Source organism: Caballeronia arationis (assembly GCF_001544975.2).
Classification (GTDB): domain Bacteria; phylum Pseudomonadota; class Gammaproteobacteria; order Burkholderiales; family Burkholderiaceae; genus Caballeronia; species Caballeronia arationis.
The window spans coordinates 1-45,679 of the sequence record NZ_FCOG02000050.1 but is presented as its reverse complement, the minus strand read 5'-3'; the positions used below and the strand labels follow the sequence as shown (position 1 = coordinate 45,679).

The following is a 45,679-nucleotide window of genomic DNA, read 5'->3' as shown; positions in this document are numbered from 1 at the left end:
GTCGTCAACGCGCTGCTCGACGAGGCGGAGCGCCTGGGGCAGGACCATTTTCATCGTATCGGGGAAGAACTAGACGGCTACGATGGACCCCCGGCGCGCGAAGTGCATCGGTGGGTGTGCCTCGCTGGACGCTATCAACTTCACTACGAAGTCCTGCCGGCCTACGCGGACGAACCTATTGCTATAGCGATCCTCCGTGTCTGGGACACCCGGCAAGACCGGTAAGGCGGTGCTCGACTAACTAGTGACGCAACCACAGTTCAAAGACTCGTCGAAGGATTCGGCGTAACCGGCATTCGCGCCAGACCAAGAAAGCTCGTGATCGAGAGCCTTTTAGCATCGGTGTCGTCCGTGTCTCTCATTACATTCTCCGACACCTGGCACCAATAGCTAAAGACAATCAGCGGAGGCCACCGCAGAACAAAAGAAACGGACTTGCGTGCCGTTAGACATCGGTAGATTTTGTATAGGCTGTCCCTTCAACGGAAGCCCATCCTGCAACGGCGATTAAAGAGGAAACAAAGCCCGTGTTGAAGCCAAGAATCAACGTTTTCAAAGCTGGCGAAGCCTTATTGGCAGCCAAGAAGGAAGTGGTCAATCACTGCGTTGAAAAAGCTAAATCCGAAGGGTCGAGCTTGCCCGCAGCAGAGAAAAAAGGAGCAAGGTTTTTCTTAAAATTCGCCAAAATGCGCTACGGTCTTTCGGAGGCGACCACAGCCCAATACGTGCGTGTCTATAAGCGCTTTGTCGACTCCCGGCATCGTGCCGAGATGGAGGCGCTTTTCAATGCCGGCGAACTCGCGGTTCTCGCTGCCTACTCGGACGACGATTTGACGGAGATCGTGTCGGCAAAGGCAGCGGACCCTAGTCTTACTCGCAATCAAATCAAACAGCTACTCAAGACCCGACAAGCAGCATGAACGGGTACTCGATCACCAACGTCGAAAGAGAAAAACATATGTCCGAACTTGATGGTGCAACCGTATATGTCGAACTAGAATGCGCCGGAGGTGGCCGCGTTGAAATTTACTCGCGCGAAGCGACAAAGGAAGAGGCGCTGCGGATGTTCGACTCCGCGAGCAACGACAGGCGAGCAATCGAGGACGATCTTACCTCGCGCCTCGCAGCCGAGGTCAAAGGCGACCTGCTTTGCGCTGGCTATTTTTTCGTTGACGGCAATAAAGACGCCCACGAGGATGTGGCGTTTCCGATTTCGCACGCGGTCGCTGCTATCAGCGAGCATTTCGGCATCGAAGCCGAAACGCTGGAGCGCGCGTTAGAACCCGCGAACATCGCCGCGCTTACCTCTGCGAGAGACGCGGAAGTAGCCGCGTTTTTCAAGGACCATCCCGAGGTCATGGTCGGCGCCGAAGCATTTCGTGAAAGGCACGTAGCCGTGCAGGCAGCGTTGGCCGCGGAACTGGCCATCGAGTTGGAAGACCAGGTAAAGCACTAGCGCGGGTGCCGCCCAACGCTCTCGGCCTACTGAGCGTCAAGGGACAGCCGTTGCCCACGCACTGACCGGCGAACACACCGAAGAATACGATGCGTTCGTCGACGCCGCGGCGACAAGACGCGACGAAGAGGAATATCATCGGTACCTGACAGAGCAACGGCAGCTAGCAGCATGAACGAGTACTCGATCACAGATATTGAGAACGCCATCAACGATGACATGGAGTTGTCTGCCGACCGAAAGTCCCTCTGGGTGACCTTCCGATTTGCCAGACGTGTGGGCGTGATCGATCTCTCGAGTCGCAAGCTGGTCGAAACCATCGAAGTCGGACGTTCTCCGCACGGCATTTATTTATCCGATCGCGCACCCGTGTACCCTCCGAACTCAGACTAAGAAAGCCGTTCCTAAACGGCGTCAGTGATCATGCGAAGGTGTACGGTAGCCCCCGGATGATTTCGGCGACCGGGGCTCATGGGCGCCCAGCCGCCAGAAACATTAGCCTCGCTAGACGACGGGCCAAGCCGCGCGACTGCGATAACGCCACTTACCAGGCGTTTGGATGCGCATTGGGAAACGTACCAATGGCCCGTGGCGCTCGCCCGATCTGGCTGCGCGAGACGCCGCAACTCTGTGTTCGTGCCAGTTTGGCTGGCGAAGCTGCGAAGCTATGCGGCGTGTCGTTGCAGGACTTAAGCCATATCTCGGCCGATAGAACGATAGAACGGTTTCCGGGCTTGCAATTACCCACACTCGTCCTGCGCGAGTTCATATCCCAGCTGAATGTCAATCAGACGGCGCATACCGCGCCACATAACGGTATTGCCTGGCGGCGGGTCGCTGGCACGTGCAAGGTACCCACCGAGTTGCGCAAGCTTGATGAGGCTGCGCAGCAGCGGCGGCGCCTGTGCCGTGCGAGGCGTGTCCATGACGACCCGATCAAGGAGTTCGATCTCTGTTTGTGTGACTGCCAACTGGGCGGGGGCGTGTGCAGCACACCGGTTGAGCATGGTTAGCCAAAAGATGCGCCAACTCAGGATACAAAACACCGAGATAAGATTGGCTAGGCGATCAGCCGTACGCAGCTTAGATTCTTCGGCCTTGCATCCCGACTTCAGGATCTTATGAAAGGTCTCTATTTTCCAACGCATCGCGTACCAGTCGAGCTTCTCGATGGCTTCCGCACGAGATTTGACCGACAGATCAGTGATTAGCTTCCACTCGATTGGAGGTCGACCGGCGGGTGCGGTCCTCTCCTGGGCATGAATGACAGTCAGACGTAGCTCGGGATAGCGACGCTGCTTATAGAGAGGTGGTAGCACCGTAATGCGGCGATACCGGATCTCCAAAAAGGCTTCGTCGGGACGGCCTTTAGAATCGCGAAGCTCAACACGATGGAGACCCTTGACCTTCGCCTCGGCCATCTCGTCGGCGATCGTATGCTCTCCGTCGCCAGCCAGGCGGTCAACGCATGTGCGCACGAGGAAGTGCGTGCCCAAATCATGCGCTTCGCAGAATAGCTCGTAAATGTCGCTTTCGCGATCGCCGATATGTACGCAGCGTTCCGGTTCGCCCAGTAATGCTGTGGATTGTCTCAGGTTTTCTAGCCAGCGATAGCTTTCCTTTTCTTCAATTGGCATACGGGTAGGGTTGACCTTTCGCTTTAACGCCGTGCAACCCTTGAACTGAGTCCGGGTCCAGAATTTGATGGCCGTCAGGCCCAGCGGCAAGCCTTCAGCGGTTACGGCCAGACTCGAATGCATCAGGATGCCGCATTGGGTCAGCGGTTGTTGCAGGCCGTGCCGTCCACGCTGAATCGACGTCTTGCCCGTATAACCGATAAGCTCAGGACGTTCCCGCTGATATGAGAACGTTGTCGTGTCCTGCAGCACGAGAATTGGGCCTTCGGTCGCCCTAAAGCGCTCACCACTCGCTTGGAAATGACCGCCCAGAATATCCTGCTCGCTTACGCGCTCATTGGACAGGAAGCGGTAAGCGCCTTTCGTGTTCGCCCAGTCTTGGCAAGCAAATGGAATGGTTTGCCCAACGCCCGACCATAGTCGCTCTAGCAAAATTCGGAATCTTCTGCGAAGTCTGGCGTCTTGAAAGCTGTTATCCGCCGTCTCTCTATTGATCCAGTCCTCGTCATCTACTCGCACATTACCAGTCATTATCTTTCCATAGGATGACTAATCTATGCGAGGTTAACATAACTTCTCTTGGAGTTGTGGGTAATTGCAAGGTTTCCGGGTCGGCTACGCACCTCTCTAGGCGATAAAAAGAAATACAGAACTACAAGCCTGGGTTGCCGTTCTCGACGAGCTTGTAATCTGTAGATGGCTGGCGATTGGATGAAATCTCTAATGGCCCGGCGGCGGTGACAATCTGCGTGGATGTGAAAACCAGCGCTGCCTGTTGAAGCGCGGCATAAGCGACGATTGATTCGGGTGGCAATTTCTGTCGACGCGAAAATGGCGTTGCTATCGACGAGGGAAAATACACGGATGAGTCTTAACGTGCAAATTTGGATTCCCACAGCGATGGCCGGCATAGTCTAGCTGTTCGCCCGGAGGCAGGTCCTTTGGCGCCGCTGCTTCCGTGGCTGCGGGCGACGTGTTCGCAGTCGGAGGTCTTCTGGCGGGGCTAACGCACCCAGCAAGGCTTACGGCAATGACGACCACGAAAAGCAATTTGAAAAACAAGTGCGCATGTTTCATGTTCATGTCCGGACTAACCATCTTCCTGGTGAGCGACCGCTTTCACATCGGTCGGGCAATGAAGAGACAGCGCAGGAACGCATTGGCCGGCAGGCTGCACGGGGAGCAAATGTCGGCGGCCGAGTGACCGCAACCACATCGAAAGCATTGTGTTTCGGGAATTCTGCGCCGACATGACGCGCACGTGACGGAAATTTCACGCGTGGGTAGCTATTCGGGAGTACATGCGAATTGCTTGCCATGCAAGGCGCCCTGTCATCACTGCATGTAGCCATATTGCTTTTGCTAGCGGAGACAGAAGAAACTGCGGGACGGGTAAGTACGCAAAAATCAGTTCATGAGTCACGGGTTGATGAACGGATGTCGATATCGAAAGGCTCACGGCAGAGGCTTGTTGTCCCGGTATGTCAGAACACCGAACCTGACATTTTTCTCATCTGGCAGTCACGATTGCGCACTGTCCGATATTCATACTGGGCTCCTGACTCGCCAACCGGTGGTCATAACAAAGGAGATTCAAATGAAAGCCGCAAAACTCTTCGCACTTTCTGTAGCAGTAGTAGTGTCTATCGGCGCGACCTTGCAAACAGCGCAGGCGCAGGGCAAGTCGCGCGAGCAGGTCCGGCAAGAACTAATTCAGGCTCAGCATGACGGCTTGACGCAAGCAAGCAAAACGCAATTCCCGCCAAACGCTGCCACGATTGCCCGCAACAAGGAGTTGCACGCGGTGGCATCCCACGCAGGCGAAACTGCGCCGTCGGCCGACCATCATGACAACCTCGCAGCCCGATAGGCGCGATCGCCGCGGTGACAGGCACGGTGGCTGAATTCCCTAGGCGTGTTCGGTTAGCCATGGCGCTCGGTGCCTGTCAGCCAGCGGTGGACAGCGGCGTCTTTGCACCGTCATTTCAGTACCCGTGATGCGGGAACCGCAGCCAGAAGGCCGTGCGAATATAAGGCTCGCTCTTCACGCCGCACTGTCCTCCGTGGTTGTTCATGATCGACTTCACGATAGCCAGCCCGAGCCCCGTGCCGGACGCGGAGTCGTGCCTGGACGGGTCCACACGGTAGAACCGCTCGAATAGCCGGACGAGGTGGGGGGGCGCAATACCCGGTCCCATGTCTGAAACGGTAATCGTCGTCCAATCCGCTTGTTCGCAACAGTCGATAGTTATGGCCGACCCTCGGGGCGCGTGCGCGAGAGCGTTAGACAGCAGGTTACTCAGTGCGCGCTGATAGAGAAGAAGGTCTGCGTGAACAGTGCCGTGGCCCTTTACCTCGATCGTTACCTCGGCGTCTTGCGCCATCGGCTCGTAGTAGCCGGCGACGCGTTCGGCCTCGCAAGCAGCATCTAGATTTCGCAAGGTCACGGATGGCTCTGCCTGCTCCGAACGCGCCAGAAAAAGCATGTCCTCGATCATTCTCGATAGACGCTGGTATTCGTCGACGCTCGACTCGATGACGTCCCGGTACTCGGAAGAAGATCGGGTCTGTGACAACGCCACCTGGGCAGCGGCCAGCAGATTTGTCAGAGGCGTTCGCATGTCATGGGCGAGATTCGACGAGAACTGGCTGAGCCGCGTGAACGACTCGTCAAGCCGCGCAAGCATGCCGTTGAACGCGTGGCCCAGTTCTTTCAGTTCACCCGAGGCATCGAGCTCGGGCAACGGATGCGCGAGGCGACTCGTCGACATTTCTTCCGCGCGCGAAACGAGGCGCCGCAGCGGGCTCAGACCCAGCATTGCGATGCCATACGCGAAAGCGGCCGCTAGCAGAACCCCAAACACTTCAATAATGACAATGGTATACGCGTACGCCCGCAGAAGAGCCTGGTCTTTGGACCCGTCGTATTGGATAGCGATGCGAACCGACGGCCCGACCGGCCCTTCGATTGGCACCGTACTAACCATGTAGCGGAGCCGGGAGTGAGCCGGGGTCAAAGTTGTCGGAACATGCTTCGTCTGAGTTGTCAGGATCGGTGCATACGGCTGAAATCCTGCCGTGCTCAGAAGGCGATTGCCCGCCATGTCGTAGATGGCCAGGTCCATGTTCTGATGCCCATGCAACTGGTCTATCCACATCTCGGCATTGCGGCCAATGTCGTCTGTCGTCTTGATCTCGGTCAGATGCACCTGCAGAGATGACATCGTGCCAGATATCTGCTCGACTGACGTCGACTCAATACGGCTTCTTAGTGCTTCATACAGTGCAACCCCGCTCAGGGCGAGAATAACCGATGTCGAGAGGATAATAAGCGCAGTCAGCCGTGCGCGGAGCGTTCGCGGGACCAGGCGCATCAACAACTCGCACTGCCTCTCACTTCCAGCACGTACCCCATACCCCTCACTGTATGAATGAGCTTGGGTTCGTAGGCGTCGTCAACTTTTGAGCGAAGCCGCCTGATGGCTGAGTCCACGACATTGGTGTCGCTGTTAAAATTCATATCCCACACCTGAGAGGCAATTGTTGCGCGTGGCAGAATTTCTCCCTCCTTTCGCATCAGAAGCCACAGTAACGTGAACTCCTTGGCGGTCAAAAGAATGATATCGCCCTGACGGGTCGCTCTGCGTCGGGTCACGTCAAGTGCGAGGTCGGCAACCTGGAGCATCGTCGACTCGCGCGGCTTGCCGCGTCGCAGGATTGACCTTACGCGAGCAACCAGTTCGACGAAGTCAAACGGCTTCGCAAGGTAATCGTCCGCCCCCAGTTCCAGCCCTTTTACCCTGTCTACTACGTCGTCACGCGCGGAGAGGAACAGCACCGGAGTCGACCTCGTGCGCCGAAGGTTTTGCAGCAGCGTCCACCCATCCTGCCCCGGAAGCATCACGTCGATAATGAGGAGGTCATAGTCCTCCGTCTCGGCCTGGTGCTGGCCGGTGATGCCGTCTTCGATCCAATCGACGACGTATCCCGCCTCAGCCAGGCCCTTACGAAGATAGACACCGGTCTTCGGCTCATCTTCCACTAAAAGAATCCGCATTGAACACTACCTCGAGAGAATACCGAACCAGCGAAGTACCGGACCTGGCGCCCGTTTCGCCAACCCGTCCATAACCATCGAACGAAACGACGTCGAATGGGCAACCCGATACAGGACAGGAAGAACCAGCAGTGTCAGGGCCGTTGACGACAGGATCCCGCCAATGACAACGGTCGCCAGGGGACGCTGCACTTCCGAGCCTGTGCCCGTCGCGAATGCCATCGGCAAAAAGCCAAGCGACGCCACCAGCGCAGTCATCAGTACCGGCCGCAGCCGCGTCACCGCTCCGTCGCGAACGGCCACATCCAACTGCACACCTTCCTCGCGCAGATTCCGGATAAAGGAAATCATGACGAGCCCGTTCAGTACGGCGACGCCTGACAGCGCGATGAAGCCGACCGCGGCGGTAATGGACAGAGGGACGTCCCTCATCCACAGCAAGACCACTCCGCCACTCAGTGCGAACGGGATACCCGTGAACACCAGCAAGCCGTCCTTCACGTTATTAAACATGATGAAAAGGAGGACGAACACCATGAAGAGCGAAAGCGGGACGACCAGTTTCAATCTCTCACTCGCGCTCTGCAATTGCTCGAATTGTCCACCCCACGACAACCAGTAACCCGACGGAACCTGAACGTCCTGTTGAAGCTGCTCGCGGGCATCCGCGACGAATGAGCCCACGTCCCGGCCGCGCACATTTGCGCTCACCACCACGCGCCGCTTGCCGTTCTCCCGGCTGATCTGGTTGGGGCCCGGGGCAACCTCGACCGTCGCCAGCTCAGCAAGGGGGACGTACGGCGCCTGGACCACGGGGCCGCTCGCGACCCCTTGCCGGGAAAATGGTAACGCAATCGGCAGGCGCTTAATCGCCTCGATATCCGAGCGAAGTTCCTCGGGCAACCGGACCACGATGTCAAAGCGCCGGTCGCCCTGAAACAGCGTGCCCGCTTTCTGCCCGCCGACAGCGGCTGCAACTGTGTCCTGAATGTCTCCTACGGTGACGCCGTACCGCGCGAGCTTGTCGCGATCCAGGTTGATGGTAAGAACCGGCAAACCGGTGGTCTGCTCGACCTTCACTTCCGAGGCGCCAGGCACCTTCTGAAGCGCCGCCGCAATCTTCTCGCCGGTTCCATTGAGCACGGCCATGTCATCGCCGAAGACTTTGACTGCCACGTCGCTACGCACGCCAGAAATCAACTCGTTAAAACGCAACTGAATAGGCTGCGAAAACTCATATGCGTTGCCCGGCAGTTCCGCGAGCGCAGCCTCAATTTGCTGCACGAGCTGGTCACGCGACTTGTTCGGGTTCGGCCACTTGTCTGTCGGTTTCAGCATGATGTAACCGTCGGACAGGTTGGGTGGCATCGGATCCGCGGCGATTTCGGCCGTACCGGTCCGTGCGAAGACACGATCGATTTCTGGGAACCCCTGTTTGAGCGTCTTCTCGATGGACTTCTGCATGTCCACCGACTGTGAGAGGCTTGTGCCAGGGATGCGTAACGCGGCAACGGCAAGGTCGCCCTCGTTCAGGCTCGGAATGAACTCGCTGCCAAGGCGGGTCGCCAGCCCCATCGTCAGGGTAACAATCATGACTGCACCAACGAGCACGCGCTTCGGACGCTTCATGAACGCGGCGAGCACGGGCTCATAAAGTCGTCGTGCCCGGCCCATCAGCCAGTTTTCCTTCTCTTCGACGTGCTGACCGATGAACAGCGCAACTGCGGCAGGAATGAAGGTGACCGTCAGCACCATTGCCGCGGCGAGTGCCATCACGACAGTAACCGCCATCGGGTGGAACATTTTGCCCTCGACGCCCGTGAGCGCGAAGATGGGCAGATAAACGACCATAATAATGAGTTGGCCAAAAATGAGGGCGCGCCTCGCTTCTTGCGATGCTCTGAAAACTTCGGCGAAACGTTCTTCGCGACCCAAGGGTCGCCCTGCAAGAGTCTGCGCATGCGCAAGGCGTCTCACGCAGTTCTCAACAATCACGACGGCGCCGTCCACAATAATGCCGAAATCGAGCGCGCCGAGGCTCATGAGGTTGGCGCTCACTCTTGCATTAACCATCCCCGTGAATGTCATCAGCATTGACAATGGGATGACAAGCGCGGTAATGAGCGCCGCACGGATGTTGCCGAGGAACAGGAAGAGAATGACGATAACGAGAACCGCACCTTCGAGGAGGTTCTTTTTCACGGTCTGCACAGCTTTTTCGACCAGCACCGTACGGTCGTAGACCGGCACCGCACGCACGCCCTCTGGTAATGTGCGATTGACCTCCTCCATCTTGACTGAGACGGCCTTTGCGACAGTACGACTGTTCTCGCCCATCAACATGAACACTGTGCCGAGCACCACTTCTTCGCCATTCGCCGTCGCCGCGCCGGTTCGCAATTCGCGACCGATATCGACCTGCCCGACATCTTTCATTCGGACAGGTACGCCACCGACGTTTGTCAGCACGACATTGGAGATATCCTCGACCGAGCGCGCTTGGCCGGGCACGCGCACCAGGTATTGTTCACCGCGCTTTTCAATATATCCGGCGCCCACGTTGTCATTATTACGCTCGAGCGCGCGGACCACGTCTGCCAGGGTCAAACCGTATGACATCAGCTTGGTCGGATTCGGTGCGACGCGGAATTCTTTGACAAACCCGCCAATCGAATTGACCTCGGTGACGCCCGGTACGTTGCGGAGCTGGGGCTTGATGACCCAGTCCTGAAGCTCACGCAGGTCTGCGGGTGTATAGCGTGTCCCATCGGGCTTGCGCGCCGCGACGGTAGCTTCGACTGTCCACAAATAAATCTCGCCGAGCCCGGTTGAAGTCGGCCCCATCGCCGGGGTGGCGCCAGGTGGCAGCTTGTCTTTTGCTTCCTGAATTCGCTCGTTGACCAGCTGGCGCGCGAAGTAGATGTCGGTCCCGTCCTTAAAGATGACGGTTACCTGGGACAGACCGTAGCGCGAGATGGAACGCGTCTGTTCTAGATCAGGCAGGCCCGCCATCGCGGTCTCTACCGAATACGTTATGCGCTGCTCGGCCTCGAGCGGCGAATATCCGGGCGCTGACGTGTTGATCTGGACTTGGACGTTGGTAATGTCGGGCACGGCATCGATCGGCAGCTTCTGGTAGCTGTAAACGCCCAGCGCTGCGACAGCGATAACAGCCAGCATGACGAGCCAACGGTGTGCTATCGCAAAACGAATCAGTCTCTCAAACATTGAGATGGTCCTATGAAACCGGATAAGGGTGTGTGCAACCTGCCTGTTGCGGGTCGTCAGAGGTTCGGGGCTTTGGAGTTACTCTTCCTCGACGCTGCCTTTTCCGAGCTCGGCCTTGAGTACGAAGCTGTTAGTATTGACATACTGCTGGCCAGGCCTGAGCCCTTTGACAACTTCAACGACGCGGTCATCACGACGCCCGGTCTCGACGGCTTGAGCAACGAATCCCTTGGGCGACTGCACAAAGATGGCTTGTGCGCCATCGATATCCTGCAGTGCGTCACTCGGCACTGCGACCGGTACGTCCTGTCTGCCCGCGTCCACCGAGACATTAACGAACATGCCCGGACGCCATGCGCCGTCTGGATTCGGCAGCACAACACGCGCCGGTGCCGTGCGAGTCTGTTCTCCCAGTAAAGCGCCTACATACGCGATGGGGCCGCTCGATTTCGACTCGAACGCGGTGGCGCTTACGGTCGCTTCGCGGCCGATGCGCACCTCGTTCAACCGCTGGGCGGGCACCGCCATCTCAGCCCATACAGATGAAAGGTCGGAGACAACGAAAACGTTGGCATCTGCCGCGATTGCCTCGCCAGGGGTCAGGTGCTTCTCAACGATTGTTCCGGTAAATGGTGCGCGCAGTTCGTAGCGATTCAGTGCGCTCGCAGAGGCTTGAGCGCCCAGAGCGGACAGCTTCTGTCGGGCGTTCTGCGCGGCAATCTCTGCTTCGCGCAACTGTACCTGCGCCTGAAGATAGTCCTGCTCAGCGGAGATCCGCTCCTGCCAGAGGGTCTTCTCCCGCTGGTAATAGGTTCGGGCAGCCGAAAGGCGACGCTCCGCAGTCAGCAGTTCGCTTCTGCGGTCAGCAAGGTCAGAACTTGCAATGACCGCGAGCAACTGTCCTTTCTCGACCTTCTCTCCGATTGATACGGTGACGCGCTCGACGATACCGGCCACACGCGGCACGACGTGAGCGGTGCGGTCCTCGTTGAACTTGATTTCGCCGGGAAGCTGGAACGTCGTGACGACTTGAGCCGGGCCAGCCGGAGCCAGGCCAATCTGAGCCGCCTCGACCTGCCTCGCGCTTAGCGCGACCGCACCATCGGCGCGGGAGAAATCAAATGAAGCGGATTGCTCGCGCCACCTGAGGTCGATAGAGGCATCGAATACGTGAGGCTTGGCTATCGGCCGGGTAGACGTGAATTTTTGACCCGCTCGCGCGAACTGCAACTGCTCCTTCGAACCGTCGTAGCGGGTTAAGGTGCCGGAGACCGTTACGCCCTTATCGACTGGCTTGCCATCATCAAACGGATAGACGACAAGACGGGCATCGCCGGGCTTCTCGGACATGACGATTTCGACGGTCCATGCGCCATTTTTCAGCACACTACCCCCATGCTGGCCAATCGCCCCCTGGCTCGATTGCGAAGCTTCAACAATGCCGGGGGCCGCCTGAGCGGTTGACGACTCGCGTGTTAATGCCACCGTCGCGAGCGCGATGCTTGCGGCGCCGATGCTCGCCACAATGGCGATAGCGATTGTTCTGCGCGACATGACGAGTCCTTCAAGGTAGATTGGTCGTTTGGTGAGCGTCGGAGCGCAGGGGCATGCCGACAAGCCGTCCGATGTCAGCATATGCAAGATGAGCGTCGGTCAACGCCTGCACATATTGCGATTGCCCCTGGAAAAAAGTGCGCTGCGCGTCTAGCACATCGAGAAAGCTGAACTTGCCAAGCTCGTATCCTCTTGACATCGCGTCGAGCGCTTCGCGCGCGGCCGGCAGGACGTCAGCCTTCAACTGCTGGGCCGCCTGCGTCGAGCTCTCGTAGCTGGCATATGCCTGGGTCAGTTCGAGTTGCAAACGGGCCTTCTCACTGTCGAAATCGGCGCCCGCCTTCTCGGCTTTGTGAACTGCCTCTAGAAGCGCACCCTTGTTCGTGTCGAACAGCGGAAGCGGAATGGAAATGCCGACGACGGCCTGGTTGTCGCGGATGCCGCCGGTAATGACCCGCTTCATGCCGGCGCTGACCGTGATATCGGGGACGCGCTTTGCGCGCTCCACTGAAATAGCGGCGTTGGAACGGAGCATTTCTGCACGGGCGACCCGCGAGAGGGGCGCGTCGGACAGACGCTCCAGGAGTTGGGAAAGGGGTGCGACTGCAGGCACGGTCTCGATGTCGCCGGTGGCAGAGCGTCCCCGCACGAGCGGACTGCCCGTTACGCTGGCCAGCTTTTCCACGGCAGTCGAGACGCGCGTTCTGGCATTCGCGAGTTCAATCTGAACACCTGTCGCTGCAACCCGCGCTTTCGTCGCCTCGACAGGCGACACCTTGCCAGCGCGCGAGCGCTTTCCGGCAAGCTCTGCGGACCGGACGGCGATATCTGCCGATTCCTGCGCGACCTGCAATTGACGTTGCGCAGCGAGCAATCCATAAAATGCGGCAACGACGTCCGAACGCAGAGCCGCGCCGCGACCGTCGAGGGAAGCGAGTGCCACCTCACGCCCATACGACGCGACGTCCAGCCGTGCCCGACGCTTGCCACCCAACTCAACGGTCTGGTTCAGGAGAGCCGTCGTCGTGCGCTCGGGGCCTCCGAACCCCTCCTGCAGAAACGATATCTCCGGGTTGGGTCGGGCACCGGCCTGCATGAAAGTGCCTTGGGTCGCATTCGCGTCGGCGCGCGCGCCGCGAAGCAGCGGATTATTTTCAGCCGCGATTCCGAGCGCATCGTCGAGCGACATGGGCGTCAGTGCGACGTCACTGGTCGTGGTCGCGGCAGCGTCTGCTGGCGCCTGGTGTCCGCTCTCTACAGGGGGCAATATCGACTGTGCATAAGCTGGGATTGCTGCGGCAATCGCAAGTACGGCAGCAAGGTGGCGGCTGAGCATGGAAGGGCGAAGTCGTGAAGGGGTAGGGGCGATGCTACGGTTCTGCTGCGGTGCAAACATGATGCGAAGATGATTTTTCGGTCATCTTCGTCAACGAGCTGACCAGCGCACGTGACCGGTCCGGATGTGCTCCGTGTTGGCGGCGACCTTGGGGTTTGAACTTGCGATCAGGAGGATGAGGGCGATGTTGAGGCCGTGCGGCGCAAGGCAAACGCACGGCGAAGTTCCGAAGTTCTACACGCCCCGACGGTCGGGGCGACGGACTCGTGGACTGATTGGGGGTGAATACCGAGTGCCTCAGTGGAGCGTTGGCAAATCAGTGTTCACAACGCGGTGTAGTGCCAGGCGCAAGACTCAAGGACGTCACTTCGCGTCTGCGGACGCGGAAGCTTCTTTCACCGCAGCATCGCCCGGGTGGGCGATTGCGTAGAGTTCCTTGTTCCTTTTGATGGTCGCGGCGCTCGGGGGATAGTCATGACGCTTGTACGGTAGCAATCCATCACGGCGCGCCTCGGCTATTTCCTCGCGCACCTGTTCCCGGGTCTTGCTCTGACTCTCGGGCATTCCCTGCGCCGCAACTGCGCCGCTTGCGGCGAGGGTCGTTACAGCCATTACGTATGCCGGCCACTTCATCATCTTCTCCTTAACTGGGTTCGCCTAAGCGAGGAATAGCACCAGTGTGGAGAGGCGCCGGTGCGCCCAGATGATTGCAAAATGACAAACAAGTCATAAACGGAAAACGCTCAACCCGTCTTGACCGAGGCCTCGATGATGAAAAAGACGATGAAGCCGACGAAGAATGCGGCGGTGGCGACGGAGGTCTCCGGCACTTCGTGCGCCTCGACCAGCAGTTCCTCTGTGACGAGGTAAATGAGTGCGACAGTTCCAAGACCTAGCAGCACCGCATAGAAGTTCGCCGGCAGGCCGGCGAACAGCGCATGACCGCCGACTGCGGATACGCTGAGCAGTGCCGCCAGCAACACTGGAACGCCCAGAGTCCACAGCCTGCGCACGCGCGCAGCACCGAGCGCAGTACTCACGGACAGCGCGAGGAACAGTACCTCAAGTGTGAGTGCTATCGTCAGGATGAGGCCCGTCTCTTCGCCGACGGAAAATGCGATGCCGAGAACAAGGCCATCGACGATGAGGTCGATGGCCGTCACGATGATCAGACCGGTCGGCAAGCTGGAAGCCTCAAATCGCTTTTCCAGACGGTTGCACACCTGCCGTATGCCCAGCATCAGCAGCAGGCCGAGCACGAATCCAATGACAACCGGCGTTGTGGAGTGCGTTCTGTCCTGTGGCAGCAACTCGAGAGCTGCCGCCGCGAATACAATGCCGCCGGTGAAATGCTGGATGATGCTCGTTGTGCGAGCTCCCGGCGTTTTCACCGACGCGACGAAAGCCCCGGCGCCCGCTGCGATCAGCGGGGGAAGCGTGAGAAGCGCCAGCTTGACGGAGGGCGTCATCAGGTCGCCGGGGTGCCGCACTGGCTGCAGAATTTCGCGCCGGTCGCGAGCGCGCTGTTGCATTTCCCGCACGCTGCAGGGACGAGCGACGCGGCGCATTGACCGCAAAAGCGCGCGCCCTGCGCGCTCGCCGTCCTGCACTGCGGGCAGATAACTGCGCTCTGTGCAGGCTGGGTTGGCTCCGGTGTCCGTCCCCACGTCTGGTCATCGCGGCGTCCATAGCCGTGCTCTTGCTCTCCACCAAGTCCGTGTTCTCCGCGATAGCCGTGTCCGCCTCTGTGCGAGCGCCCTTGTCCACCATCGTGGCTATCGCGGCCGCCATGATGGCCGCCGAGCATTCTTTCTAACCATCCCATCGCAACCTCCAGTGAGTCAATCCATTCTTGACGGTGGCAGCCTGGTCACTTGCGCAGCAGACGAAGGCCATTGCCGACAACCAGCAGGCTAGCGCCGACATCAGCAAACACGGCCATCCACATGGTCCCGAGGCCCGCAAGCGTCAGTGTCAGGAACACGACCTTGATTCCAAGCGCCAATGTGATGTTCTGCACAAGAATCGAATGCGTCGCTTTCGACAGCCGGATAAAGGCAGGGATTTTTCTCAGGTCGTCATCCATCAGCGCGACGTCAGCCGTCTCGATTGCGGTGTCGGTTCCCATTGCTCCCATTGCGAAGCCGATATCGGCTCGCGCCAGCGCCGGCGCGTCGTTAATGCCATCGCCGACCATGCCGACCACGGCTGGGCCGCCCGACAGACGCTCTATTACGCGCAGCTTGTCCTCCGGCAACTGGTTGCCCTCAGCCCGGTCGATGCCGACCTGCTTCGCGATTGCTTGGGCGGTATGAGGATTGTCGCCGGTCAGCATCGCAGTACGCACGCCGAGCTTGTGAAGCTCGGAAATCGCCTCGCGGCTGCTGTCCTTGACCGTATCCGCCACGGCGAAGAGCGCAAGCACCCGGCTCTCGTCTATCAGCATCACAACCGTCTTGCCTTCTCGTTCGAGGGCGTCCAGTCGTTCTTCCAGTTCCGGCGAGCAGCGGCCGAGTTCCTCGACCAGACGGTGATTGCCGAGCGAGTAGCTCTTCCCGTCGACAACGCCGCGAACACCTCGCCCGGGAATTGCCTCAAATTCTTCGACCGGGTAGTGTGTCACGTTGCTGGTTTCCGCGGCGCGGGCGAGGGCCAGCGACACAGGGTGGCCGGAACGGCCTGCGAGACTCGCAGCGAGCGAGCGAACGTGAGCAATATCGACGTCCGTTACCCGTATCTCGAACTCAGTTTGAACCGGCTTGCCATGGGTGATGGTTCCGGTTTTGTCCAACGCGAGCCACGCGAGCTTGCGCCCCTGTTCGAGGTAGGTACCGCCTTTGATCAGGATGCCGCGACGCGCAGCCGCAGCGAGCCCGCTGACGATCGAGACGGGTGTCGAAATCACCAGCGCACACGGACAGGCGATCACGAGCAGCACGAGTGCTTTGTAGATCCAGTCATGCCAACCGCCGCCGGCGATAAGCGGCGGGACTACCGCGACTGCCAGCGCGATCGCGAAGACAATCGGCGTGTAGACCCGTGCAAACTGGTCGACAAAGCGCTGCGTGGGCGCCTTGGCGCCCTGGGCTTCCTCCACCGCGTGAATGATCCGCGCCAGCGTCGTGTTGCTTGCCGCAGCAGTCACGCGGTATTCGAACGAACCCGATTCGTTGATGGTGCCTGCGAATACCGGATCGCCTTCGGCTTTCTCGATCGGCATGCTTTCGCCGGTGATCGGTGCCTGGTTGATGCTTGAGCGACCCCCCACGATGTCACCGTCGAGGCCGATCCGCTCGCCTGGCTTTACGCGCACGACTGCACCGGGCACGACGGAATTCGCTTCGACCTCAGCCCACGAACCGTCCGGCTGCCTGACGGTGGCTTTCTCCGGCGAGAGCCGCATCAGACCCTGGATCGCGTTACGCGCGCGGTCCAGCGATTTCGCTTCGATCAATTCCGCAATCGTGAACAGGACCATCACCATTGCCGCTTCTGGCCATTGGCCCAGTACCAGCGCTCCGGTGACCGCGATGCTCATCAGTGCGTTGATGTTCAGATTGCCGTTGCGGATCGCGACCCATCCTTTTCGGTAGGTCGTCAGACCGCACGCCACGACAGCAAGAATGGCCAGTGCGGCCGTCAGCCACACCGGCTGTCCGAGCCAGCTGGCAGCTTCGGACGCGATCGCCGCCGCGCCCGCAAGTGCCAGCGGCCACCACGGCTTGTTCGGTACCTCGGGGGCTGCGTCAAGCCGGCCGCCAGTCTCAGGAATTTCCGGCGAAAATCCCAGCGAGCGGACCGCATCAAGCACCGCATCCAGCGCGTTTGGCTCATGGACGACCGTCAGCACCCGCTGCATCAGATTGAATTCCATGCTCCTGACCGACGTCATTGCACCGAGTTTCTTGCGGATCAGCGCTTCTTCAGTGGGGCAGTCCATCTGCAGGATGCGGATCGGCGTGCGGACGCCGTCGCCGACTACTGTGGGGGGCGTCAGCACGCTCAGGGCCGAGGCAGCAGGTGCGCTGTAGCAACTGTCGCCATGCGCATGATCGTGGTCATGAGCGTGTGCCTGCGTGTGCGCATGGTCATGGCCATCGCTATGTGCGTGGTCGTGGTCATGCTGGCGAGCGCACGAGTGACCGTGGTTATGAGCCGCGATATCGCTGGCGAGGTCATACCGGTGGGCGGAGTGATCGTGATTACAGGCGTGTTCCGGCCCGCTTTTCTTTCTGGAAGGTGATACGGGGGCTGCGGGCATGCTGGATCCCTTGCGTGGTTTGTGGTGTAGTAAACACCTTGGAGCCACTCCAAGGTCAAGCTTTCAGAGGAAATGGATGATGAAAATCGGTGAACTGGCGAAAAAGGCCGGCTGCACGACGGACACGGTCCGTTTTTATGAGAAGGAAGGACTACTCCCGGAGGCGGATCGTACCGGCGCGAACTACCGCAGCTACCACGAAGGTCACATCGATCGGTTGCGGTTCATCCGCAATTGCCGCGCGTTGGACATGACGCATGACGAGATACGCACATTGCTTCGCGCGGCCGACGGTCCCGCTGCCGGATGTGGGGCGGTCAACTCGCTGGTCGACGAACACATTGGACACGTCGACGCACGCATCAAGGAACTGCTGCAATTGAAGAGTCAGCTCACCGCACTGCGAAAACGATGCCCGGGCGAGCGGCTCGTCGAGGACTGCGGAATCATGCAGGGCCTCGTCACGATGGAAACGGGTACCCAACGACCTAGACCCACGCATGTCGGTTAAGGCAGTCCTGCGGGAACGTGCACTTTCTTCGGGCTCAAGATTCAGGTGCTGACCACACGTGTGTGGCAGACCGGCAGCGCGGTTACAGAAGTGAAGTAGGAGAACCGGTGCCTGGCGCTACGTTGTAACCTTGCGGCTGACAAGGTGTTTGCACAGTTCATTAAACGCGGTATCAATTTCAGCGATCGCTCGTTAGCGGGAGGCCACTCGACTGCGGTCTGTTCTTTGCTCCGGGGTGAGTCATGTCGCTATGCGGGCTGTGTACCGGGCAGCGTGAGGAAACAAACTGTGAATCGACGTCCGGACGGCTCGGCCCTCCTTCTTCGCGACTAGGAAAAAGTCTATGACCGCTACTCACAAACATTACGCTCGCGCCGACAGCGAACATGCCGGGGCATGGGGACCGTGCTCATCGCAAGGACAAACGATACCGCTGACGGACCAAACGACGTCGGCGATACGGGAGCGACCCATAGGTCGAGGCGCGCCGGCGTTCATCCCATTTTATCGGCCCGGCGGCGGATGTTTCAATGGCTACAGGGACTCGGCGACCTTGGTGACGAGCATTCGTGCTCACGCGATGTACGGCTATCCGCTCGGTTCAAATTGACGGGACAGAGATGATCGTTCTACTTTCGCCGGCCAGCGGCTCCCGCAGCGCAGGTGAGTTCAACTCCTGAAATCGGGGCGAGGCGCGTTCCTTCGCCCGAGGGCGAAGTGACAACATTATTGCGCATCCGTCAAACCAATGCCCAGCAAGCAGCGACTGTGATCCACGAGTGGAGATCGTCGAATTGACATGTTTATCGTCGTAACGTTGACATCTTTAATGCGTTCTACGGCACGCTCGCAGACGGCCTCGAGTGGTCATACGGCTGGTCCGAGCCGGCGGCGCAGCGCCTGCGCTTCCTGCTTGACTTTGCCTACGCGACTGGCCTGCGCACCAGCGAACTCGTCGGGGCGATGCTCGGAGACGTTCGCCTCGACGAGCGCGGCGACCGCTGGCTGCATTTGGTCGGCAAGGGCGGCCGGCCGGGCAAAGTGGCGGTCCCACCGCTTGCGCGCACGGCGCTCGACCGGTATCTCGTCGCGCGGCGTTTGCCGGGTCACACCGGCGCAATGGCATCCGAAGACACCGCTTGTCGCAAGCCTTGACGAAGAGCACCGCAACGGTATCACCGGTGCTCGCCTGTGGACCGTGATGCGGCGCTTCTTCCGACATGCGGCCGATGTGATTGCCGCCGATCATCCGGCGCTCCGTGAGAAGCTGCGACGCGCGAGCCCGCATTGGATGCGACACACGCATGCGACACACGCGCTCGCTCGCGGCGCGGAACTGACAATCTGCGGCACGCGTCGATCGCGACGACCTCGATCTATTTGCAAAGCGACGACGTCAAGCGGGCCCGGCAGATGAGTCAGGCATTCGCCGCGCGATAACGCGCCTGCGCCCTACATGTTTCGTAAGCGCGAATTTCTCCGCACGTAGCGCGATGAAGTAAAGGACGTCACGCTTGCGTCCGCAACCTACACTTGCGGACGCAACCACGATGACACCTGACACGATTGACCTCGATTTCCTGCCGCTGAAGGTGACGCACCTGTCTCCCAAGGGCAAACGATCATTTGATCCTGATGGGAAGCGCCGCTTGGTCGAGGCATGCCTGCGCCCTGGAGCGTCGCTTGCGGGTTTGGCGCTGAAGGCTGGAGTGAACGCCAACCAACTGCGCAAGTGGGTCGAGATGTACCGGAGGGCGAGCGCAGTTGCTAGGGTGCCGAGGACGATCGAATCTGAACCTTCGGCGTTTGTTCCCGTGGTGACGATTGGAGGCGCGACGTTGAAGTCGGCGGAGACGGCGGAGTCTTTGACGGTACGTCGCGATTCTCCCCCAGCGCCGACGCCGGCGCCGTCGCAAGCGCGCCTGTCGGTAAGGTTGCCCAACGGCGTCGCGATTGATCTCGAATGCTCAGTGCAGGACGCGCCACTCGTCAAGGCGGTGATCGTCGCGTTGGGAGCGGGTTGATGTTCCGCTTTGACGATGGTCTGCGGATCTACCTACATCGCGAACCGATCGACTTCCGCTGCGGACTGAACACACTGGTGACGCTGGTCGAGCAATCAATGCATCTTGACCCGTTCGCGCGAGCCGTCTTTGCGTTTCACAATCGGAAGCGCGATCGCGTGAAGCTTGTGCTCTATGACCGGGCTGGATTCTGGCTCCTCATGAAGCGACTCGAGGCGGACCATTTTGTATGGCCCCGCCGCCAGCAGGCCGTGATTGAACTCAGCACCGAACAGCTTCACCTGCTGCTAGACGGTGTCGATGTCGACGCGGTGCGCCGTCATCCTGCGAGGCAGTACTGCCACGCAAGCTGAATTCCAGTATCACCGATGTTGCCGGTAAACAACGACCGGCCCGGTAGTTACAAATCTCCGTAAACCTGCGCGACGCCGTGCTTCGCTATTGTGAAGCGCATGAAAGCCCCTGAACTCTCGCGATTGCCGCGGGCCGCCAAGGCCTACATCCACGAGCTCGAAACCGGTCTCGCAGAACGCGACGCCAAAATCGGCGACCTCTGCAAGCGCCTCGATGCGCTCGAAGAGCAATATCGTCTTGCGTTGGCCCGACAGTACGCGCCGAAGAGCGAGAAGCGCAAGGACCGCGTGTTCAACGAGGCTGAAGAAGTCGCCGAAGCGGATCCGGTTGCCGAAGGCGACGCCGACGCGCCCACTCTACCGAACACCGGGTTGCCTGAGCTTGGGAAGCCCGAATCCCGCAAGCGTGGCCGCAAGCCGCTGCCTGCGGATCTTCCGCGCGAGCGTATCGAGTACGATCTGCCCGATGATCAGAAGATCTGTCCGTGTTGTGGCAAGGCAATGCACCGGATGGGCGAAGAAGTCAGCGAGCAGTTGCACATGGAGGTCAAGGTGTCGGTGTTGCAGCATGCGCGCTTCAAGTACGCGTGTCGTCACTGCGAGCATCACGGCACGCACACGCCGATCGTGGTCGCGCCGATGCCGGCGCAGCCCTTGCCTGGGAGCCATGCAAGTCCATCGATGATCGCCGCTGTTACGGCCGGGAAGTACGTCGATGGCACGCCGCTGTACCGGATGGAGGATGTGCTCGCGCGCTCGAACATCACGATCAGCCGCGGCACGCTGGCGAACTGGATCATCCGCCCCGCCGAGCTGCACTACAAGCGGATTTACGACGCGCTCAAGGCGGTTCTGCTGGGTCAGTGGCTGATTCACGGCGACGAGACTACGGTCCAGGTCCTCAAGGAAAAGGATCGAAAGGCACAGGACACGTCGTATATGTGGGTCTATCGAAGCGCCGAGGACAGCGAGCAGCCGGTCGTGTTATTCGAGTACCAGCCCGGGCGCGGCCAGGAATATCCGAAGGCCTTCCTTGGAAGCTACGCGGGCACGTTGATGACCGACGGGTGGCCGGCATGGCGGACGGTTAAATCGGCGACGCACCTCGGATGCCTTGCCCACGCGCGGAGAATGTTCACCGATGCGCTGAAAGGACAGAAAAACAAGCCCAGCGCTCGCATCATCAGGGCGCTCGAGTTCTTCCAGGCGCTGTACCAGGTCGAGGCGCTCGCCAAACAAAACTTGCCCGAGGGCGAGACGCTGGCCAATTACCGTTACCGCCTACGCCAGCAGCACAGCGTGCCGCTGCTGAGCGCCTTCAAGGCATGGCTTGACGAATTGGCACCGAAGGTTCTGCCCAAGAGTCTGTTCGGCGAGGCAGTCGGCTACTGCCGCAGGCAATGGCAGTATCTAATCCGCTACGTAGACGACGGGCGGTCTCCCGTGGATAACAATGTCATCGAGCGCGACATCAGGCCGTTTGCCACCGCGAGAAAATCGTGGCTGTTCAGCGATACGGAAGCCGGTGCGAAAGCAAGCGCGATCGTCTACAGTCTGATGCTCACGTGCCGAGCCTGCGGCATCGAACCGCATGCCTGGCTGCTGCACGTGCTAACCGAGTTACCGCAGCGGCCCCCGGACGCTGACATTCGCGACCTGCTGCCGTTCAACTACGCCAAGCGGCAGGCCGAGACAAGCGTCAGCTGACGCAGCGGACACGCTCCGATCATCGCGTTGGCGCGCAAGCCATCAAGACCGCTAGACGCAGCCATGCTTGCCCTTCGCTTGCAAGTGATTCCCTGTTCGGTGTGCTAAAACTATCGCTTACCATGTTTCCAACGGCCGTTTCCGATTCGCTGCAAGCCGGAAGAAGGGGCGCGCTTTTGAGAAGGTCCCCGCCTCGTCGCTCCATTTCTTCGGATGGTGGTCATTTCGATCCGGCTTTCTCTCTGGACGGACGTACGCACAGCGGACGATCGCGTGGTAGCACCAGCAACGCATAGGCGGCATCGAGTAGTTCACTGTCCGCTCCTTGTTCCGCTATCGCCTCGATCGCACGCAGCAGATGCTCGGCCAGTTCAAACTCTTCCTCCTCACAACATCTCTTGAATGCGGCGAACACGTCGCCGTGCAATGAGCGCTCCATGCCTCGCACCTATAATCGAAGCCGTTGAAAGGCGCAGTAGTTGAAACCAGCGTTATTGATTTAGCAGTATCGACCTTCACAGTAAAGGAAGGTCAAGCGAGTAGCGGTTGTCCTTAATTCAATCGTGCGTGCCCGCGCTTGGCCGGCCGGGCCGCACGCTTCCGAACGCTTTCGCCGCTTCACCAATGTTCATCTCAGCCGCCTTTGTCTGGCCGACCAAACTGCCGTATATCTCTGTTTTAGACCTTCCCGCAATGGGAAGGTCAAGCGTCACACGACGACGAACCGATGTCCTCCATCGAGTCACGGTATCGCTTCCGCCTGACTGCGAATGCGGAAGAATTTCTCCACCGGAATCACCGCAACGACCCCATCTCCACCTGCGCCGACATGTCCGACATCCATGATGGTCTTTACCAGCGCATCGACGTTCTCCGCCTGCGCAAAGATTTCAATCTTGATGTGTTCCGTCGTCCAATCGTCGGCAAAGTAATTCGGATGTACGCCGAATCCCCGCACTTTAGTAACGGTCACACCATGGATGTGAATGGCGCCCAACTTTCGTTCCAGTGCCTCCACTACATCGAGCCTGACAATGGCAACAACGCATTTCAGTTCCATGTCATCCTCCTCAGCGGTTGATTGTTAGCGAAACCGTCTGCTGCTATCCGTTTGGCCCGTTTGGTGCCCACTTCACATCCACTGCAGCTTGAATCTTGCCCGCGTCCTGAACGCTGGCTTGTGTCATCCGCCACGCTATCTCTGCCGTACCCTGGCAAACCGCGCATGTCACCGCCATCTGGTCTTCGAAGCATTGAAGATTGGAACGGTGTACGCCGCGATTTTCACAACCGCACCAGCAATAGAGCTTGTTGAGCGTGGCAGGAATCTGCGTTGCAACCCAGTAGGAATGCCCGACGTCATTTCGGCGAATTGATTCGGGTTCAGGACGTGTGACGCATTCGACCGGCCACTGGGGATGATGCGCAACCCATCGGGACGCAACATCCCCACATGCCACGCCGTTTTCGAATGAGCCTGCTCTTGCAGACCCGCTTGCCCGGTCGTGGAACTGAGTACCGGGTGCCGTGCAAAAAACGGCGTTAGAACAACCGCCACCGGTATCGCAAGAATCAGCACGACCAAAAGCACCACGAGACGCCACCTGGCCGGCGTCACTACCTCGGAACGCGGCGTGCGCTCCTTTTTGTGTATCCGATTTTTCATGGTAGCTCTCCTGTTTCACAGGCCAGCGCTATCGCCAGAGACGCATCGCCTCACTGCAAGAACGCATACCGTGCATCATGCTTACGTGCATCACAGCCATGCCGACGATACCGAGCACAGCGACGAGGCCAATGACGGCGAAAATGACAATGACGACGTTGAGCATTCGAGCGTTGTCGAACATGACTTCCTCCGTTGCATCAGTCGCGGAGCAGCGTGACGAGCAGCGATATCGCGCTGCTCCGCGTGACTTCAACGTGGCGTGATGAATCAGGTCACGATTTCTGCCCCGTCACGGCGCCTCTGCACATCCTGCTTGTCGATACTGGACTTCGTAGCCCGCATCATCAGCAACATCGAGAGCGGACACACCAGCATGCAGGCCACCAGGATGAAGGGTGCGAGGGCGCCTCTGAACTGAGGCAGCGCCCAATATCCAAGGGCAATGACAAGCGCGAGCGCAAGTGCAGTCGTCACCATCGTCTTTGTGTTGCACTTCATGATTGCTTCCTTTCTGAAATTGGATTGGGTATTAGTGTCGGGAAGAAATCCGCGTCACTTCGATGGCGACGTACCTGCCTGGTCCGAGTACTTGAGCATGATGTCGCCCATCGCCTTCATCATTTCCCCATGCATGCGCATCGCGGTCTTCGGGTCCATACTCATATTGCCGCCCATCATTGGACAACTGCCCATCATGCCGCCGCCCATCCCTCCCATTCCCATACCGCCCATCATGGAGGGACTGTGCTCGCGCGTTTGCGGGGGGCGACTCGCGTCATTGCCGGTCCCACCGGCAGCCATTGTTACAGCGCCCGTACCCAACGAGAGTGCCAACAGGGAAGCGGTCAGTAGTGGTTTCGAGTTCATATATATCTCCAGATTCGGTTAAATCGTGTCACTGAGAAAGCAGTTGTCGAGGCGCGAGCCGACGCTCTCCGCGTTCGCGACACGCGTGCGTGCACAACGACGCGGGGCCGTTCGAGACTCGTCGACGAGGGAACTACAGAGAGCGAGGCGGAGGCGCCGGCAGTTCGGGGATGAACTGCGGTATGAGGATGAGGTTGGTGGCCCGGTAGACGGGCGAGGAAGTCACGACTGCCATCTTGTGCGTCGTGGGTATGGCAGCCATGCCGCAGCCGACACCGCTCAGGCTGCCGTGACAGGCGGGCTGAGAACCCGTTACGTGGGCTCTTGCATCTTGTGCGCACGCCACCATGCCGGGTGTATGCGGCGCCTTCATTTGCGACTGCATTGTCGACGACGACATCTCCGGGCAAAGCGCCACCTGCGCGGGGTAGCCGAGGAACGGCAGCCACGCGATAAGCAGACAGGCGACAAGTTTTACCCAGAATTTCATCATTTCAGTATAGGTGGTCCACGCGTTATCGCCAAAGCGCAGGATGACGCTCGCGCGCTACCCGGTAGGTCACTGGCCCCAACGCTTCAGATGTGCGAGGAACGCTTCAGCACCAACAAAACCGACCAACTGTGCGTCGGCCTGCTGATGGCCATTCCGGTCATAGAAAATCAAAGCCGGTGGTCCGAAAAGCCCAAAGCGCTTCAACATCTCAGCGTCTTCAGTTGTGTTCTTCGTCACATCAATACGCAGCAGTTTCCAGTGAGCGAACTCGCTGGTCACGCGTGCGTCGGTAAAGGTAAATCGCTCGAGTTCCTTGCAACTGATGCACCATTCAGCGTAGAAATCCACCATGACGGGCTGGCCGCGCGCCGATTCAAGCGCGCGGTCGAGTTCGGCGGTCGACTGTATCGGTTCAAACCGTGCTGCATTAACCGTCTCGGTCTGTGCCCCCCGCATAACACCACGCAATGGTTGAAGAACGTCAAAATTCCCCGACGCAACGCCGACCAGTTCAGCAATCGCGGCGACCAGAAGCAGTACACCAATTGCTTTGCCGACGCGAAGCGCACCGTGTGCGGTCGCTGGCAGCGGGTCGATGGCACGCAGCATCATGGCGCAAGCAGCCAGCAGCAAAGCGACCAATGCCATCAGCAGCCAATCCGGCAGTAGCGAATAGACGAACCACAATGCTGCTGCAAGCAGCATGACGCCCAGCGTGTTCTGAACGGCAACCATCCAGTGGCCTGACTTGGGTAGCACGTGTGCGCCGAACGTGCCGACGAACAGTAGCGGAATGCCCATTCCGATGCCCATCACGTACAAGGCCAGCGCTCCGCCGACGACATCGCGACTGTTAGCGATATACAGCAGTGCTCCCGCCAGTGCTGGTGTGGAGCATGGGCCGACAATCAGTGCGGAGAGCATGCCCATCACGAACACTGGGACAATCCGGCCGCCGGGCAGGCGATTGCTCCACTCGGTAAGGCTGGTCTGCCAGCCCGTTGGTAACTGCAGTCTGAACAGACCAAACATGCCGAGCGCGAGGACGACCATGAGCAAACCAAAGGCGGCCAGCACCCATGGCTTTTGCGTTACGGCCACCAACGGGATGCCGATGAGTGCCGCAATAGTGCCGGCGACCGCATAGGTAACCGCAAGTCCCTGCACATAAGCGACCGAAAGCACGAAGCCGCGCCACACGGTTGGTCGTTGCAGACCTCCGCCGATAACAGCGGTCACAATGGGGATGAGCGGATACATGCAAACCGTGCCCGCCATCAACAGACCGGCAAGTAGGAAGCCCAGCAATTCGGGCACGCCAAGACCATTTGCCGGCCGCAGATTCAGGCCGAAAACAGCGACGCCCCGGTTTTCGCCGACAACCGGAAACTCGGGCGCACCTGCCGTTGCGTTCCCTTCGTTCGCAATGGAGGTAACGACGCCATTGGCAGCTATCCGGTAATTTCGGGTTAGCGGTGGGTAGCAAACGCCGAGGTCCGCACACCCCTGCGACGTGACAGACAGCACAGTGCTCACCGCGATGGCGCGGGGCAAGGAAATGCGAATTTGCACAGGCCGGTGATAGACCTGGACCATGCCGAATGTCGGGTCGTTTTTCGATTCGGCGGGCGGCATGCGGTCCGGCTTCACGGGCATACCATCCACGGCGAAGCTGAAGCGGCCCTGGTACAGGTAGTAGCCAGGTTTCGTGCCGAAGTCGAGTGTTACCTGTTGTGGCCCGCTGACGCTGACCGTCAATGGGAAGGCTTCGTTGACGGGTAGCAGGTCAGATTCGTTTACCGCGTAAGCGGCTAGAGACACGAATACGAACAGCAAGCCAAGTGCGAAGCGCAATACGCGCTTCGCCGCGTCAGTTTGACGACAAATTCCCTGCCGTACGTCGGATGATGTCATTCGCATTGCAGTGCCTCTACTCACAAGATGTGAGCGCAAACGCGCGCGACCGCACGCCCGGTGTCACTCCGCGAGCCTGCGAGTGCGGTGTCAGCGCCCCATCATGACTGCTTCTCCAGTTTCACGATGGTTAGGGTGCCGTTGACGTTTTCGACGCGGACCTTAACCTTGTCGCCCTCGTGAGCCTGCTTGACCATCGCGGTATCCTTCGCTTTGAACGCCATCGTCATCGGCGGCATCCCTACGTTCTCCAGCGCGCCGTGCTTCAGCGTGACCATGCCGGTCGCAGCGTCCACCTTCTTGACCTCCGCATCGGTGAGCGCGGTGTTCGATGACGTCTTCGAAGCCGGCGGTTTGGACATGTCCATGCCGGCCATATCATCACCAGCGAAGGCGGGCGCAGTAACGATAGCTGCAAGAGCAACAGACGCAACAATCAACTTCTTCATCGAACTTCTCCGGTTTGGATAGATGGCACACTCGTGCCGGAAGGTACTGCATGGGGGAGCCCTGCACCTGCCTGCTTGCGCGCACGGCGGCGTTGCAGCAGGAACCAGGCTGCAGGGATAACGAACATCGAAAGGATTGGTGCCGTGACCATGCCACCTACCATTGGCGCGGCAATGCGTTGCATGACTTCCGAACCGGCGCCGTGTCCGACCATGATTGGGATGAGACCAGCCAGCACGACAGCAACCGTCATCGCCTTCGGTCGCACGCGCAAGACGGCGCCTTCGCGAATTGCATCGAACAGAAGCGCCTCGGTTAACGGTTCACCATCCTCCAGCCGGCGGTTAAGCGCCCCCTTCAGGTAGAGCAGCATCACGACACCGAATTCGGCTGCCACACCTGCGAGTGCGATAAATCCGACTGCCGTTGCGACAGACACCGCATGGCCCAGAATCCAGATGAGCCAGAACCCGCCGACCAGAGCGAACGGCACCGTTGACATCAGCAGGAGAGCATCGGCCGCAGAGTTGAAGGTCAGAAAGAGCAGCACGAAGATAACGACAAGCGTCACCGGAATGACCGTGCGCAGCTTGGCCGCCGCCCGCTCGAGATATTCGAACTGGCCGGACCATGCAATCGAATAGCCCGGCGGAAGCGTCACCTTCTCCGCAACAGCGCGCTGCATTGCCTCGACCGCTGACTGCAGGTCCGTATTGCGGATATCGACATAGACGTAGCCGGAGAGCCGCGCATTTTCGCTGCGAATCATCGGAGGACCATCGGCAATTGTGATGTGCGCAACATCGCCGAGTTGGATTTGCGCGCCACGGTCCGTGACGACCGGCAACTGTCGCAGCTTCTCGAGCGAATCCCGGATTTCGCGCGGATAGCGGATGTTGATGGGAAACCGCTCGCGGGCAGCAATCACTTCGCCCACGTTTTCCCCGCCGACAGCCGAAGAAATGACAGACTGGATATCGCCGACGGAAAGCCCGTAACGTGCAGCCGCCTGGCGGTCGATGTCGATGTATATGTACCGGCCGCCGTTCAGGCGCTCGGCCAGTGCAGAGGTGACGCCCGGCACATTCTTGACCGCTGTTTCGACCTGCGCCGCAATTCTGTCGATTTGCGGGAGGTCGCTGCCCGAAATCTTGACGCCGACTGGCGTCTTGATGCCCGTTGACAGCATGTCCAATCGATTGCGGATGGGGGGCACCCAGACGTTCGACAGCCCCGGCACCTTGACCGTCCGGTCCAACTCGTCGACCAGCTTCTCTGGCGTCATGCCAGGTCGCCACTGGCTACGCGGCTTGAACTGAATGGTGGTCTCGAACATCTCGAGCGGGGCAGGGTCGGTCGCGGTGTCGGCGCGCCCGGATTTGCCGAAGACAGTCTGCACCTCCGGGACCGTCTTGATGAGCCGGTCAGTCTGCTGCAGCAGTTCGCTCGCTTTCTCGGCCGAAATTCCTGGAAGCGCTGTCGGCATATACAGGAGGTCGCCTTCATCGAGCGGTGGCATGAATTCGCCGCCTAGCTGGGAAAGGGGAACTGCCGATGCGGCGAGCGCGACCACCGCCAGACCAATGGCAACCCACGGCCGCCGCAGCGTCGCTTCCAGTAACGGCCGGTACAGTCGAATCAGCACGCGATTGATGGGATTCGAGTTCTCATGAGGGATGCGACCTCGAATCAGATAACCCATCAGTACCGGCACCAGCGTCACCGACAACCCGGCAGCGGCAGCAATGGTGTAGGTCTTGGTGAAAGCCAGCGGAGAAAACAGCTTGCCTTCCTGCCCCTCGAGCGAGAACACCGGGATGAACGACAGCGTGATGATGAGGAGCGAGAAGAACAGTGCGGGCCCCACCTCCGCTGCAGATGTCGCGATGAGTTCCCAGCGCTGTGCCGTCGTGATTGGTTCACCCGGATGCTCGTGGTCGTACGCTTCGAGATGCTTGTGAGCGTTCTCAATCATCACGATGGCCGCGTCAATCATCGCCCCAATGGCAATTGCGACTCCGCCCAGCGACATCAGGTTTGCGTTCACCCCCTGATAGCGCATCACGATGAAGGCGGCCAGCACGCCGAGCGGCAGTGACAGAATCGCCACGAACGCGCTGCGCAAGTGGAACAGGAACACCGCGCAGACCAGCCCAACGATGATGAATTCCTCGATGAGCTTGTCCTTCAGGTTGTCCACCGCGCGCTCGATGAGCTGGGAGCGGTCGTAGGTCGTCACGACCTCGACACCGGCTGGCAGAGAGCGCTGCAGGTCCGCCAGTTTTGCTTTCACAGCATCAATGGTTGTCAGCGCATTCTTGCCGGAACGCATGACGATGACGCCACCCGCGACTTCGCCTTCGCCATTCAGCTCCGCGATGCCGCGCCGCATCTCGGGCCCGATTTGAATCCGGGCGACGTCACCGAGCAGGACCGGGGTACCCGTATCGTTTGTCCGCAACACGACGTTGCGAAAGTCATCAAGAGAGCGGAGATAGCCCGACGACCGCACCATATATTCGGACTCAGCCATCTCAACCACTGAACCACCCGATTCCTGGTTGGCCTTGCCCAGCGCATCGGCCACCATCGCCTGGGTGATGCCGTACGCGCGAAGTTTGTCCGGGTCGAGAACGACCTGATACTGACGCACCATGCCGCCGATGCTCGCAACTTCAGACACGTCCGGCACTGACTTCAGCTCGAACTTCAGGAACCAGTCGTTCAGTGCGCGCAGTTGTCCGAGGTCATGCTGCCCGGTCCTGTCAACGAGCGCATATTCGTAGACCCAACCCACACCGGTCGCGTCGGGCCCTAGCGAGACCGTTGCCCCCTGCGGCAGGCGGCTCTGTACCTGGTTCAAGTACTCCAGCACCCGTGAGCGCGCCCAATATTGGTCGGTCTTATCGTCGAACAGCACGTACACGAACGCATCGCCGAACGAGGAGTACGCCCGGATAGTTTTCGCACCCGGCACCCCAAGCAAGGTTGTGGTGAGCGGATATGTGACCTGGTCCTCGATGACCTGCGGCGCCTTGCCCGGATACGACGCCTTGATGATGACTTGAGTATCAGACAGGTCAGGTAGCGCATCGAGGGGCGTTTGCGTGACCGAATAGGTACCCCAGGCCGTGACGAGCACGGTCGCCAGCAGCACGAGGAACCGGTTGTGGATAGACCACCTTATAAGACGCGCAATCATTTGGCGCCTCCGACCGGTTCGACCTTCGTCAGCTGGTAACCATCATCCGACTGTCTGAAGACAAAATGCACGGTCTCGCCAGTCTTGACTTCCGGAAACGCTGTCGGCGACGGCTTGCCGAACGACATCGTCATCGCGCCCCAGCCCAGCGCTGGAACGGGTTCATGTGAAAACGTGATGTCCCCGGCGGTCACTTTCTCGACCTTGCCCGTGGTCTCATACGTTTGGGCCGCAGCGGACGGGGTTGCGGGTGCAGGAACACTCGGACCCGTGCTTGTGCTGCCTTCCAGCCGTGGCAGGACCGATTTCAGGCTCGCTTCGGAGTCAATTAGGAACTGGCCCGAGGCAACGACTTGCTCGCCGTCGCTCAGGCCGCCTAACACCTCACTTTGATTACCGACATCATTGCCAACCGTGACAGTAACGGGCTGCAGGCGACCATCACTGTTCTTTACGATAACGACGGAGCGCTTGCCCGTTGTTATGACCGCCTCAGAAGGGACGAGCAGACGCGAGACAGGCTTGTGTCCGTCCACACGCACACGCATGAGCATGCCTGGCGTGAGCTTCAGCGCGGTGTTGTCGATTTCGAGACGTGCCTGCAACGTACGGCTGCTGGCGTTGACGCCGGGCAGGACTTCACGAATCTGGCCCTTGAAATGCTGTGTGGGGTCACCCGAGAACGTCGCGTCTACTGTCATGCCCGACTGCACACTGAGCGCGAGCGCCTCGGGGATTTCGATTATTAGCCACAGTTTTGAGAGACCGGCGACCTTGGCGAGCGTCTGCCCGGGCGACACCATCGCGCCATCGCGAACGTTGAGTTCAGTCAGCACGCCGGCTTCCGGCGCCGACAGCGTGATGTGCGTCTGCGCTTTGCCGGTGCGGTCGAGGCTGGCAATCACACCGTCCGGAATCGACATCGCCCGCATACGCGCGCGTGACGCCACCAGCATGCCGTCATCCAGGCCGCCACGCTTCAACGCAAGATATTCTTCCTGCGGCGCAAGCCAATCCGGCACAAACAACGACGCAATCGGAGCGCCTTTCGCGACGCGTTGCATCGGGGCGCTGGCATAAAGATGGTCGATGTAGCCGGTCACCCGCGACTGGACGACATCAGCTTTCGACTCATCGAACTGCGTAGTGCCTACCGCATCGAATCCTTCCGTTGTTTCCTGCCGGCGCACGGTTGCGTAGCGAATGCCCAGATTCTGCTGAAGACCTGGGTCAATCTTGATACCGCTGGAGCCTCCTTCGTCGGCATAGACCGGCTCTAACTGCATGTTCATGAAAGGAGACTTGCCCGGCTTGTCGAAATGCTGGTTCGGCACCATCGGGTCGTGCCAGTACAGCACCTTGCGACCCGTCTTCGGGTCGATTTTGTCACCGGCGGCCGATGTCGTGGCAACCGCGGTCGAACCGGTCGCCGAAGCGCGATAGGTGCCGGCGACGTAGCCCACACCCAGCAACGCCGCTGCGGCAAACACCATAACGGCCGCGCGTGCCAGTTGCTTCTTTTGCATGCTGTTCTCCTTCACTGACTCACGGACATCGAGGCGGGCACGACCTGGTATTCCAGCTGGGCCCAGGTCTGGGAAACGTCACGCCGCAGGTCGAGCACCTGAAGTTCAGCGTCGAGCTGCGCACGCCTGGCAGCGAAGGTTTCGGCCAACGAGCCAGTACCTGCCTTGTATGCGGCGGTCGCCAGTTGCACGCGCTGTTCCGCAGCCGGAAGCAGGGAGCGGGTGAGATTGGTAATGCGCTCGCGACCGCTCGCGAGCGTGGCTGACCGCGTACGGATATCCGCTTCGACCTGACGCTGCGCGTCCTCGTACATCAGTCGCGCCTTGGTGCCCAGTTCAGCTTTTTCCGCCGCGTCCCGATCCTGATAGTTTTTGCGATGGATGGGCAGCGGGATGCTGACGCCAACCGACACCATGTTCGAGAATCCGCCTCCGCGCTGCTGGTAGGCGACCTCCCACGTCCAGTTGGGACTGCGGTTACTGTTCGCAACGGCGGTATCGGCATCGGCGACGGCGATGTCCCGGGATGCTGCGACGAGCACCGGCTGCACCTCACCCAGCTCCTCGGGCGGCAGTGATGACACATATGACTGTGGCGTCGGCGGCTCGCCGGTCACGTCCGAAACGGACGTTGCTGTCCAGCGGGACAGGCCGATGAGCGCGGTCTGTAATGTCTGCTGGGCCTTGAGCAACTGGTCCTGGGTCTGCGCGAGCATTGTCCGGGCCTGCGTGACATCGGCGGCAGTCGCTTTCGCGCCACGATAAGCCGCTTTCGTCGCATCCAGCTCATGGGTCATGTGCTCAACGAGTTCCTGCTGCAGCGAAACGGCCTTCTTTGCATAGACCGCGTTCAGCCACGCCGCAGCAGTTTGCTGGCGGGTGTTCGCGAGCTGGGCGAGGTAGCCGGCCCGCTCGCGGTCTACGACGTCGTTCGCCAATGCGGACCGGAGTCGGCGCTTGTCGCCCGACACCCATTCCTGCTCGATGCCGATACGGCGCATCGTCATGAAATCCTGGCCAATTGTGAATTTCTGCTGCCCGGTCACAGGCAGGTTATCGACACCGGCTTTGAGCATCGGGTCGGGCAACTGCCCGGCCCGCACGGCCGCCTCTGAGCTGGCACGGACGGACGCCTGCGCAGCCCCCATGGCGGCGGAGCGGTCGGTGGCGGCCTGCAATGCCGCGTCAAGCGTGACGGGTGCTTCCTGAGCGTATGCTGAAGCGCTCGCGAGAATCAGCGCGGCAAAAAGTGAATGCGCGCGCAGTGGTGCACGCCGGCATGACGGCGTGCCAATAGTTAAAGGCATGTTCTAACCCCAACGGCGGACTCCCACAGGGAATCCACGTCCTGGACGCAGGACGACCTCGCCGCAAATGCGGCGAACCAGTCAGCAAGGGATTAGATGGCGCGGGGAGGTCGCCAGAGACCGGCCGGTTCACGGACGGTGAGCGACTGTGCGTAGTGGAATACGACGGGGCTGGACAGCCCGGCGGGACGGGTCACCTCGGCAGCGGAAACCGGGTGATACAGGCTGCCGAGCTGGCATTGCGCCGTTGCCTTGCAGAAGAACCCCTTGGCCTTGCCCGGTTGCGAGGATTTCATCGTCTCGCAGCCGGGCATGTCCGAAGACATGGCACTGCCCTCGTCAGCGGACATGGGCATCTGCATTGGACATTCTCCGGTCAAGCCACTGGCCGCCAGCCCACTGATGGGCAGCGCAGCACAGAGCAAGAAAAAGAGGAATGTCCGGAGAAATTTCATGGCTGGGATTATAGCGAAGGTATTTTATTCATGTTTTAGGGAGTGTGTCGCCTGCGTCGCTAACTACACAGAGCCGGCACCGACCGACGATGGGGGGGGGACAGAGACGCAGCGTGAAACGAAAAAAGGGACCCGTACGTGCTGTCGGGTCCCGTGAAAGATGGCCGTCGCCTGAAGTCAATCGAGGCAGGTTGATGCTTCATTGGCTTTGCGGCGGTGACCATCTGCGTGGACGTGAGAAACAAACGCTGCCGACCGGGCTACGACGTACCAGGCAGCGGACTGGAGACGAGTACCGCAGCGGCAACCAGTACCCTGCCAGCACCACCGACTCGATATGCAGCGCGGCAAACTGCGTTGCTTGGGGTGCAAGAATCCGAAGTCGCACTATGGCGCGGCCGGGGCCGGCGTAACTGTTCCTAACAGCGCTGACTGTCAGCCTCTGGCGTGTTTGCTTAAGATTGATTTGGCATGACTGTGCGGGGCCGACAAATCATCCAACAATGGCGAGTAAAATTTCTCTACACGCTCCACAGAACTTTTTGTGAAGCGTCCCGCTAGCCAGCGTGCACAAGCCAGCTACTTGCGGCCATCGCGTTCTTGTTGCCCGATATGAATGCAGTTCCGCCGAACCATTTCGTTTTAACCTTCGCCACGATGAATCAAAGCGTAAGATGCAGCAGACCCTCCGTTTTTTTGGGCTCTCAATCATTGTACTTCCGGCATCACGACGAGCGAGCCCTCAAGCGCGAAGAGGTGTAGCCCACTCTTTTTCAATTGCACGGATGGGTCTCGTGCCATCGTTGGCTAGCCGCATAGCGCGCCTTATTCCTCCGGATACTTTGCTCGGTCGGGGGCCAGTCCTGCCTCCCAGACGGCGCTAATCCTAGCCGTCGCGCCTCGTAAAGCTCTGCCATTACCTGCGCACGCGTCTTCGCTACACCAGGCGCGGTGCTATTTGAGCCAAGCGCATTTGATGGCAGGCTGTCGCTAGCCGCGGAAGGCGGGTTACAAGGCGCATAGTGAGCGTTCGCGATTGACGTGGACAGTGCGAGCGCGACGGCCGAAAGAGACCTTTTCATATCTCACTCCGCGATTTCAATCGCTCACGCCGTTCGCGGCGTTACCGGCTGAGTTAGTACATCCGTATCCGGTCGAAGCGCAAGTAGGCTGGCGCTCGCCTCGTTGGTAGCTTTCCTTTGGCGTGGACGATTCGCGCGTCTGGCCGTGGGATTGTTGACTGTTGACGTACGGGTAGCTATGGTCGCCATCTGCAAGGGCAACGTTGACCCAGAGGGCCGCAAAGAGTGCGGAAATGGCAATGATTGAGGGCTTCATACGGTGCTCCCTGCGTAACTGCGCCTTAATCAGCGCATTGAGACATTGTGGGGAGTGGCCGATGGACGTGACATGGCCCGGAGATGACCATTTGGTCATCTTTTTGACCAGGTTGAAGCCAATCTAGAGACGAGGGATAGCCAGCTCATGTCCGCGGAGCAGACGCTTTAGGCATGCGATGTCGATTCTCGCTGAGCACCGCCGAGAATGATACGAAAGGATGGAGGAATGAGACGTCACTCCGAGCTCGGTATTGGACGGCGAGCATACGAGCACGCTAACCGTCCAACAAGCAGAATATCGCTGCGGCATCGTTGGCTCAAAGCGATGTCTTCATTGGCCTCTATTTCGCACCGCGCTTTTCTTGCCACTTTTTCATCTCGGCGATTTCCTTCTTCTGTTCGGCGATGATGTTTTCAGCCATCTTGCGGGCCTGCGGGTCTTTGCCGTACTTCAGTTCGATTTTCGCCATTTCGATCGCACCTTGGTGATGTGGAATCATTCCGGCGATAAAGTCTTTGTCGGCATCGCCCGTTAGCGGTACGTCCATGTGCTGCATCATGTCGTCGCGGCCCTGCATGAATGCCTGGGTAGATGGGTTCTTGCCGGCAGGCGACTCCTTGCCCATTTTCATGTCGGCCATAGGCGAGCTTGCTGGTTGTTGCGCGAATGCTGGATTCGTGAGTGATGCGGATACAACTCCCGCCGCGATTGCGGCGCACATTTTGGACCTCAACTTTTTGCTCATACCACTCTCCCTGGTTCGCGACCTTGGTTAAATCTTAAGAAGATGCTACAAAATTTCGCGAGCGGTAGGGACTGCGACCGCGGCGATAATCATGTCCTGCAGCTCAATTGCTTCTGGAGCTACAGGTTTAGCTCAATGGTGCTCGGTCCGGAAAATAGATACCGTGAGGAGACTTGCCAACGTGAATGGTACTCACCAGCTTCAACGTTTGAAGGTCAACCACGCCTACATATCTCGTGAACCGGAAGGTTACCCAAAGGAACCGCTTGTCGGGAGTCAGTTCCATGTCATCCGGGCCAGGCAACAAGCCAGTGATTGTATTGACCACACTGAGCGTCTGAAGGTCGATAACGCTGATGGTGTTGCCCACCCGATTGCTTACCAGTACGCGCCGCCCGTCGGCAAGTGAGCGGAAGTTATGAGCTCCGAGGTCAGTATGAATGGTCTTGACAACCCTCTGCGTGCGCCAGTCGACCACGGAAACGTAATCAGCGCCCGTCATGCCTATAAGCAAGTATTTTTCGTCAGGCGTAAAGCAAAGTCCCGCGGGCGCCTTGCCAACCTTCATCTTCCACTTGACGGTTTGTGTCGCAAGGTCGATTGCGGCGAGTTCCCCGGATGTCTGCAAAGTGATGAAGACAGTCTTATTGTCCCGCGTGAAAACCATGTGGCTGGGCGTCTCCGCGAGCGGTACACGTTTGGCGAGTGTGAAATTGTTGCCATCGTAGCGGTAGATATCAATTCGATTAAGCCGTAACCCATTGGTCACGAACCACTTCGTATCAAACGAGAAACCCAATTGGTAGGGGTCTTCGATGCTGTCAATCCACCGCTGTACCTTACCGGTCCTCGGCTCCATCAAGACCAGGCTGTTACTCACCGAGTTTGCGACGATAAGCGATTTATTGTCGGGGGTTGCCATCAGATGGTGCGGTTCCTTACCGACCGGGATGGTGTTTAGCACCTTCTGAGTAGACATGTCGACAAAGCTGACGCTCGCGTCGGCAGAGTTCAGCACGGTGACGAGTTCGGCATGTGCGACGGGCGAGGCCAGTAAAGCTCCGCACAAGAGTGGGATGAATCTCATACTGTTGACTCCTCCAGCGACGCGATGGCCGCGGATTTAGGGAACGTCAGCGTAAAGGTAGTACGTCCGTCACCGCTCTCTACTTCGACATTGCCGCGATGCAATTCCATGATGGATTTCACAATGGCAAGCCCAAGTCCCGAGTTCTTCCCCGACTCGTGCCTTGCTGGGTCGACGCGATAAAACCGGTCGAAGATATTATCAAGATGAATTGGGGGAATTACTTTGCCCGAGTTGGTTACTGAAATGCTCATCGCTCTCGGTTGTGCAGTCGCCTTTAGAACTATGGTCGAACCAGGCGCCGCGTGGTCTAAGGCATTACTGACAAGGTTACTCACTGCACGTCTAAACATGGTCGTATCCGCTCTGACGGCGCCGCCACCTTCGATAACAAGGTTGTGTCCGCTCTCATCAGCAAGGCCCTGGAAGTATGATGCGAGGCGTCGCAGTTCCGAGCCAATATCCAACGATGACACCTTTAGGCCCTGCTTTGCATTGTCCGTCCGGGCAAGAAATAGCATGTTTTCAATCATGCGCTGAAGACGTTCGCATTCCTCGATATTCGAATCAACGAGTGCTTCGTATTCTTCAACGCTTCTGGTCTTGGACAATGTAATCTGGGAAGAACTAATTACGTTCGCCAGCGGCGTACGCATATCATGGGCGAGGTCAGAAGAAAACTGAGACAAGCGGACAAATGCGCGTTCGAGGCGGTCTAGCATGCGGTTTACAGAGACGGCTATGTCGTTCAGTTCAACAGGACCGCGTCCTATATTGAGCCTTTCACTTAAGTTGTCGGCCTCAATGCGAGATGCCTGACGGCCGATACTTTTCACTGGCGTCAGACCGCGCCTCGCGACGAGATAGCCTAGAAGGCCCACAAGCGCTGAGCCAACGGCAGCGGCAGCCCAAACATCGAGGCGGTAGCTTCTCAGCAGCGACTCCCTGTCAGAAGCGGTGCGCGCAAGAAGAATGCGAACCGGCTCGCCGGAAGGTAGCGTCTCGTTCGCGAACACGCATCTAGCAGACCCGATTGGGCCGAGAGTACACGTGTATGCGACTCGTTCGGCGCGTTGAGATTCGTAGAGCGATGAAAGACTCGCACCTGGCGCCTCGGAATGTTGCGCTATAGATGTCCCCGTTTTGTCTAGCACCGCAAGATAAACACCCGGGTGGGATAACAGTATCTCGCGAAACACGACTTGCGCCTTACGGACGCCCGCCACCGTCCCCGCGTCGTGGGTTAGCTGCAGAAACTGACTGAGTTTTCCTTCAATCTCGATGTCGTCGCGCCTCTGAAGCTCCGCGGACAGTGACGTATAGAGGAACGCCCCCATCATGGCGAATACCATCGCCGCGATTAGCAAGAAGGCGAGAGCAAGGCGTCCGGATAGCGAATAGTGCTGCCCATCCTTGCTCATGTACGCTCCTCGAGGACATAGCCCATGCCACGCACTGTGTGGAGCAGCTTACGTTCAAACGGGGCGTCGATTTTGGCGCGCAGGCGTTTCATCGCGACGTCGACGACATTTGTGTCGCTGTCGAAGTTCATATCCCACAACTGAGACGTGATGAAGGTTCGGGTTAGCACCTCTCCCTGGCGTTCCGCCATAAGTTGAAGAAGCGCGAACTCCTGGGCTGTCAAATCGATGCGAACGTTTCCGCGTCGCGCCCGCCGCTTGAAAAGTTCAATCTCGAGGTCAGCGATGTTGATGACGTCGCGTGCTCCGCGCGGCGAGCGTCGAAGCAGGGATTTGATGCGTGCCAAGAATTCAGCGTAGGCGAACGGCTTCGAGAGGTAGTCGTCGGCACCTAACTCGAGCCCCTTTACCTTGTCCTCAACGGTGTCACGGGCGGTGAGGAGAAGAACTGGCGTGGACTTCTGCTGGCGCAATCGGCGCAGCACCTCAAATCCATCCAATTGGGGAAGCATTACGTCGAGGACGACGATATCGAAGTCCTCATGCAATGCGAGGAAGAGTCCGTCCTTGCCATTGGTGGCGACGTCGACGTTGAAGCTCGCCTCTGTCAGACCCTTGTGCAGGTATGACGTCATCTTTTGTTCGTCTTCGATGAGAAGTATGCGCATACCCTGCCTTACATTCGAACCACGACGGTGAGATTAACAATTGCCGCCATTCAATAAGATGGCGACGAAATGACATTTTGGTCATTTTCAGCAGCTTCGATGACAAAGCGGTAATGTTCACGCCACGGCGGCGTCACTGTCGCGTGTGTATCGTTCCCTCAAATACCTCCGCACCTTACAACGGGTATAAACCCGCATGCTAGACTCTGGCCTCATGACTAACTGGCGAAGATTTCTCACTGTCGTTTTGCTGATGCTGAGCTTGTCGGCTCGTGCATTCGCGGGCGCCCCGTTGGGCTGCGAGCTGACGCAACCCGGCGGAGAGGCTTCGACCGTTAATCATCGCCACATTGACCGCATGTTCCATACATCGACGAATTCTGTGGTCTCGATGGATGCCGCCCTACACGATCACGACTCGCACGAAGGCTCCCAAAGTCACGGTAACGGACACTGCAGTACCTGCGCGTCGTGTTGCTTTGGGAGCGCGTTGCCGCTAGTTGCGGTCGTTGCAACGCCCATCGAACTAGCCCATCACGTGGCTCCTACGCCGCCGCCCATCCGCGCAGCCTGTTTTTTGACGGGTGGCATCGAACGTCCGCCTCGCACTCTCGTCGTTTAAGTCGAGCCGTCTCGCCCATGGCGTGACGCACCTTTGTTCTGGCCGCATTTTTTGCGGACAGGTGACTTACGTCGAGAAAACCTTCATGCGAATTATTTTAGCGGCGCTGCTCACTGCAGCTGCGGCGATGCGTTCGTTCGCGAGCGAGGCGCCGTCTCTCCCTGACCCGACTGACGCCGCCGCATCGGTGCCGGCCGAGAGCGTTCCGTCAGTAACCGGCGCCTATCAACCGTTCCAAGACAAGCCGGTCGCGTCTTGGCCCGAACTCAACAACGCCGTAGCCACGCCAGCCAAGAGGCGTGGTGTGGCTGGCATGCCGGGAATGGGAGGGATGGACCACTCAGGAATGTCAGCGCCAACGGCTACTCGCAGCGTAAAAACTGATGCATCGAGCAGCGACGGGCAGGGGCAGATGAACCACGACGGAGTGGCGGGAATGGACCATTCGCAAATGTCCCCGAAGGCGGTACCCGCCGATAAGGCGGGTGCGGCCGGTGACAACAAGAAACGGCACATGAACCACGAGGGCATGCACGAATGAACCAGCATCCTTTCTCTGCTGGACGTCTGGTCACGACCGTAAGCATCGTCGCGGTGCTTGCCGGGTGCACGACATTTTCCAAGGACGGCGGCTTCAACAGCGTTTCTAACGTCGCGTCTGAGCGATTGGGCAAAGACGCCGTCATCGTGAAAACTGACGAAGACCGTGATGCGGTCTTCAAGCGAACCAAGGAATTGTTGGCCAAGCCGCTATCGATGGACGATGCAGTACAGGTCGCGCTTCTGAACAATCGCGGATTGCAGGCTTCTTATGCGGAGCTCGGCATCTCCGAGGCTGACCTCGTGCAGGCCGGACGCTTGCCCAACCCTAGTTTCACATTTAGTCGGACGCATTCCAGCAACGATTTGAGCATCAGCCGCACGTTCTCAATCGGCATTTTGAGCATCTTCACACTGCCGCTCGCCACTCGAATTGAGAGCCGTCGGTTTGAACAGACCAAACTGCTTACCGCCGACGCTATGCTCAAGGTCGCCGCTGACGCTCGCCGCGCGTACGTCACTGCAGTAGCTGCACAGCAGTCGGTTGCTTACGCAGAGCAAGTCAGGGATTCGGCGGAGGCGGTCGCAGAACTCGCGCAACGGATGCAACAAGCGGGCAACTTCAGCAAGCTCGACTACGCGCGGGAACAGGCGTTTTACGCCGACTCGGCGGCTCAACTAGCCAAGACACGTCAAGGGAGTGTCTCAGCCCGTGAGAAGCTGACCCGCATCTTGGGCCTGTGGGGCTCGGGTGCCCAGTACCAGCTTCCCGACCGTCTGCCGGACCTTCCTAAGTCACGACCTGAACTGAAGGACCTAGAGAGCTTTGCGATGCAGAACCGGCTTGACATTCAAGCGGCGAAGTTGCAGACCCAGGGTGTCGCCACGTCCTTGGGTCTGACGAAGGCGACGCGCTTTATCAACGCGCTTGATGTCGGGATTCTGAATAACTTCGAGACGGACAAGGGTCACGAGCACGGCTACGAAATCAGCGTTGAGATTCCCGTCTTTAACTGGGGCGGTTCGAAAGTCGCGCGCGCGGAAGCAATCTACATGCAATCGGCGAACCGGTTGGCGGAGACGGCTGTAAACGCTCGCTCGGAGGTCCGCGAATCGTACTCGGCCTATGTGACCGAATACGACGTCGCGAAGCACTACCGCGACGAGGTCGTGCCGCTGCGCAAGACGATTTCGGATGAGCTTTTGCTTCGTTACAACGGCATGCTCGCTAGCGTATTCGAACTGCTCGCGGATTCGCGTGAGCAGGTCGGTGCCGTGAATAGCTATATCGAGGCGCTGAAGGACTACTGGATTGCCGAGACTGATTTGCAACAAGCGGTTGGTGGTCGCCTTCCTGCGCTTGCGGTGGCGCAGTCTCAGCCCGAGCCTCTGACGCAACCTGCGTCGCCCACAAATACTGAAGGTAAATGAAATGGTTTCACGTCGAAAATTTATCGGCGGTTCGGGTGCCGCTCTGCTTGGCGCAGCACTCGTGAGCAAAGCTGGGGCTGCGTCGTTGCCGGAAGCTCCGACCATGACCAGCGTGGACATGCAGCCGCCATTGTCGCCGCCTAATGGCCGCCCCTACACGCCGGTCGCGACGCTCAATGGTTGGTCATTGCCCTGGCGCATGAAGAACGGCTGGAAGGAATTTCACCTAACGGCCGAGCCGGTCGTGCGAGAAATGGCTCCCGGGATGAAAGCGAACTTATGGGGCTACAACGGCCAAGCGCCAGGCCCGACCATCGAAGCGGTCGAGGGCGACAAGGTTCGCATCTTCGTGACGAACAAGCTGCCGGAGCATACCACTGTGCACTGGCACGGAATGCTCCTGCCATCCGGCATGGACGGCGTCGGAGGTCTGACACAACCGCACATCCCTCCAGGCAAGACCTTCGTCTACGAGTTTCAACTCGAGAAGCACGGGACCTTCATGTACCACCCGCACGCCGACGAAATGGTCCAAATGGCGATGGGCATGATGGGCACGTTCATCGTTCATCCGAAGGACCCGAACGTCCTGCGCGTCGACCGTGATTTCGTTTTCATCATGTCCGCGTATGACATTGACCCAGGGAGCTTCACGCCCCGCGTGAATGAGATGACCGACTTCAACATGTGGACGTGGAATTCCCGAGTGTTCCCGGGCATTGACCCGCTACCGGTGCGCATGGGAGACCGCGTTCGCATCCGGTTCGGCAATTTGACGATGACCAATCACCCAATCCACCTGCATGGATACCACTTTGAAGTGGCAGGCACGGACGGAGGCTGGATACCACCCAGCGCCCGCTGGCCGGAGGTGACCGCAGACGTGGCCGTGGGGCAGATGCGAGCCATTGAGTTTACGGCGAATCGCCCTGGCGACTGGGCGTTTCACTGTCATAAATCTCACCACACGATGAACGCCATGGGTCACCAGGTGCCGAACTTGATTGGTGTGCAGCAAAAAGACTTAGCGAAGCGCATCAATAAGCTTGTGCCCGACTACATGGCAATGGGCAGTACAGGAGGCGCCATGGGTGAGATGGAAATGCCCTTGCCTGATAACACGCTACCCATGATGACGGGGACTGGTCCGTTTGGACCGCTCGAAATGGGAGGCATGTTCACTGTGGTGAAAGTTCGCGAAGGCTTGGCCCGTACCGATTTTCGAGACCCGGGATGGTACAAGCACCCGAAAGGTACCGTCGCATACGAGTACACCGGCGACATATCAGACAGTTGATTCGCAGAGTCTTCGGCGAGACGCAGATGATTTCTTAACCTTATTTGGGGGTGAAAGCATGAAAAAGACGTTCGTATCGATTGCACTGGGCTTTGCTCTGACCACATCTGGCGCTGCCTTTGCCGCTGGGGAGATGGGAAACATGGACATGTCGAACGGCGCAAAGCAGGGTGGTGCCGCGAACCCGTCGATGTCGCACGGTGAAGTCAAGAAGGTGGACACCGCATCGGGCAAGTTGACCATCAAGCACGGTCCGCTTGAAAACCTCGGCATGGACGGCATGACGATGGCCTTCAAAGTAAAGGACCCGACCATGCTGTCGCAGGTCAAGGTGGGCGACAAGATTGACTTCGTCGCTGAGGAAGTCGACGGCGCTCTGACTGTGACGAAGCTGCAGAAGCAGTAAAACGAATCGAGAGCAACCGGTGCGTGAGACGTCTCGGCGGCTCGTATCAACCACTACAAGGTACATAGACATGAAGGCTTCGAAAGGCAAGTTTATCGCGGCAGTATCAACGACCTTTGCAATCGCATTGGCGCCGGCAATCGCTTGCGCACACGGTAAGCTCGAGAGCGCTGAACCGGCTGTCAATGAGACCGTTTCGCCGGCACCTAACACGTTGCGTTTGACCTTCAATGAAGACCTCGAACCCGCGTTCAGCACCATCAAGGTTTCCGACGCGAGCGGAGCCGTGGTTGGAGATGAAAAGGCCAAGGTTGACCCGTCGAATAAGCGTGTTTTGACGCTCAGTGTCCCCATGTTGGCAGCGGGTTCATACTCTGTGCAGTGGGCTGTGATGACTGGCGACAGTCACAAAGCGAAAGGTACGTATAAATTCTCGGTGAAGTAATGAACTACGGGCCCTTGGACATCGCGCGCCTTGTTCTGATCGCGCTGCAAAACCTCGGTCTTGCAGCAACTGTGGGTGCCCTGTTGAGCGCGCGGTGGCTCAAGGGACCAGCGCCCGGATGGCAGGTGCGTGTGTCTGAAAAACTCGCATCTGTCTTCAAAACCTCAGCTATCGTTGCGTTGCTGTCGAGCACGGCGGGGTTCTGGGTGCATTGCGCGTTGATGAGCGAGACTTCGCTATATGACGCGTGGCCTGCCGTGCGCTCGATGTTGCTGAAAACACAGTTCGGACATATTTGGGCAATCGGGGCGGTGCTGTTACTGTGCGCCGTAGCGATGTCTTTCATAAGAAGAAATCGCCCCGGCATTCCTGTTCAGCCTCTCCTATGGCTCGCGATAGCCGGAGTGGCACTAGCAAAAAGCAACGCCGGTCATCCAGTCGATGCAGGCATTTTGAGTCTTCCGGTATGGGCTGACTGGATTCATCTTCTCGCAATTAGCTCATGGGTTGGCATGGTGCTAACGGCAACCTTTATCGTTTCTCCAGGGATGTCGCGCGCATGCCCAACTGAGCTCTCCGGTGGCGCCAGCTATATTCAAGCAATGTCGGATGCCGCGACTGTCGCGCTTATCGCTTTGTTCTTGACCGGCGCGTATAACGGTTGGCGTGGTGTCAGCGCGCTTGAGAACATTCTGGGTTCGTCGTATGGTTTGGTACTTGTCGCCAAGCTTGCGCTTGTGCTAGTCGCAGCGGCGCTTGGCGGCCACAACCGGTTCTTCGAGATGCCGGCGTTGCTTGCGTCATTGCGCGGTTCGTCGTCGGAGAATCAGACGCGCCAACTAAGGCGCTTTTCGACCGTCTTGCATGTCGAGTCGTGGGTGCTAATAGCCGTTATAGGAGTCGCGACGGTCCTCGTATCGAGTCCGCTTCCAGGGACCGAGTGACAAGTCGTCTGGCTGCTGCGCATCGGCGAAAAAAATGCTGCTTTCAGCTTAGTCGGACAGCGGTCGACGCACGGGTCCGACATATCCACGCGGTGATTACCGGCAGGTCGGCTGTCAAGTTCGTTCGGTGGCGGTCGTGCGCGGGGAATCATCCTTTGGGCCTGGGCATCCGCTTTGGGCCCATTTTTTAACCTGGCGGCCTCCGAGTAGGCGAGGAGGTCGCCCCCCTCACCCCTCACAGATCCGGACGAGCCCAATTAACGCATCCGGTTCCTCATCACGCAGATTCGCTCACGGTTTGGCGTAACGACGGACAATCCGAGGCTGCGGTAATGGGAATAGTGTTAGTATTCTCATAAAGGCAACCCATGGCATAGAGCGTTCGTTCGACCCTTCGCGACAACCACTTACGCCAGATGCGGGCGACGTGATGCCGTAGAGTCGCCAGGCGCTCGAAGTTTCCGCTGATGCCAAAGTAGGCATAGTGCCCCTTAAGCATTCGACTCAGACGCTGGTGCTGATCGCGAAGCGGCCGGGTCCGCATACCACGGCAGACACGGCTGACTGCTTTGAGCGTACGCGTTTGTCCGGATGTAACTCGAGTCCGTACTTGCCCAATCGCTTGCCCGCACCCGCAAGACGCGCTCCGCATCGTCCTTGTGCGCAAGGATCACGACAAAGTCATCCGCGAAACGAACCAAGGTGCTTGGCCCACGAAGGCGCGG

The 45,679-nt window shown here is 59.0% G+C and carries 45 protein-coding genes and 2 pseudogenes; 18 read left to right on the top strand and 29 right to left on the bottom strand.

Annotation, left to right across the window (positions count from 1 at the left end; translation table 11 throughout):
• The 4 genes and pseudogenes from AWB81_RS46970 to AWB81_RS25135 form a co-directional block, all read left to right on the top strand.
• On the top strand, nt 1-225 hold a 225-nt coding region (locus tag AWB81_RS46970; protein WP_062639258.1), incomplete at its 5' end, for a hypothetical protein.
• Nucleotides 226-527: 302 nt separating this feature from the next.
• Entirely contained in the window at nt 528-920 is a 393-nt protein-coding gene (locus AWB81_RS25145) for a hypothetical protein (protein WP_062639257.1), read from the top strand.
• 38 nt (nt 921-958) lie between these two features.
• On the top strand, nt 959-1,456 hold the full coding sequence (locus AWB81_RS25140; RefSeq protein WP_062639256.1) for a hypothetical protein: 498 nt from the start codon (nt 959-961) through the stop codon (nt 1,454-1,456).
• Between the two features lie 213 nt (nt 1,457-1,669).
• Nucleotides 1,670-1,849 (top strand): annotated as a pseudogene (locus AWB81_RS25135) (YncE family protein); the annotation flags it as partial.
• Between the two features lie 347 nt (nt 1,850-2,196).
• Here AWB81_RS25135 and AWB81_RS25130 read toward each other — a convergent pair.
• Nucleotides 2,197-3,624: an IS4 family transposase gene (locus tag AWB81_RS25130; protein ID WP_062639254.1), complete on the bottom strand. Its 1,428-nt coding sequence runs from the start codon at nt 3,622-3,624 to the stop codon at nt 2,197-2,199.
• Between the two features lie 499 nt (nt 3,625-4,123).
• Between AWB81_RS25130 and AWB81_RS45840 the strand changes: the two genes are divergently transcribed.
• Both AWB81_RS45840 and AWB81_RS25120 read left to right on the top strand, forming a co-directional pair.
• On the top strand, nt 4,124-4,297 hold the full coding sequence (locus AWB81_RS45840; protein WP_159938936.1) for a hypothetical protein: 174 nt from the start codon (nt 4,124-4,126) through the stop codon (nt 4,295-4,297).
• Nucleotides 4,298-4,690: 393 nt separating this feature from the next.
• Nucleotides 4,691-4,963, top strand: coding sequence for a DUF4148 domain-containing protein (locus AWB81_RS25120; RefSeq protein WP_062639253.1), 273 nt, complete (start codon nt 4,691-4,693; stop codon nt 4,961-4,963).
• Between the two features lie 115 nt (nt 4,964-5,078).
• Here the strand turns inward: AWB81_RS25120 and AWB81_RS25115 are convergent, their stop codons facing one another.
• The 9 genes from AWB81_RS25115 to AWB81_RS25075 form a co-directional block, all read right to left on the bottom strand.
• Entirely contained in the window at nt 5,079-6,473 is a 1,395-nt protein-coding gene (locus AWB81_RS25115; protein ID WP_062639252.1) for a heavy metal sensor histidine kinase, read from the bottom strand.
• Nucleotides 6,467-7,150 carry a heavy metal response regulator transcription factor IrlR gene (gene irlR, locus AWB81_RS25110; protein ID WP_062639251.1) on the bottom strand — a complete coding sequence of 228 codons (684 nt, stop codon included), beginning with the start codon at nt 7,148-7,150 and terminating at the stop codon, nt 6,467-6,469. Before irlR ends, AWB81_RS25115 begins: the two co-directional genes overlap by 7 nt.
• Nucleotides 7,151-7,156: 6 nt before the next feature.
• The gene (locus tag AWB81_RS25105) at nt 7,157-10,378 is read right to left on the bottom strand and encodes an efflux RND transporter permease subunit (protein WP_062639250.1); all 3,222 of its coding nucleotides are present in this window, start codon (nt 10,376-10,378) and stop codon (nt 7,157-7,159) included.
• Nucleotides 10,379-10,456: 78 nt separating this feature from the next.
• Nucleotides 10,457-11,932 (bottom strand): efflux RND transporter periplasmic adaptor subunit, encoded by a 1,476-nt coding sequence (locus AWB81_RS25100; protein ID WP_062639249.1) that lies wholly within the window; start codon nt 11,930-11,932, stop codon nt 10,457-10,459.
• Between the two features lie 10 nt (nt 11,933-11,942).
• On the bottom strand, nt 11,943-13,268 hold the full coding sequence (locus AWB81_RS25095; protein WP_062639248.1) for a TolC family protein: 1,326 nt from the start codon (nt 13,266-13,268) through the stop codon (nt 11,943-11,945).
• Nucleotides 13,269-13,631: 363 nt separating this feature from the next.
• On the bottom strand, nt 13,632-13,901 hold the full coding sequence (locus tag AWB81_RS25090) for a DUF4148 domain-containing protein (protein ID WP_087135180.1): 270 nt from the start codon (nt 13,899-13,901) through the stop codon (nt 13,632-13,634).
• Between the two features lie 110 nt (nt 13,902-14,011).
• Nucleotides 14,012-14,737 (bottom strand): ZIP family metal transporter, encoded by a 726-nt coding sequence (locus AWB81_RS25085; protein WP_062639261.1) that lies wholly within the window; start codon nt 14,735-14,737, stop codon nt 14,012-14,014.
• Complete coding sequence (locus tag AWB81_RS25080) at nt 14,737-15,075, bottom strand: zinc ribbon domain-containing protein (protein WP_235025908.1); 339 nt, start codon at nt 15,073-15,075, stop codon at nt 14,737-14,739. Before AWB81_RS25080 ends, AWB81_RS25085 begins: the two co-directional genes overlap by 1 nt.
• Nucleotides 15,076-15,138: 63 nt before the next feature.
• On the bottom strand, nt 15,139-17,268 hold the full coding sequence (locus AWB81_RS25075) for a heavy metal translocating P-type ATPase (protein WP_374730511.1): 2,130 nt from the start codon (nt 17,266-17,268) through the stop codon (nt 15,139-15,141).
• 42 nt (nt 17,269-17,310) lie between these two features.
• Here AWB81_RS25075 and AWB81_RS46965 point away from each other — a divergent pair, with 42 nt between their 5' ends.
• From AWB81_RS46965 to tnpC, 6 genes and pseudogenes are all read left to right on the top strand, one after another.
• Nucleotides 17,311-17,511 carry a hypothetical protein gene (locus AWB81_RS46965; RefSeq protein ID WP_235025906.1) on the top strand — a complete coding sequence of 67 codons (201 nt, stop codon included), beginning with the start codon at nt 17,311-17,313 and terminating at the stop codon, nt 17,509-17,511.
• 97 nt (nt 17,512-17,608) lie between these two features.
• Complete coding sequence (gene cadR, locus AWB81_RS25070) at nt 17,609-18,040, top strand: Cd(II)/Pb(II)-responsive transcriptional regulator (protein ID WP_062639246.1); 432 nt, start codon at nt 17,609-17,611, stop codon at nt 18,038-18,040.
• A gap of 846 nt (nt 18,041-18,886) precedes the next feature.
• Nucleotides 18,887-19,480: pseudogene (locus AWB81_RS46960) on the top strand (tyrosine-type recombinase/integrase); the annotation flags it as partial.
• Between the two features lie 110 nt (nt 19,481-19,590).
• Entirely contained in the window at nt 19,591-20,064 is a 474-nt protein-coding gene (gene tnpA / locus AWB81_RS25055) for an IS66-like element accessory protein TnpA (RefSeq protein ID WP_062639244.1), read from the top strand.
• Complete coding sequence (gene tnpB, locus AWB81_RS25050; RefSeq protein WP_062639243.1) at nt 20,064-20,417, top strand: IS66 family insertion sequence element accessory protein TnpB; 354 nt, start codon at nt 20,064-20,066, stop codon at nt 20,415-20,417. Before tnpA ends, tnpB begins: the two co-directional genes overlap by 1 nt.
• 99 nt (nt 20,418-20,516) lie before the next feature.
• The gene (tnpC, locus tag AWB81_RS25045) at nt 20,517-22,124 is read left to right on the top strand and encodes an IS66 family transposase (protein ID WP_062639242.1); all 1,608 of its coding nucleotides are present in this window, start codon (nt 20,517-20,519) and stop codon (nt 22,122-22,124) included.
• A gap of 220 nt (nt 22,125-22,344) precedes the next feature.
• Here the strand turns inward: tnpC and AWB81_RS44890 are convergent, their stop codons facing one another.
• From AWB81_RS44890 to AWB81_RS24965, 19 genes are all read right to left on the bottom strand, one after another.
• A complete protein-coding gene (locus tag AWB81_RS44890) occupies nt 22,345-22,563 on the bottom strand; it encodes a hypothetical protein (protein ID WP_144444181.1) in 219 nt (72 codons plus the stop codon).
• Nucleotides 22,564-22,866: 303 nt separating this feature from the next.
• Complete coding sequence (locus tag AWB81_RS25040) at nt 22,867-23,184, bottom strand: P-II family nitrogen regulator (RefSeq protein ID WP_062639241.1); 318 nt, start codon at nt 23,182-23,184, stop codon at nt 22,867-22,869.
• Nucleotides 23,185-23,352: 168 nt separating this feature from the next.
• Nucleotides 23,353-23,790, bottom strand: coding sequence for a hypothetical protein (locus AWB81_RS46955; protein ID WP_235025905.1), 438 nt, complete (start codon nt 23,788-23,790; stop codon nt 23,353-23,355).
• A gap of 28 nt (nt 23,791-23,818) precedes the next feature.
• A complete protein-coding gene (locus AWB81_RS45830; protein WP_159938934.1) occupies nt 23,819-23,974 on the bottom strand; it encodes a hypothetical protein in 156 nt (51 codons plus the stop codon).
• An 86-nt stretch (nt 23,975-24,060) separates the two neighbouring features.
• A complete protein-coding gene (locus AWB81_RS25030; protein WP_062639240.1) occupies nt 24,061-24,291 on the bottom strand; it encodes a DUF2933 domain-containing protein in 231 nt (76 codons plus the stop codon).
• Nucleotides 24,292-24,345: 54 nt separating this feature from the next.
• The gene (locus tag AWB81_RS46950; protein ID WP_235025904.1) at nt 24,346-24,660 is read right to left on the bottom strand and encodes a hypothetical protein; all 315 of its coding nucleotides are present in this window, start codon (nt 24,658-24,660) and stop codon (nt 24,346-24,348) included.
• A 133-nt stretch (nt 24,661-24,793) separates the two neighbouring features.
• A complete protein-coding gene (locus tag AWB81_RS25020; RefSeq protein ID WP_235025903.1) occupies nt 24,794-25,153 on the bottom strand; it encodes a hypothetical protein in 360 nt (119 codons plus the stop codon).
• Between the two features lie 66 nt (nt 25,154-25,219).
• Nucleotides 25,220-27,067, bottom strand: coding sequence for a protein-disulfide reductase DsbD (dsbD, locus tag AWB81_RS25015; protein WP_235025902.1), 1,848 nt, complete (start codon nt 27,065-27,067; stop codon nt 25,220-25,222).
• A gap of 101 nt (nt 27,068-27,168) precedes the next feature.
• On the bottom strand, nt 27,169-27,516 hold the full coding sequence (locus AWB81_RS25010) for a copper-binding protein (protein ID WP_062639237.1): 348 nt from the start codon (nt 27,514-27,516) through the stop codon (nt 27,169-27,171).
• Entirely contained in the window at nt 27,513-30,719 is a 3,207-nt protein-coding gene (locus tag AWB81_RS25005) for an efflux RND transporter permease subunit (protein ID WP_062639236.1), read from the bottom strand. Before AWB81_RS25005 ends, AWB81_RS25010 begins: the two co-directional genes overlap by 4 nt.
• Nucleotides 30,716-32,245, bottom strand: coding sequence for an efflux RND transporter periplasmic adaptor subunit (locus AWB81_RS25000; protein ID WP_062639235.1), 1,530 nt, complete (start codon nt 32,243-32,245; stop codon nt 30,716-30,718). The genes AWB81_RS25005 and AWB81_RS25000 overlap by 4 nt, the downstream gene beginning before the upstream one ends.
• Before the next feature lie 11 nt (nt 32,246-32,256).
• A complete protein-coding gene (locus tag AWB81_RS24995) occupies nt 32,257-33,552 on the bottom strand; it encodes a TolC family protein (RefSeq protein ID WP_062639234.1) in 1,296 nt (431 codons plus the stop codon).
• A gap of 92 nt (nt 33,553-33,644) precedes the next feature.
• On the bottom strand, nt 33,645-34,007 hold the full coding sequence (locus AWB81_RS24990) for a hypothetical protein (protein ID WP_062639233.1): 363 nt from the start codon (nt 34,005-34,007) through the stop codon (nt 33,645-33,647).
• 773 nt (nt 34,008-34,780) lie between these two features.
• Nucleotides 34,781-35,089: a DUF4148 domain-containing protein gene (locus tag AWB81_RS48815; protein WP_087135176.1), complete on the bottom strand. Its 309-nt coding sequence runs from the start codon at nt 35,087-35,089 to the stop codon at nt 34,781-34,783.
• A 16-nt stretch (nt 35,090-35,105) separates the two neighbouring features.
• Complete coding sequence (locus AWB81_RS44885) at nt 35,106-35,345, bottom strand: hypothetical protein (RefSeq protein ID WP_144444180.1); 240 nt, start codon at nt 35,343-35,345, stop codon at nt 35,106-35,108.
• A 343-nt stretch (nt 35,346-35,688) separates the two neighbouring features.
• Nucleotides 35,689-36,093, bottom strand: coding sequence for a CopM family metallochaperone (gene copM / locus AWB81_RS24980; RefSeq protein ID WP_062639232.1), 405 nt, complete (start codon nt 36,091-36,093; stop codon nt 35,689-35,691).
• A 127-nt stretch (nt 36,094-36,220) separates the two neighbouring features.
• The gene (locus tag AWB81_RS24975; RefSeq protein WP_062639231.1) at nt 36,221-37,180 is read right to left on the bottom strand and encodes a YVTN family beta-propeller repeat protein; all 960 of its coding nucleotides are present in this window, start codon (nt 37,178-37,180) and stop codon (nt 36,221-36,223) included.
• Nucleotides 37,177-38,601, bottom strand: a complete 1,425-nt coding sequence (locus tag AWB81_RS24970; protein WP_062639230.1) for a heavy metal sensor histidine kinase — start codon at nt 38,599-38,601, stop codon at nt 37,177-37,179. The genes AWB81_RS24975 and AWB81_RS24970 overlap by 4 nt, the downstream gene beginning before the upstream one ends.
• Complete coding sequence (locus AWB81_RS24965) at nt 38,598-39,269, bottom strand: heavy metal response regulator transcription factor (RefSeq protein WP_062639229.1); 672 nt, start codon at nt 39,267-39,269, stop codon at nt 38,598-38,600. The genes AWB81_RS24970 and AWB81_RS24965 overlap by 4 nt, the downstream gene beginning before the upstream one ends.
• 584 nt (nt 39,270-39,853) lie before the next feature.
• Here AWB81_RS24965 and AWB81_RS24960 point away from each other — a divergent pair.
• The 6 genes from AWB81_RS24960 (at nt 39,854) to AWB81_RS24935 (ending at nt 44,954) form a co-directional block, all read left to right on the top strand.
• A complete protein-coding gene (locus AWB81_RS24960) occupies nt 39,854-40,432 on the top strand; it encodes a hypothetical protein (RefSeq protein ID WP_144444179.1) in 579 nt (192 codons plus the stop codon).
• Nucleotides 40,429-41,862, top strand: coding sequence for a TolC family protein (locus AWB81_RS24955; RefSeq protein WP_062639227.1), 1,434 nt, complete (start codon nt 40,429-40,431; stop codon nt 41,860-41,862). The genes AWB81_RS24960 and AWB81_RS24955 overlap by 4 nt, the downstream gene beginning before the upstream one ends.
• Before the next feature lies 1 nt (nt 41,863).
• A complete protein-coding gene (locus AWB81_RS24950) occupies nt 41,864-43,159 on the top strand; it encodes a multicopper oxidase family protein (protein WP_062639226.1) in 1,296 nt (431 codons plus the stop codon).
• A gap of 58 nt (nt 43,160-43,217) precedes the next feature.
• Complete coding sequence (locus AWB81_RS24945; RefSeq protein ID WP_062639225.1) at nt 43,218-43,565, top strand: copper-binding protein; 348 nt, start codon at nt 43,218-43,220, stop codon at nt 43,563-43,565.
• Between the two features lie 70 nt (nt 43,566-43,635).
• Nucleotides 43,636-44,010, top strand: a complete 375-nt coding sequence (locus AWB81_RS24940) for a copper resistance CopC family protein (RefSeq protein WP_062639259.1) — start codon at nt 43,636-43,638, stop codon at nt 44,008-44,010.
• Nucleotides 44,010-44,954 (top strand): CopD family protein, encoded by a 945-nt coding sequence (locus AWB81_RS24935; protein ID WP_062639224.1) that lies wholly within the window; start codon nt 44,010-44,012, stop codon nt 44,952-44,954. Before AWB81_RS24940 ends, AWB81_RS24935 begins: the two co-directional genes overlap by 1 nt.
• The last annotated feature ends 725 nt before the right edge of the window (nt 44,955-45,679 follow it).

Coding starts and splice junctions, on each gene's coding strand:
- AWB81_RS25120 (WP_062639253.1), top strand. CDS start 4,691: ATGAAAGCCGCAAAACTCTTCGCACTTTCTGTAGCAGTAGTAGTGTCT.
- AWB81_RS46955 (WP_235025905.1), bottom strand. CDS start 23,790: ATGAAAAATCGGATACACAAAAAGGAGCGCACGCCGCGTTCCGAGGTA.
- AWB81_RS44885 (WP_144444180.1), bottom strand. CDS start 35,345: ATGAAGCCCTCAATCATTGCCATTTCCGCACTCTTTGCGGCCCTCTGG.
- AWB81_RS25100 (WP_062639249.1), bottom strand. CDS start 11,932: ATGTCGCGCAGAACAATCGCTATCGCCATTGTGGCGAGCATCGGCGCC.
- AWB81_RS24965 (WP_062639229.1), bottom strand. CDS start 39,269: ATGCGCATACTTCTCATCGAAGACGAACAAAAGATGACGTCATACCTG.
- AWB81_RS25020 (WP_235025903.1), bottom strand. CDS start 25,153: ATGATGAAATTCTGGGTAAAACTTGTCGCCTGTCTGCTTATCGCGTGG.
- tnpA (WP_062639244.1), top strand. CDS start 19,591: ATGACACCTGACACGATTGACCTCGATTTCCTGCCGCTGAAGGTGACG.
- AWB81_RS25105 (WP_062639250.1), bottom strand. CDS start 10,378: ATGTTTGAGAGACTGATTCGTTTTGCGATAGCACACCGTTGGCTCGTC.
- tnpB (WP_062639243.1), top strand. CDS start 20,064: ATGTTCCGCTTTGACGATGGTCTGCGGATCTACCTACATCGCGAACCG.
- AWB81_RS25040 (WP_062639241.1), bottom strand. CDS start 23,184: ATGGAACTGAAATGCGTTGTTGCCATTGTCAGGCTCGATGTAGTGGAG.
- copM (WP_062639232.1), bottom strand. CDS start 36,093: ATGAGCAAAAAGTTGAGGTCCAAAATGTGCGCCGCAATCGCGGCGGGA.
- AWB81_RS46950 (WP_235025904.1), bottom strand. CDS start 24,660: ATGAACTCGAAACCACTACTGACCGCTTCCCTGTTGGCACTCTCGTTG.
- AWB81_RS24945 (WP_062639225.1), top strand. CDS start 43,218: ATGAAAAAGACGTTCGTATCGATTGCACTGGGCTTTGCTCTGACCACA.
- AWB81_RS45830 (WP_159938934.1), bottom strand. CDS start 23,974: ATGTTCGACAACGCTCGAATGCTCAACGTCGTCATTGTCATTTTCGCC.
- AWB81_RS25140 (WP_062639256.1), top strand. CDS start 959: ATGTCCGAACTTGATGGTGCAACCGTATATGTCGAACTAGAATGCGCC.
- AWB81_RS25085 (WP_062639261.1), bottom strand. CDS start 14,737: ATGACGCCCTCCGTCAAGCTGGCGCTTCTCACGCTTCCCCCGCTGATC.
- AWB81_RS46965 (WP_235025906.1), top strand. CDS start 17,311: ATGCGCATGATCGTGGTCATGAGCGTGTGCCTGCGTGTGCGCATGGTC.
- AWB81_RS25130 (WP_062639254.1), bottom strand. CDS start 3,624: ATGACTGGTAATGTGCGAGTAGATGACGAGGACTGGATCAATAGAGAG.
- AWB81_RS25080 (WP_235025908.1), bottom strand. CDS start 15,075: ATGCTCGGCGGCCATCATGGCGGCCGCGATAGCCACGATGGTGGACAA.
- AWB81_RS24975 (WP_062639231.1), bottom strand. CDS start 37,180: ATGAGATTCATCCCACTCTTGTGCGGAGCTTTACTGGCCTCGCCCGTC.
- AWB81_RS25090 (WP_087135180.1), bottom strand. CDS start 13,901: ATGAAGTGGCCGGCATACGTAATGGCTGTAACGACCCTCGCCGCAAGC.
- AWB81_RS24955 (WP_062639227.1), top strand. CDS start 40,429: ATGAACCAGCATCCTTTCTCTGCTGGACGTCTGGTCACGACCGTAAGC.
- AWB81_RS44890 (WP_144444181.1), bottom strand. CDS start 22,563: ATGGAGCGCTCATTGCACGGCGACGTGTTCGCCGCATTCAAGAGATGT.
- AWB81_RS24935 (WP_062639224.1), top strand. CDS start 44,010: ATGAACTACGGGCCCTTGGACATCGCGCGCCTTGTTCTGATCGCGCTG.
- AWB81_RS24990 (WP_062639233.1), bottom strand. CDS start 34,007: ATGAAATTTCTCCGGACATTCCTCTTTTTCTTGCTCTGTGCTGCGCTG.
- AWB81_RS48815 (WP_087135176.1), bottom strand. CDS start 35,089: ATGAAAAGGTCTCTTTCGGCCGTCGCGCTCGCACTGTCCACGTCAATC.
- AWB81_RS45840 (WP_159938936.1), top strand. CDS start 4,124: ATGACGACCACGAAAAGCAATTTGAAAAACAAGTGCGCATGTTTCATG.
- AWB81_RS24940 (WP_062639259.1), top strand. CDS start 43,636: ATGAAGGCTTCGAAAGGCAAGTTTATCGCGGCAGTATCAACGACCTTT.
- AWB81_RS24995 (WP_062639234.1), bottom strand. CDS start 33,552: ATGCCTTTAACTATTGGCACGCCGTCATGCCGGCGTGCACCACTGCGC.
- AWB81_RS24970 (WP_062639230.1), bottom strand. CDS start 38,601: ATGAGCAAGGATGGGCAGCACTATTCGCTATCCGGACGCCTTGCTCTC.
- AWB81_RS25000 (WP_062639235.1), bottom strand. CDS start 32,245: ATGCAAAAGAAGCAACTGGCACGCGCGGCCGTTATGGTGTTTGCCGCA.
- AWB81_RS25010 (WP_062639237.1), bottom strand. CDS start 27,516: ATGAAGAAGTTGATTGTTGCGTCTGTTGCTCTTGCAGCTATCGTTACT.
- AWB81_RS25005 (WP_062639236.1), bottom strand. CDS start 30,719: ATGATTGCGCGTCTTATAAGGTGGTCTATCCACAACCGGTTCCTCGTG.
- irlR (WP_062639251.1), bottom strand. CDS start 7,150: ATGCGGATTCTTTTAGTGGAAGATGAGCCGAAGACCGGTGTCTATCTT.
- AWB81_RS24950 (WP_062639226.1), top strand. CDS start 41,864: ATGGTTTCACGTCGAAAATTTATCGGCGGTTCGGGTGCCGCTCTGCTT.
- cadR (WP_062639246.1), top strand. CDS start 17,609: ATGAAAATCGGTGAACTGGCGAAAAAGGCCGGCTGCACGACGGACACG.
- dsbD (WP_235025902.1), bottom strand. CDS start 27,067: ATGACATCATCCGACGTACGGCAGGGAATTTGTCGTCAAACTGACGCG.
- tnpC (WP_062639242.1), top strand. CDS start 20,517: ATGAAAGCCCCTGAACTCTCGCGATTGCCGCGGGCCGCCAAGGCCTAC.
- AWB81_RS25095 (WP_062639248.1), bottom strand. CDS start 13,268: ATGCTCAGCCGCCACCTTGCTGCCGTACTTGCGATTGCCGCAGCAATC.
- AWB81_RS25030 (WP_062639240.1), bottom strand. CDS start 24,291: ATGAAGTGCAACACAAAGACGATGGTGACGACTGCACTTGCGCTCGCG.